At 67.6% G+C, this 53,919-nt stretch carries 58 protein-coding genes (2 of these 58 running past the window's edge); 31 read left to right on the forward strand and 27 right to left on the reverse strand.

What is annotated here, in order from left to right; translation table 11 throughout:
• Nucleotides 1–426 carry the 3' end of a cation diffusion facilitator family transporter gene (locus ACW9UR_RS00250; RefSeq protein WP_458914876.1) on the forward strand. The gene continues 495 nt to the left of window position 1, outside the view, so the window shows 426 of its 921 coding nt (coding positions 496–921); its start codon lies off the left edge, out of view; the stop codon is at nt 424–426.
• Between the two features lie 54 nt (nt 427–480).
• Complete coding sequence (locus ACW9UR_RS00255) at nt 481–1,353, forward strand: 50S ribosomal protein L11 methyltransferase (RefSeq protein WP_458914878.1); 873 nt, start codon at nt 481–483, stop codon at nt 1,351–1,353.
• A gap of 73 nt (nt 1,354–1,426) precedes the next feature.
• On the opposite strand, the gene ACW9UR_RS00260 is transcribed toward ACW9UR_RS00255, so the two are convergent.
• On the reverse strand, nt 1,427–1,654 hold the full coding sequence (locus ACW9UR_RS00260; protein WP_458914879.1) for a DUF1127 domain-containing protein: 228 nt from the start codon (nt 1,652–1,654) through the stop codon (nt 1,427–1,429).
• Nucleotides 1,655–1,916: 262 nt separating this feature from the next.
• Here ACW9UR_RS00260 and ruvC point away from each other — a divergent pair, with 262 nt between their 5' ends.
• The 8 genes from ruvC to ACW9UR_RS00300 all read left to right on the forward strand — a co-directional run bounded on the left by ruvC (nt 1,917) and on the right by ACW9UR_RS00300 (nt 10,462).
• The gene (gene ruvC / locus ACW9UR_RS00265; protein WP_458914880.1) at nt 1,917–2,423 is read left to right on the forward strand and encodes a crossover junction endodeoxyribonuclease RuvC; all 507 of its coding nucleotides are present in this window, start codon (nt 1,917–1,919) and stop codon (nt 2,421–2,423) included.
• A complete protein-coding gene (gene ruvA, locus ACW9UR_RS00270) occupies nt 2,420–3,121 on the forward strand; it encodes a Holliday junction branch migration protein RuvA (protein ID WP_458914882.1) in 702 nt (233 codons plus the stop codon). The genes ruvC and ruvA overlap by 4 nt, the downstream gene beginning before the upstream one ends.
• 4 nt (nt 3,122–3,125) lie before the next feature.
• Complete coding sequence (gene ruvB, locus ACW9UR_RS00275) at nt 3,126–4,160, forward strand: Holliday junction branch migration DNA helicase RuvB (protein WP_458914883.1); 1,035 nt, start codon at nt 3,126–3,128, stop codon at nt 4,158–4,160.
• Nucleotides 4,161–4,222: 62 nt separating this feature from the next.
• Nucleotides 4,223–4,870 (forward strand): hypothetical protein, encoded by a 648-nt coding sequence (locus ACW9UR_RS00280; RefSeq protein ID WP_458914884.1) that lies wholly within the window; start codon nt 4,223–4,225, stop codon nt 4,868–4,870.
• Nucleotides 4,871–5,111: 241 nt separating this feature from the next.
• Nucleotides 5,112–6,701, forward strand: a complete 1,590-nt coding sequence (locus ACW9UR_RS00285) for a peptide ABC transporter substrate-binding protein (RefSeq protein ID WP_458914885.1) — start codon at nt 5,112–5,114, stop codon at nt 6,699–6,701.
• Nucleotides 6,702–6,794: 93 nt separating this feature from the next.
• The gene (oppB, locus tag ACW9UR_RS00290; RefSeq protein WP_458914886.1) at nt 6,795–7,718 is read left to right on the forward strand and encodes an oligopeptide ABC transporter permease OppB; all 924 of its coding nucleotides are present in this window, start codon (nt 6,795–6,797) and stop codon (nt 7,716–7,718) included.
• Nucleotides 7,711–8,847: an ABC transporter permease gene (locus ACW9UR_RS00295; RefSeq protein WP_458914887.1), complete on the forward strand. Its 1,137-nt coding sequence runs from the start codon at nt 7,711–7,713 to the stop codon at nt 8,845–8,847. Before oppB ends, ACW9UR_RS00295 begins: the two co-directional genes overlap by 8 nt.
• Nucleotide 8,848: 1 nt before the next feature.
• Complete coding sequence (locus tag ACW9UR_RS00300) at nt 8,849–10,462, forward strand: ABC transporter ATP-binding protein (protein WP_458914888.1); 1,614 nt, start codon at nt 8,849–8,851, stop codon at nt 10,460–10,462.
• A 46-nt stretch (nt 10,463–10,508) separates the two neighbouring features.
• On the opposite strand, the gene ACW9UR_RS00305 is transcribed toward ACW9UR_RS00300, so the two are convergent.
• From ACW9UR_RS00305 to ACW9UR_RS00315, 3 genes are all read right to left on the reverse strand, one after another.
• Nucleotides 10,509–10,946, reverse strand: a complete 438-nt coding sequence (locus ACW9UR_RS00305; protein ID WP_458914889.1) for a PAS domain-containing protein — start codon at nt 10,944–10,946, stop codon at nt 10,509–10,511.
• Nucleotides 10,947–11,003: 57 nt separating this feature from the next.
• A complete protein-coding gene (locus ACW9UR_RS00310; RefSeq protein WP_458914890.1) occupies nt 11,004–11,702 on the reverse strand; it encodes a TetR/AcrR family transcriptional regulator in 699 nt (232 codons plus the stop codon).
• Nucleotides 11,703–11,770: 68 nt separating this feature from the next.
• Nucleotides 11,771–11,944, reverse strand: a complete 174-nt coding sequence (locus ACW9UR_RS00315) for a DUF1674 domain-containing protein (protein WP_458914936.1) — start codon at nt 11,942–11,944, stop codon at nt 11,771–11,773.
• A 100-nt stretch (nt 11,945–12,044) separates the two neighbouring features.
• Between ACW9UR_RS00315 and htpX the strand changes: the two genes are divergently transcribed.
• From htpX to ACW9UR_RS00365, 10 genes are all read left to right on the forward strand, one after another.
• Nucleotides 12,045–12,962: a zinc metalloprotease HtpX gene (gene htpX / locus ACW9UR_RS00320; protein WP_458914891.1), complete on the forward strand. Its 918-nt coding sequence runs from the start codon at nt 12,045–12,047 to the stop codon at nt 12,960–12,962.
• Complete coding sequence (locus ACW9UR_RS00325; RefSeq protein WP_458914892.1) at nt 12,959–14,248, forward strand: RsmB/NOP family class I SAM-dependent RNA methyltransferase; 1,290 nt, start codon at nt 12,959–12,961, stop codon at nt 14,246–14,248. The genes htpX and ACW9UR_RS00325 overlap by 4 nt, the downstream gene beginning before the upstream one ends.
• A 63-nt stretch (nt 14,249–14,311) precedes the next feature.
• Nucleotides 14,312–16,075 carry a heparinase II/III family protein gene (locus tag ACW9UR_RS00330; protein WP_458914893.1) on the forward strand — a complete coding sequence of 588 codons (1,764 nt, stop codon included), beginning with the start codon at nt 14,312–14,314 and terminating at the stop codon, nt 16,073–16,075.
• Nucleotides 16,076–16,165: 90 nt separating this feature from the next.
• Complete coding sequence (purH, locus tag ACW9UR_RS00335; RefSeq protein WP_458914894.1) at nt 16,166–17,764, forward strand: bifunctional phosphoribosylaminoimidazolecarboxamide formyltransferase/IMP cyclohydrolase; 1,599 nt, start codon at nt 16,166–16,168, stop codon at nt 17,762–17,764.
• Between the two features lie 3 nt (nt 17,765–17,767).
• Complete coding sequence (lspA, locus tag ACW9UR_RS00340; RefSeq protein ID WP_458914895.1) at nt 17,768–18,253, forward strand: signal peptidase II; 486 nt, start codon at nt 17,768–17,770, stop codon at nt 18,251–18,253.
• A gap of 56 nt (nt 18,254–18,309) precedes the next feature.
• Nucleotides 18,310–18,834, forward strand: a complete 525-nt coding sequence (locus ACW9UR_RS00345; protein ID WP_458914896.1) for a DUF3035 domain-containing protein — start codon at nt 18,310–18,312, stop codon at nt 18,832–18,834.
• Nucleotides 18,835–18,904: 70 nt separating this feature from the next.
• Nucleotides 18,905–20,242, forward strand: coding sequence for a M16 family metallopeptidase (locus tag ACW9UR_RS00350; protein ID WP_458914897.1), 1,338 nt, complete (start codon nt 18,905–18,907; stop codon nt 20,240–20,242).
• On the forward strand, nt 20,242–21,555 hold the full coding sequence (locus ACW9UR_RS00355; RefSeq protein ID WP_458914898.1) for a M16 family metallopeptidase: 1,314 nt from the start codon (nt 20,242–20,244) through the stop codon (nt 21,553–21,555). Before ACW9UR_RS00350 ends, ACW9UR_RS00355 begins: the two co-directional genes overlap by 1 nt.
• A 63-nt stretch (nt 21,556–21,618) precedes the next feature.
• Nucleotides 21,619–23,466: a DNA mismatch repair endonuclease MutL gene (gene mutL / locus ACW9UR_RS00360; RefSeq protein ID WP_458914899.1), complete on the forward strand. Its 1,848-nt coding sequence runs from the start codon at nt 21,619–21,621 to the stop codon at nt 23,464–23,466.
• Entirely contained in the window at nt 23,466–24,632 is a 1,167-nt protein-coding gene (locus ACW9UR_RS00365; protein ID WP_458914900.1) for a DNA recombination protein RmuC, read from the forward strand. Before mutL ends, ACW9UR_RS00365 begins: the two co-directional genes overlap by 1 nt.
• 42 nt (nt 24,633–24,674) lie before the next feature.
• On the opposite strand, the gene ggt is transcribed toward ACW9UR_RS00365, so the two are convergent.
• Complete coding sequence (gene ggt, locus ACW9UR_RS00370; protein WP_458914901.1) at nt 24,675–26,408, reverse strand: gamma-glutamyltransferase; 1,734 nt, start codon at nt 26,406–26,408, stop codon at nt 24,675–24,677.
• 65 nt (nt 26,409–26,473) lie between these two features.
• Nucleotides 26,474–27,367, reverse strand: a complete 894-nt coding sequence (locus ACW9UR_RS00375) for a LysR family transcriptional regulator (RefSeq protein ID WP_458914902.1) — start codon at nt 27,365–27,367, stop codon at nt 26,474–26,476.
• Between the two features lie 99 nt (nt 27,368–27,466).
• Between ACW9UR_RS00375 and ACW9UR_RS00380 the strand changes: the two genes are divergently transcribed.
• On the forward strand, nt 27,467–28,465 hold the full coding sequence (locus ACW9UR_RS00380; protein WP_458914903.1) for an NAD(P)-dependent alcohol dehydrogenase: 999 nt from the start codon (nt 27,467–27,469) through the stop codon (nt 28,463–28,465).
• A gap of 12 nt (nt 28,466–28,477) precedes the next feature.
• On the opposite strand, the gene ACW9UR_RS00385 is transcribed toward ACW9UR_RS00380, so the two are convergent.
• The 4 genes from ACW9UR_RS00385 to ACW9UR_RS00400 all read right to left on the reverse strand — a co-directional run bounded on the left by ACW9UR_RS00385 (nt 28,478) and on the right by ACW9UR_RS00400 (nt 34,021).
• The gene (locus tag ACW9UR_RS00385) at nt 28,478–30,649 is read right to left on the reverse strand and encodes an RNA degradosome polyphosphate kinase (protein WP_458914904.1); all 2,172 of its coding nucleotides are present in this window, start codon (nt 30,647–30,649) and stop codon (nt 28,478–28,480) included.
• A gap of 141 nt (nt 30,650–30,790) precedes the next feature.
• Entirely contained in the window at nt 30,791–30,970 is a 180-nt protein-coding gene (locus tag ACW9UR_RS00390) for a hypothetical protein (protein ID WP_458914905.1), read from the reverse strand.
• Between the two features lie 46 nt (nt 30,971–31,016).
• Nucleotides 31,017–33,836 carry a DNA polymerase I gene (gene polA / locus ACW9UR_RS00395; protein ID WP_458914906.1) on the reverse strand — a complete coding sequence of 940 codons (2,820 nt, stop codon included), beginning with the start codon at nt 33,834–33,836 and terminating at the stop codon, nt 31,017–31,019.
• Nucleotides 33,833–34,021, reverse strand: coding sequence for a zinc-finger domain-containing protein (locus tag ACW9UR_RS00400; RefSeq protein ID WP_458914937.1), 189 nt, complete (start codon nt 34,019–34,021; stop codon nt 33,833–33,835). The genes polA and ACW9UR_RS00400 overlap by 4 nt, the downstream gene beginning before the upstream one ends.
• Nucleotides 34,022–34,189: 168 nt before the next feature.
• On the opposite strand from ACW9UR_RS00400, the gene ACW9UR_RS00405 reads away from it, so the two are divergent.
• Nucleotides 34,190–35,134 (forward strand): ABC transporter ATP-binding protein, encoded by a 945-nt coding sequence (locus ACW9UR_RS00405; protein WP_458914907.1) that lies wholly within the window; start codon nt 34,190–34,192, stop codon nt 35,132–35,134.
• Nucleotides 35,135–35,214: 80 nt separating this feature from the next.
• Nucleotides 35,215–36,054: a reprolysin-like metallopeptidase gene (locus tag ACW9UR_RS00410; RefSeq protein WP_458914908.1), complete on the forward strand. Its 840-nt coding sequence runs from the start codon at nt 35,215–35,217 to the stop codon at nt 36,052–36,054.
• A 21-nt stretch (nt 36,055–36,075) separates the two neighbouring features.
• Here the strand turns inward: ACW9UR_RS00410 and ACW9UR_RS00415 are convergent, their stop codons facing one another.
• The 5 genes from ACW9UR_RS00415 to ACW9UR_RS00435 form a co-directional block, all read right to left on the reverse strand.
• Nucleotides 36,076–36,546, reverse strand: coding sequence for an Hsp20/alpha crystallin family protein (locus tag ACW9UR_RS00415; RefSeq protein ID WP_458914909.1), 471 nt, complete (start codon nt 36,544–36,546; stop codon nt 36,076–36,078).
• Between the two features lie 99 nt (nt 36,547–36,645).
• Nucleotides 36,646–37,014 (reverse strand): histidine triad nucleotide-binding protein, encoded by a 369-nt coding sequence (locus ACW9UR_RS00420; protein ID WP_458914910.1) that lies wholly within the window; start codon nt 37,012–37,014, stop codon nt 36,646–36,648.
• A 13-nt stretch (nt 37,015–37,027) separates the two neighbouring features.
• Nucleotides 37,028–38,020: an adenosine kinase gene (locus ACW9UR_RS00425; protein WP_458914911.1), complete on the reverse strand. Its 993-nt coding sequence runs from the start codon at nt 38,018–38,020 to the stop codon at nt 37,028–37,030.
• Complete coding sequence (nth, locus tag ACW9UR_RS00430; RefSeq protein WP_458914912.1) at nt 38,017–38,661, reverse strand: endonuclease III; 645 nt, start codon at nt 38,659–38,661, stop codon at nt 38,017–38,019. The genes ACW9UR_RS00425 and nth overlap by 4 nt, the downstream gene beginning before the upstream one ends.
• A gap of 38 nt (nt 38,662–38,699) precedes the next feature.
• On the reverse strand, nt 38,700–39,908 hold the full coding sequence (locus tag ACW9UR_RS00435; protein ID WP_458914913.1) for a type III PLP-dependent enzyme: 1,209 nt from the start codon (nt 39,906–39,908) through the stop codon (nt 38,700–38,702).
• 259 nt (nt 39,909–40,167) lie between these two features.
• Here ACW9UR_RS00435 and ACW9UR_RS00440 point away from each other — a divergent pair, with 259 nt between their 5' ends.
• Nucleotides 40,168–41,070, forward strand: coding sequence for a methylated-DNA--[protein]-cysteine S-methyltransferase (locus tag ACW9UR_RS00440; protein WP_458914914.1), 903 nt, complete (start codon nt 40,168–40,170; stop codon nt 41,068–41,070).
• Between the two features lie 132 nt (nt 41,071–41,202).
• Entirely contained in the window at nt 41,203–41,844 is a 642-nt protein-coding gene (locus tag ACW9UR_RS00445) for an OmpA family protein (RefSeq protein ID WP_458914915.1), read from the forward strand.
• Between the two features lie 220 nt (nt 41,845–42,064).
• On the opposite strand, the gene ACW9UR_RS00450 is transcribed toward ACW9UR_RS00445, so the two are convergent.
• The 5 genes from ACW9UR_RS00450 to ACW9UR_RS00470 all read right to left on the reverse strand — a co-directional run bounded on the left by ACW9UR_RS00450 (nt 42,065) and on the right by ACW9UR_RS00470 (nt 44,594).
• Nucleotides 42,065–42,589, reverse strand: coding sequence for a F0F1 ATP synthase subunit B family protein (locus ACW9UR_RS00450; RefSeq protein WP_458914916.1), 525 nt, complete (start codon nt 42,587–42,589; stop codon nt 42,065–42,067).
• Nucleotides 42,590–42,593: 4 nt separating this feature from the next.
• Complete coding sequence (locus tag ACW9UR_RS00455; RefSeq protein WP_458914917.1) at nt 42,594–43,127, reverse strand: F0F1 ATP synthase subunit B'; 534 nt, start codon at nt 43,125–43,127, stop codon at nt 42,594–42,596.
• Between the two features lie 90 nt (nt 43,128–43,217).
• On the reverse strand, nt 43,218–43,454 hold the full coding sequence (locus tag ACW9UR_RS00460; RefSeq protein ID WP_458914918.1) for a F0F1 ATP synthase subunit C: 237 nt from the start codon (nt 43,452–43,454) through the stop codon (nt 43,218–43,220).
• Nucleotides 43,455–43,484: 30 nt separating this feature from the next.
• Nucleotides 43,485–44,249, reverse strand: a complete 765-nt coding sequence (locus ACW9UR_RS00465) for a F0F1 ATP synthase subunit A (protein ID WP_458914919.1) — start codon at nt 44,247–44,249, stop codon at nt 43,485–43,487.
• A 3-nt stretch (nt 44,250–44,252) separates the two neighbouring features.
• Nucleotides 44,253–44,594: an AtpZ/AtpI family protein gene (locus tag ACW9UR_RS00470; protein ID WP_458914920.1), complete on the reverse strand. Its 342-nt coding sequence runs from the start codon at nt 44,592–44,594 to the stop codon at nt 44,253–44,255.
• Nucleotides 44,595–44,865: 271 nt separating this feature from the next.
• On the opposite strand from ACW9UR_RS00470, the gene ACW9UR_RS00475 reads away from it, so the two are divergent.
• A complete protein-coding gene (locus ACW9UR_RS00475; protein WP_458914921.1) occupies nt 44,866–45,231 on the forward strand; it encodes an ArsR/SmtB family transcription factor in 366 nt (121 codons plus the stop codon).
• On the opposite strand, the gene ACW9UR_RS00480 is transcribed toward ACW9UR_RS00475, so the two are convergent.
• Together ACW9UR_RS00480 and ACW9UR_RS00485 are read right to left on the reverse strand one after the other, a co-directional pair.
• Nucleotides 45,228–45,842 carry an exopolysaccharide biosynthesis protein gene (locus ACW9UR_RS00480; RefSeq protein ID WP_458914922.1) on the reverse strand — a complete coding sequence of 205 codons (615 nt, stop codon included), beginning with the start codon at nt 45,840–45,842 and terminating at the stop codon, nt 45,228–45,230. The genes ACW9UR_RS00475 and ACW9UR_RS00480 overlap by 4 nt on opposite strands.
• A gap of 37 nt (nt 45,843–45,879) precedes the next feature.
• On the reverse strand, nt 45,880–46,908 hold the full coding sequence (locus tag ACW9UR_RS00485; RefSeq protein ID WP_458914923.1) for a sodium:calcium antiporter: 1,029 nt from the start codon (nt 46,906–46,908) through the stop codon (nt 45,880–45,882).
• Nucleotides 46,909–47,030: 122 nt separating this feature from the next.
• Here ACW9UR_RS00485 and ACW9UR_RS00490 point away from each other — a divergent pair, with 122 nt between their 5' ends.
• The 4 genes from ACW9UR_RS00490 (at nt 47,031) to ACW9UR_RS00505 (ending at nt 50,112) form a co-directional block, all read left to right on the forward strand.
• Complete coding sequence (locus tag ACW9UR_RS00490) at nt 47,031–47,174, forward strand: hypothetical protein (protein ID WP_458914924.1); 144 nt, start codon at nt 47,031–47,033, stop codon at nt 47,172–47,174.
• Nucleotides 47,175–47,346: 172 nt separating this feature from the next.
• Nucleotides 47,347–48,258, forward strand: a complete 912-nt coding sequence (locus ACW9UR_RS00495) for a formate/nitrite transporter family protein (protein ID WP_458914925.1) — start codon at nt 47,347–47,349, stop codon at nt 48,256–48,258.
• Between the two features lie 79 nt (nt 48,259–48,337).
• On the forward strand, nt 48,338–49,642 hold the full coding sequence (locus ACW9UR_RS00500) for a DUF3422 family protein (protein ID WP_458914926.1): 1,305 nt from the start codon (nt 48,338–48,340) through the stop codon (nt 49,640–49,642).
• A complete protein-coding gene (locus ACW9UR_RS00505) occupies nt 49,639–50,112 on the forward strand; it encodes a hypothetical protein (RefSeq protein ID WP_458914927.1) in 474 nt (157 codons plus the stop codon). Before ACW9UR_RS00500 ends, ACW9UR_RS00505 begins: the two co-directional genes overlap by 4 nt.
• A gap of 81 nt (nt 50,113–50,193) precedes the next feature.
• Here ACW9UR_RS00505 and arsH read toward each other — a convergent pair whose 3' ends face one another.
• The 4 genes from arsH to ACW9UR_RS00525 are packed head-to-tail and all read right to left on the reverse strand — an operon-like array spanning nt 50,194 to nt 52,862.
• A complete protein-coding gene (gene arsH / locus ACW9UR_RS00510) occupies nt 50,194–50,910 on the reverse strand; it encodes an arsenical resistance protein ArsH (RefSeq protein WP_458914928.1) in 717 nt (238 codons plus the stop codon).
• Nucleotides 50,903–51,322: an arsenate reductase (glutaredoxin) gene (arsC, locus tag ACW9UR_RS00515; protein WP_458914929.1), complete on the reverse strand. Its 420-nt coding sequence runs from the start codon at nt 51,320–51,322 to the stop codon at nt 50,903–50,905. The genes arsH and arsC overlap by 8 nt, the downstream gene beginning before the upstream one ends.
• A gap of 17 nt (nt 51,323–51,339) precedes the next feature.
• Nucleotides 51,340–51,669, reverse strand: a complete 330-nt coding sequence (locus ACW9UR_RS00520; protein ID WP_458914930.1) for an ArsR/SmtB family transcription factor — start codon at nt 51,667–51,669, stop codon at nt 51,340–51,342.
• Between the two features lie 44 nt (nt 51,670–51,713).
• Nucleotides 51,714–52,862: an MFS transporter gene (locus tag ACW9UR_RS00525; protein WP_458914931.1), complete on the reverse strand. Its 1,149-nt coding sequence runs from the start codon at nt 52,860–52,862 to the stop codon at nt 51,714–51,716.
• A gap of 98 nt (nt 52,863–52,960) precedes the next feature.
• Here ACW9UR_RS00525 and ACW9UR_RS00530 point away from each other — a divergent pair, with 98 nt between their 5' ends.
• Entirely contained in the window at nt 52,961–53,551 is a 591-nt protein-coding gene (locus tag ACW9UR_RS00530) for a TetR/AcrR family transcriptional regulator (RefSeq protein ID WP_458914932.1), read from the forward strand.
• 100 nt (nt 53,552–53,651) lie between these two features.
• Here the strand turns inward: ACW9UR_RS00530 and ACW9UR_RS00535 are convergent, their stop codons facing one another.
• Nucleotides 53,652–53,919 carry the end of a pirin family protein gene (locus ACW9UR_RS00535; RefSeq protein ID WP_458914933.1) on the reverse strand. Its footprint extends 671 nt past the window's final position, so the window shows 268 of its 939 coding nt (coding positions 672–939); the start codon falls outside the window, past its right edge; the stop codon is at nt 53,652–53,654.

Raw genomic sequence — 53,919 nt, forward strand, 5'->3', positions numbered from 1 at the left:
ATCCTGGCGGGCCTCGGTGTGATGGCCTTTGGCTGGGCCTGGATCGACTCGGTGATGACGCTGGCGATTGCCGGATACATCCTCTGGATGGCGGTCGGTGGCGTCGGCCCGGCGATCCGAATCCTGATGCTAGGTGCGCCGGATGACATGGACACGATGGAGGTGGTCGAGGCCCTGCGCGGCGTCGACGGTGTCGCGGGCGTCCACAGGGTGCGACTCTGGCAGGTACAGGAGCACGAGGCGGCACTCGATACGCACATCGTCGTCTCGGCCGGGCGCTGGCACGAGGCGGATGCGATCAAGGCGCGTGTTCGGACATTGCTCACGGACCGCTACGGGATTTCGGACATCACCCTCGAGGTCGAATGCGCCCGGCATGCCTGCGAAGGCCCGGAATTGCTGGGCAACGGCGGGGCCCACGCTTGACGGGCGGCGCGCGGCCGGTCTAATCGCGGGGCTTCCGCCACCCGAGGACCACCCATGACGACCTATACCGCGCTGACCACCCTGCCGGGCCAGGCGCCTGCCGACGCCCTGGCCGAGGCGCTGGAAGCGCTGAACGATCCCACCCCGACCGGCATCGGCGTGTTCGAGATCGAGGACGGCTCGGGCAAATGGGAGGTCGGTGTCTATTATACTGAGCGACCGGACACGGTTGCGCTGGACCTGCTCGCGGCCGTTCACGGCGCGCGTCCATTCGCCGTCAGCAAGGTCGAGGACCGGGACTGGGTCGCTCAGGTGCGCCGGGAACTCACCCCGGTGCCTGCGGGCCGGTTCATCGTTCACGGCGGGCACGACCGGGACGCGGTTCCGATCAACCGCATCAGCCTGGAGATCGAAGCCGCCATGGCCTTCGGCACTGGCCACCACGGCACCACCAAGGGCTGCCTTCTGTCGCTGGAGCGCCTGGCCCGCCAAGGCTTCGTCGCGTGCAACGCTGCTGACATCGGCTGCGGCACGGGTGTCCTGGCGATGGCGGCGCGGCGCCTCTGGCAGCGGCGGGTGATCGCCTCGGACATCGACCCGGTCGCGGTGGCGACAGCGCGCGCGAACCTGGCCGCAAATCGCGCTGGCGGCGCGGTGCCGGTGGTCTGCGCTCCCGGTTTCCGGCATCCGGCGCTGCACGCGCAGGCGCCCTATGACCTGGTGTTCGCGAACATCCTCGCAGGTCCGCTCTGCAAGCTGGCACCGCAAATGGCCGATCACACCATGCCCGGCAGCGCGATCATCCTCTCGGGGATCCTGGCACGCCAGGCGAAGCGGGTCGAGAACCACTACGCCGGTCATGGGATGGCAGTGCGCAAACGTCTGCGCCTCGGCGAATGGGTGACGTTGACACTGGAGCGGCTCTGACCCGGGGCGCTTGGGATTCACAAATGAAAAGACCGCCCCATGGGCGGCCTTTTGCATTCTAGAGGACGCCGGTTTAGAGGCTGCGGGCCGCGAACATCGAGTAGCGCGGGGCCATGCGCTCGGAGCGCTTCATGCCCACATCGTCCAGTTCGCGCTCGGTCAGACTGCCAAGCAGCTCGGACGAGCGCTGGCGGCGCTCCCAGCGGCGATAGGCGCCGACGACTTCCTCGAACACGCGGACGAAACGGTAGATCGAACGCGCGCCAAACGGCGCGGGGCGGGGGGTCTCAATCATGGCCATCGGGCGCGATCCTTCTGCAAAGGGTGAGTGAATCGGCACCATGCCGACAATTCGCAGGTAGCGAGGATCGTCCCGTTTCACAAAGTCCAAAACTGCATGGCTGGCATGCATTTATTGCATAACTGTCAGGGGGTTAGCGTGGATGTCGCTTTCAGTGTTGTACCATGTCGTTTTTGGATCGCAAGGCTTTTCCTTTGTCAGATGTTCGCGTTTCGTGCTAAGCCCGCGGTAACAAGAAGATGAGCAGGCACGAGGAGCGCGTATGCGCGTCATAGGCATCGACCCGGGGCTGAGGCGCACCGGATGGGGCATCGTCGACCTGAACGGCACACGGCTGAGCCATGTTGCCAACGGGGTTTGCGAATCGTCAGGCACCGATCTTGCGCAGCGTCTGCTGTCGCTCTACCGCGCGCTGGCCGAGGTGGTTTCGACCTATGCGCCCGACCGTGCGGCGGTGGAGCAGACTTTCGTGAACAAGGATGCGGCGGGTACGCTGAAGCTGGGCCAAGCGCGGGGCATTGCGCTGCTGGTCCCGGCCGAGGCCGGGCTGCCGGTGGCGGAATATGCACCCAACGCGGTGAAGAAGGTGGTCGTCGGCGTGGGTCATGCCGAGAAATCCCAGGTGGAGCATATGGTGAAACTGCAACTGCCACAGGCGAAGATTGCCGGGGCGGACGCCTCTGACGCGCTGGCGATCGCGCTCTGCCATGCACATCACCTGCAGTTCTCGGGCAAGCTGGACGCCGCGCTGGCGAAGGCCGGCGCATGATCGGGCGGGTGACGGGCCGGCTTGGCTATCGCGCGAGCGATCACGCGCTGATCGACGCCGGCGGCGTGGGCTATGTCGTGTTCTGCTCGGACCGCACGCTGGCGGCGCTGCCGGGGCAGGGGGAGTTCGTTTCGCTGTTCACCGAGATGGTGGTGCGCGAGGACGCGATCACGCTTTTCGGGTTCCTCACGCTGGCCGAGAAGGAATGGCACCGGCTGCTGACCTCGGTGCAGGGGATCGGCGCCAAGGGGGCGATGGCGATTCTCGGCACGCTGGGCGCGGACGGTGTCGGTCGGGCGATTTCGCTTGGCGATGCGGCGGCGATCAAGGCGGCGCCGGGGGTCGGGCCGAAGACGGCAAGCCGGGTGATCATGGAGCTGCGGGACAAGGCACCCTCGGTTTTGGCCCTGGGTGCAGCGGGGGCGACGCCGGCCATGGGGCCGGCGGATGCCGGTCCCCCTCCGGCGGCAAGCCCGCCGGAGGCGCCGCCGCAGGATGCGGCGGCGATGGCCTCTTCCCCGGCCCCGGCCGGTGCGCCTATGGCCGGGGTGCGGGCCGACGCGCTGTCGGCGTTGGTCAACCTCGGCTATGGTCATGGCGATGCCGCCACCGCGTTGGCCCAGGCCGAAGAAGCGGGCGAGACCGACACCGCCGGGCTGATCCGCGGCGCGCTGCGGCTGCTGGCGCCAAAGGGATAGGCCGATGAGCGATACTCCCGATCCCGACCTGCGCGGCGATGCCCGCCCCGAAGATGCCGACCGTGCCCTGCGCCCGCAGTCCCTGTCCGAGTTCACCGGCCAGGCCGAGGCGCGCGCCAACCTTGCCGTCTTCATCGAGAGCGCCCGTCGCCGGGGCGAAGCGATGGACCATGCGTTGTTCTACGGCCCTCCGGGCCTCGGCAAGACCACGCTGGCGCAAATTATGGCGCGCGAACTGGGGGTGAGCTTCCGCATGACCTCGGGACCGGTGCTGGCCAAGGCCGGCGACCTTGCGGCGATCCTGACCAATCTCGAGGCGCGCGACGTCCTGTTCATCGACGAGATCCACCGACTGAACCCGGTTGTCGAAGAGGTGCTCTACCCCGCGATGGAGGATTTCGCGCTGGACCTGGTGATCGGTGAGGGTCCTGCAGCACGTACGGTGCGCATTGACCTGCCGCCCTTCACGCTGGTCGGCGCGACGACCCGGCTGGGCCTGCTGACCACCCCCTTGCGGGACCGGTTCGGCATTCCGACGCGACTGGAATTCTATACCGTGGACGAGCTGGTCAGCATCGTCACCCGGGGCGCTCGGCTGATGCAGGCCGAGGCGACGCCCGAAGGTGCGCGCGAGATCGCCCGCAGGGCGCGCGGCACGCCGCGGATTGCCGGTCGCCTGCTGCGCCGCGTGGTTGACTTCGCCGTGGTCGAGGGCGACGGGCGCGTGACGCAGGCCATTGCCGACCGGGCGCTGACCCGGCTGGGCGTGGACGAACTGGGCCTCGACGGGGCCGACCGGCGCTACCTGACCCTTCTGGCCGAGCACTACGGTGGCGGGCCGGTAGGCGTCGAGACGATCGCCGCCGCGCTGTCCGAGGCACGCGACGCGATCGAGGAGGTGATCGAGCCCTACCTGCTGCAACAGGGCCTGATCCAGCGCACGCCGCGCGGGCGGCAGTTGGGTGCGGCGGCCTGGCGGCACCTGGGGCTCGATGCGCCCGCGCCGCGCGAGCAGCCCTCGCTTTTCGGCGGGAAGTAGGCGCGGGTTTACGGAGGCGGGCGCGGGGCCTATGAACCGGCGCGACCGCGAAGGAGGCCCGCATGACGCCCGAAACCGTCCAAGCCCTGTTCACCCGCAGCGACGGCACGTTTCGCTTCGCCCGCTGGGGGCGGCCGCTGGCGCCGGTGGTTTTCGGCACCGATGACGCATCGCTGGACCTGATCAAGGACGCTCTGCGCACGACCGCGGCGCTGGGCGGGTTGGAGATCGTCGACACCGACCCGGAGTTCGGCGCCAACCTGCTGATCTTCTTCGTCAGTGAATGGGGAGAACTGGCGGGCGTGCCGAACCTCGACCGGTTGATCCCGGACCTCGGGCCGCTTCTGGACCGGCTGGGGCAGGCTGGGGCGAACCAGTACCGCAGCTTCCGCTTCGATGCGGACTGTGCGATCAACCTGTGCACGATCCTTCTACGGATGGACGCCGACCTCGCAGAGCTGCCCGCGCAAACGCTGGCGACGGGGCAGATGGTGCAGAGCATACTGCTTTGGTCCGACACAGCCTTCCGGACCGAAAGCCCTCTCGCGACGGTTACGGACAGCGGCCACACGGTGGCCCGCCCGGACATCGCCGCGTTGATCCGCGCCGCCTACGACCCGGTGCTTCCGGTGGCTAGCGACAGCCCGGCGCATGCGCACCGGCTGGCCGCCCGCGCAGGGCTTCTGCTGTGGCGGCCCGAGGCCGACTAGGCGGCATTCCGCTTGTTGCGCCGCACACAGAATCTGCATCGCTGCATGGTCCGAAACTCGGACTGACATGGAGCGGAATTTCCATGCGCGGGAACCGTCTCGTCTGCAACAATCCGAATGTCACAATGCTGTCATGCGGAACGCGGCTGACGTGCCGTCACGTCATCGGATTTCCCGACGTTGTACGCGCGAAAAGGTTGTGCCAGCATGCCGCCACCAACCATTTCAGGGAGACAACAACATGCTGTTCAGGCAATTCGGCGCCCTGGCGGCCGCCGGCGCAATTACCGCCGCGCTGGTCGCTCCGGCAGCCGCGCAGACCTATTTCCGTGGCTCGGATGGCGATCCCGAGACGCTGGACCAGCACAAGACCTCGACCGTGGTCGAAGCGAACCTGCTGCGTGATCTCTACGAAGGCCTCGTGGTCTACGACTCGAAAGCCCAGATCATCCCCGGCGTCGCCGAAAGCTGGGAGGTCAGCGAGGATGGCCTGGTCTACACCTTCACCCTGCGCCAGGACGCCAAGTGGTCGAACGGTGACCCGGTGACCGCAGGTGACTTCGTCTATTCGCTCAAGCGCATCCAGAACCCGGAAACGGCGGCGAAATACGCCAGCATCCTTTACCCGATCAAGAACGCCGAGGCGATCAACTCGGGCGATGCCGAGGTGGACACGCTGGGCGTGAAGGCGGTCGACGACTACACGCTGGAAATCACGCTCGAACAGCCGACCCCCTATTTCGTCGAACTGCTGCAGCACCAGACCGCGTTGCCGGTCCATCCGGCCAGCGTCGAGGAGCACGGCACCGACTTCGTGCAGCCTGAGAACATGATCTCGAACGGCGCCTACACGCTGGAAAGCTTCGTGCCGAACGACAAGATCGTGCTGGTCAAGAACGACGCCTTCCGCGAGGCCGACCAGGTGCAGATCGCCCGCGTCGAAGTGCTGCCCTTCGAGGACCGCGCGACCTGCGTGCGGCGCTTCGAGGCGAACGAGGTACACTCGTGCTCGGACCTGCCGGGCGAGCAGATCGACCGCCTGAAAGAGACCCTTGGCGACAAGGTGCGGATCGCGCCGTACCTGGGCGTCTACTACTACGGCATCAACACCAAGAAAGAGAACCTGTCGGATCCGAACGTGCGCCAGGCTCTCTCGATGGTCATCGACCGGGAATTCCTGGCTGACGAGATCTTCTCGGGCACGATGGTTCCGGCCTACAGCTGGGTCCCGCCGGGGATTGGCAACTACACCGAGGATGCGCCGCAGCTCGAGTATGCCGAGATATCGATGCTGGATCGCGAGGACGAGGCGCTGCGGCTGATGGAAGAGGCCGGTTTCGGCCCCGACAACCCGCTGCAGATCGAGATCAGCTACAACACCTCCGAGAACCACAAGAACGCAGCGACCGCCATCGCCGACATGTGGGCGACGCTGGGTGTCGAGACCACCTTCAACGTGCGCGACGCCTCGGCTCACTACGCCATGCTGCGTGACGAGAAGGTGCACGACGTGGCCCGCGCCGGCTGGATCGGGGACTATTCCGACCCGCAGAACTTCCTGTTCCTCAACGAGTCGCACAACACCGGGTTCAACTACGGCAACTACGAGAACCCCGAGTACGACGCGCTGATGGACAAGGCCGCCGCCGAGACCGATCTGGCCGCTCGCGCCGAGATCCTGGCCGAAGCCGAGGCCGTGTTCCTGCGTGACGTGCCGCAGATCCCGCTGCTGTACTACTCCTCGCGCAGCCTTGTCTCCGACAAGCTGAAAGGCTGGGAGGACAACATCCAGAACGCGCACGCGACGCGCTGGATGTCGGTCGAGGAATGATCTGAACCGAACTTTGGCGGCGTCCCGGTATGATCCGGGGCGCCGCCCTTTGCCGGGCCATTTGCCCGGACGTATGCGAGAGAGCCCCGGCCCATGCTGTCCTATGCCCTCAAGCGCCTTCTGGGCGCTGTCCCGACATTGTTTTTCATCATCACCGCCGCCTTCTTCCTGATGCGCGTGGCTCCCGGCGGCCCCTTCGACCAGGAGCGCACGCTGGAGCCCTCGGTGATGGCGAACCTGAACGCCACCTTCGGCCTCGACCGCCCGCTGCACGAGCAGTACCTGATGTACCTCGGCAACCTCGCGCGCGGAGACATGGGCCCGAGCTTCGTCTATCGCGACTTCAAGGTGCATGAGCTGCTGGGCTCGGGTCTGCCGGTGTCGATCCAGCTTGGCCTTTCGGCGCTGGTGCTGGCCTTCGTCGTCGGTGCGGCGCTGGGCTGCATCGCGGCGCTTCGGCAGAACTCCTGGGTGGATTACCTGGTGATTTCGGTCGCGACTTTCGGGATCACCGTGCCGAACTTCGTCGTCGCGCCCGTGCTCGCGCTGATCTTCGCGATCTGGCTGAACCTGCTGCCCGCCGGCGGCTGGGAAAGCTGGAGCCTGCAGCACATGCTGCTGCCCGTCGTCACCCTGGCGCTGCCGCAAATCGCGGTGATCGCCCGCCTGATCCGCGGCGCGATGATCGAGGCGCTGCGCTCGGACCATGTCCGGACCGCCCGCGCCTACGGCCTGCCGACCCGTCGGATCGTCGTCTACCACGCACTGCGCGCCGCCAGTCTGCCGGCGGTGACCTACCTCGGCCCGGCCGCCGCTGCGCTGCTGACCGGCTCGATCGTGGTGGAGCAGATTTTCGGCATCCCCGGCATCGGACGCTACTTCGTGCAGGGCGCGCTGAACCGTGACTACACGCTGGTCATGGGAACGGTCATCATCGTCGCCGTCTTCGTCGTCCTCTTCAATCTGCTTGTCGATCTGGCCTATGCGGCGCTGGATCCGAGGGTTCGCTATGACTGATCAAACCGCCCTGTCGCTGGACCAGGAGGAGCCCGAGCGCCCGTCCCGCTCGCTCTGGGCCACGGCGTTCCTGCGCCTGAAGCGTAACACGCTGGCGATGATCTCGCTTGCGGTGCTGATCTTCTACATCATCGCCGGAATCATCGGCCCCGAGATCACCAACCACCACTATGCCGAGGTCTACCCCGAGTTCGTGAAGGTGCCCGCCTCGCTGGAAGGCTATCCGAAGGCCGAGGAGATCCCCGAGCTGGCCGAGGATGCGCTGGCGCGCGCCCGGCTGGACCTCGGGCAGATCACGGTCGACGGCAACACGATCCGCGTCGAGGCTTCATCCAGCCGCGAGATCGACCCGCGCGTGACCCGCTATCTGGACCGGTCGGACTTGTTCTCGAATTCGCGCATCGCCGAGACCAGCGCCGATGGCACTTCGGTCGTCATGGAATCCGACGTCGAGCGGCTGCACTTCTATTTCGGCACGGATGCTAACGGGCGGGACCTGCTGGCGCGAACGCTGATCTCGGTCCGGGTTTCGCTGATGATCGGGGCGCTGGCCACCGGCGTTGCGCTGATCATCGGCGTGCTTTACGGCGCGACCGCGGGCTTCATCGGAGGGCGCGTCGACAATTTCATGATGCGCATCGTCGACGTCCTTTACTCGCTGCCGTTCATCTTCTTCGTGATCCTGCTGGTGGTGTTCTTCGGCCGCAACGTGGTACTGATGTTCATCGCCGTGGGCGCGGTCGAATGGCTGGACATGGCGCGCATCGTGCGCGGCCAGACGCTGAGCCTGAAGAACCGCGAGTTCGTTCAGGCCGCCGAGGCGCTGGGCGTCCGCTCCACCGGTATCCTGCGACGCCACATCATCCCCAACACGCTGGGGCCGGTCATCATCTACATGACCCTGCTGATCCCCAAGGTGATCCTGCTGGAGAGCTTTCTGTCGTTCCTGGGCCTCGGGGTGCAGGAGCCGTTGACCTCGCTGGGCGTGCTGATCTCGGAAGGGGCCAAGAACATGCGGGGCGATGCCTACATGCTGTTTTTCCCCGCCGCCACGCTGACCCTGTTGCTGTTTGCGCTGAACTTCCTGGGCGATGGCCTGCGCGATGCGCTCGATCCGAAGGACCGCTGAGATGGAGCCGATCTTCAAGCTGACCGACATGCATGTCCGCTTCGATACGCCCGATGGCGAGGTTCACGCGGTGCGCGGCACGTCGATGCACGTGAACCCCGGCGAGACCGTCGCCGTGGTGGGCGAGTCCGGTTCGGGCAAGAGCCAGATCATGATGGCGGCCATGGGTCTGCTGTCAACCAACGGCAAGGCCCAGGGCTCGGCCCGGTTCCGCGACCAGGAACTGCTGGGCCTGAGCCCGCGCAAGCTGAACCAGCTGCGGGGCAAGAAGATCACCATGATCTTCCAGGAGCCGATGACCTCGCTGGATCCGCTCTACCGGATCGGCGACCAGCTGATCGAGCCGATGATCGAGCACGAGGGACTGTCCCCCCGCAAGGCGCGCGACCGGGCGCTGGAGCTACTGAAACTGGTCAAGATCCCCGAGCCGGAGCGCAAGCTGCGCGCCTATCCGCACGAATTGTCGGGCGGCCAGCGCCAGCGCGTTATGATCGCGATGGCGCTCTCGGGCGATCCCGACCTGCTGATCGCGGATGAGCCGACAACGGCGCTCGACGTGACCATCCAGGCCGAGATCCTGGCCCTGCTGGCGCAGCTACAGAAGAAACTGGGGATGGCGATCCTGTTCATCACCCACGATCTGACGATCGTCGAGGCTTTCGCCGACAGGGTCTACGTGATGCGCAAGGGCGAGGTGATGGAGGAAGGGCCGGTCAGCCGCATCTTCGGTGATCCGCAGCACGAGTACACCAAGATGCTGCTGGCCGCCGAGCCGCACGGCCACAAGGATCCGGTGCCCTCGGCGCCGGTACTGCTCGAAGCCGACGACATCCGCGTCACGTTTACCCGGCCGCAGGGCTTCTTCGGTCATGACGAATTGCGCGCCGTCGACGGGCTGAGCGTGCAGCTGCGCGAGGGCCAGACCATCGGCATCGTCGGCGAGTCCGGCTCGGGCAAGTCCACCTTCGGGCGGGCGCTGCTGCAGATGCTGCCCTCCGAAGGCACGGTCGTGTTCCAGGGCAGCCGCATTTCGGGGCTCGACAAGCACGCGATGCGCAAACATCGCAAGGCACTGCAGATGGTGTTCCAGGATCCCTACGGTTCGTTGTCTCCGCGCATGACGGTGGGCGAGATCATCACCGAGGGTCTGCTGGTGCACCAGCCCGAGCTGACCGCCAAGGACCGCGAGGCCCGGGCCGCCGAGGCGCTCAAGGCGGTGGGGCTCGAGGCGAACATGCGCAACCGCTTCCCGCACGAGTTCTCGGGTGGTCAACGCCAGCGCATCGCCATTGCCCGCGCGGTGATCCTGCGGCCCAAGGTGGTCGTGCTGGACGAGCCGACCTCGGCGTTGGATCGGTCGGTGCAGGCGCAGGTGATCGAGTTGCTGAGGGATATCCAGAAGGAATTCGGCCTCAGCTATATCTTCATCAGTCACGATTTGGCCGTCGTCCGCGCCCTTTCGGATACGGTGATCGTGATGAAAGAGGGCAGGGTGGTCGAACAGGGTCCTGTGGATCAGATCTTCGACGCCCCAACCAGCGACTACACACGCGAACTGATCGAGGCGGCCTTCCGCCTGAACACGGTGCTCGAACGCGCGGCTGCCCGCGCTTGATCGGGTCTGCCCCGGTTGGCCATATCGCGGTCTACCGGGGCGATGTTCAGAACACCCGCCCAGCCCGATCCGGCGGCCGCCAGGACCAGCGCGAGAGGTTGATGATCAGCGCGCAGACCCTTGTCACGGCACCGGCCTCGTTGCGGACCGGCGCATAGGTGAGCGAGCACCAGATTTCCCGACCGTGCCGATCGAAGAGCACCCGCTCCTCGGTGCGCAGGCGCCCCTGAAGCACCCGCGCCCAATGGCGTTCGTAATACGGAGAGTGGCCCGGCTTGTGCGCGGTCTCGGCCAGCTCGGCCAGTGAAAGCGTGCGGAGGTCCTCTAGCGGCAGATCGAACAGGCCCTGGGCGTTGGCGTTCGCGCCCTCGACCTGCCCCGAGGCGTCGAACCAAATCAGGCACTGCGTCGCGTCCAGCGCGGCCATCAGGCCACGGTATTCAGCGCGGTCGGCGGATTGCAGGGTCAGGCGAATCGGCGGCATTGGCAGGCTTCCTTCTCGGTCGCCCCAGCCCTAGCGCCGGCAAGTTAAGAACCGGTGTTAGGAACCAGCGTCGAGCAGCGCGCGGCCGCGCGCGATGAGTGTGCGGTCGCAGCCAAGCGCTCGCATCGAGCGCGCGGTGGTCTGGTCCGCCACTTCTTCCATGCAGCAGTTGTCCACCCGCATCTTGCATTGGGAAAGGTCCGCCGCGCCGTGGATCGCGCTCCAGAAGAACCGCGTGTCCTCCAAGGTCGGCTCGTCGTCTATGCCGCCCAGACGGTACAGATCGCGCATGTTCTCGAACGTGCAATCCTGAACCGTGTAGCCCATCTGTTCCGGGTCCGATTCCTTGTCCTTGCGGCAGAGAACGCCGATTCGCCCGAACATCATCCGCCAGAGTGCGGGCTGTTCATGCGCGAACTCCACGAAGGCGCGGCCCATTCTGAAGGCGCGGGCCACCGCGATCTCGACGGCGGTTGCCGGCTCGCTTTCGGGTCGGATCGAGACGAACCGCTCCCGGATCTCCTCGAAGCCCTGGTGTGCGACGGCCTTCAGCAGGGCGTCTTTGTCGTCGAAATGCCGGTAGACCGCCCCCGAGGACACGCCCAGGTCCCGCGCGGCGGCGCGCAGGCTCATGTGATCGATCCGACCCGCGTCCGTCTCCGCGCGGGCATAGCAGATCAGCGCGTTCCGCAGGTCGCCGCGCTTCAGCGGCTTCTGCGTCGCCGGGGTCGTCGTGATGGGGGCCAGTTCGCTCATGCCCCACATGTAAGCATTGATCACCGGCCGATCAAAGGGGGGCCGGGCGGACGTCACGGAAACCGTGATCAGAAGTCGATGGCCTTGCCGTTCAGTTCGTAGTCGCCATAGCGCACCGGTTCAGGCCCGTCGCGGCCGCCCAGTTCGGGTGGCAGGTCCAGCGCCTTTGCGGAGTTGCGGCGCGCGTCCGCTTCGGCCAGTGCGCGCATGGCTGCGGCCTTCCTGCGCTCTTCGGGTGTCATCGCGGTTTCGTCCGGCTGGTCGGGCAAGCGGCTTCTCCTTCCGTCGTGCATTTCCTATATGAGCTGCGAACCCGGTGAAACAAGCCGAAGAGGACGAGCGATGAACATCTTGCGGACCGGCATGCTGCTCGCGGCGCTGACTGCGCTGTTCATGGGCACCGGCTATCTGATCGGCGGCACCTCTGGGATGGTGCTGGCACTGGTCTTTGCCGTCGGCACGAACCTTTTCACCTATTGGAATTCGGACAAGCTGGCGCTGCGGATGCACGGCGCGCAGCCGGTCAGCCGGATGTCCCAGCCCGAGCTTTGGGACATGGTCGCGAGCCTCGCGCAGCGGGCAAACCTGCCGATGCCGGGCGTCTACGTGATCGATTCGCGCCAACCCAACGCGTTCGCGACCGGGCGGAACCCGGACAATGCAGCCGTTGCCGTGACGACAGGCCTACTGCACGCGCTGAACCGGGCCGAGGTCGAGGGGGTCATTGCGCACGAACTCGCGCATATCCGCAACCGCGACACGCTGATCATGACCATCGCCGCGACGATCGCGGGCGCGATCTCGATGCTGGCGAACATCGGTTTTCTCTTCGGCGGCGACCGCGACAAGGGGCAGTTCGGTGTCCTCGGCGTGCTGATCGCCGTCTTCCTTGCGCCGCTGGCCGCCGCGCTGATCCAGATGACCGTCAGCCGGACGCGGGAGTACGGCGCTGACGCGGGCGGGGCCGAGATCTCGGGTCAGCCGCTTGCGCTGGCTTCGGCTCTGGCCAAGATCTCGGCGCACTCGCGGCATGTCACCATGCCGTCGGCCGAGACGCATCCGAACTCGGCGCACATGTTCGTCATCAACCCGCTGACCGGCATGCGGCTGGACCGGATGTTTGCGACACACCCGCCGGTCGAGCGCCGGATCGCTGCGCTCGAGGCGATGGCCGCCGACGGGCACTACCGTCGCCCCGGCCCGCAGCCGCGCCATCCGCACGAGCGTCGCAGCCCCATTCCGACGGTCCGCCGCCGGTGAGTGAAGCTGCAGGACTTCCCGCACGCCGCGGCGCGGCGGCGCTGCTGTCGGGCGTACTCGAGCGTCGCCGCACCCTGGCCGAGCTTACCGCTCCGGGCGGGGCGCTTGATGCGCTCGAACCCGCGGATCGGGCGCGGGCGACGGCCATCGCAACCGGCGTGCTGCGCCACCTTCCCGCGCTCGACGCGGTTCTGACCCCAATGCTGCGCAAGCCGCCGCCCGCGCCGGTGCTGGGGGCGCTGCGCATTGCCGCTTGGGAGATGGTGACGGACGGTGTGCCGGACTATGCCGCCGTGGACGGCGCCGTGCGGCTGGTGCAGGCCTCAAAGAAGCATGGTCACCTGTCGAAACTGGCGAACGCCGTTGCCCGCCGGCTTTCCCGTGAGGGGGCCGAGGCCTGGGCCGCCCGCCCCGCGCCTACGCTGCCTGGCTGGCTTCAGAAGCCTGTCGCCCGCGCCTGGGGGACCGAGGCTGCCGCCGCGATCGCGCTCGCGCAGACGGTCCCGCCGCCGCTGGACCTGACGCCACGCGAGGCAAGCGACATCGATAGTTTGGCCGCCGAACTGGACGCAGAGCTGCTGCCGACCGGCAGCCTGCGCCTCGCTTCGCCGGGACAGGTCAGCACGCTGCCGGGCTTCGCCGAGGGCCGCTGGTGGGTGCAGGACGCCGCCGCCGCGATGCCGGTACGGCTCCTGGGCGATGTCGCGGGCCTGCGGGTCGTGGATCTTTGCGCAGCGCCGGGAGGCAAGACGATGCAACTTGCCGCCGGGGGCGCGCAGGTGATGGCGGTTGATCTCTCGGACAGCCGCCTTGACCGGCTGCGCGAGAACCTCGCCCGAACCGGTCTGCAGGCCGAGGTGATCGCCGCCGATGCGCTGGACTGGAGCCCTCCCGAACCGGTGGACATCGTGGTGCTCGACGCGCCCTGTTCGGCCACCGGAACGCTGCGCCGACACCCGGACCTGCCGTATGCGCGCCCCGCGCCGGATCTCGCGCCGCTCTTCGAGTTGCAGGCGGCGCTGATCGACCGGGCGCTGGGCTGGCTGAAACCGGGCGGGCGGCTGCTCTACTGCACCTGCTCTCTGCTGCCGCGCGAGGGCGAGGCGCAGGCCGCCGCTGCGACGGAACGTCATCCGGGCCTGATCGTGGCCCCGCGCCGCCCGGAAGGCGCCCAGGACGACTGGTGGACCGCCGAGGGCCATCTGCGCCTGCGCCCCGATTTCTGGGCCGAGCGCGGTCACATGGACGGCTTTTTCGCAACGGTGTTCATCAAGCCCGGCGGGTGAGGTGACAGGTTCTCGCGACGGGCGTAAGGTCGGCCCGAGTGCAACCAGGGAACCCCAACGCCCGTGTCCGGACCGCTTTCCGCGCTGACCGACAGTTTCGGCCGTTTCCAAACGCGCCGGGCCGAGGCGCGCGCCCGCCAACGGATGCGCGAGTTGACCGCCGGGCGGGAGTTCTCGGGTCTGCGGCATCGCCCCGAGGCCCGCGAGTTCGGCGACTTCACCGCCGCCCGACAGGCGCTCGACGGCACGCTGGTTCTGGGTGGTTTCTCGACCCCGCTGCGCGGCCTGACCCCGTGGGAACTCGAACTGCCGTCCGATGCCCTGATGCAGCGGTTGCATGGCTTCGGCTGGCTCGACGACATGGCCGCGCTCAGCGGCAAGGCGGCGCGGTCCCGGGCACAGGCCTGGGTGCTGGGCTGGCTCGATCGTTTCGGCGACGGCACCGGGCCGGGCTGGCAGGCCGCCTGCACCGGACAGCGGCTTCGGCGGCTTCTGGTGCATCTGGGCTTCCTGGTACGGCACCTGCCGGCGGAATCGCTCGAACGGGTGCAGGCCGCGCTGGCGCAGCACACCGCCTATCTCAAGGACACCTGGGCCGAGGAGTCCGATCCTGTCGCTCAGCTCGAGGCGCTTTCGGGTCTGGCCTTCGGCGCGCTCTGCCTCGACGGATTCGACGACGAACTGCGCATCGCCCGGTCCCGGCTGACCGCGTTCTCGAACGAAACGGTGGGCGAGAACGGTGGCATAGCAGCGCGCCGACCCTCGGGCCTGTTGCGGGTGTTCCACGAGCTGTTGCTGCTGCGGGCGCTTTATGACGACCTCGGCCAGCCGCCGCTGCCGGAGCTGGAGGCGGCGATCCTCCGTATCGCGCCGACACTGCGGGCCCTGCGCCACGGCGACGGCACGCTGGCCCGGTTCCACGGCGGTAGTGCCGGGGCCGAGGGTGCGCTGGACCTTGCTCTGGCGGATTCGCGCTGCCGCACCCGCCCGCGCGAGACGCCGGCCATGGGTTTCGTCCGGCTGCATGGCGGCCGCACGCAGGTGATCGCCGACTGCGCACGCCCGCCGGGTCAAGCGCCGCGTGCCCATGCCAGCACTCTGGGCTTCGAGATGTCTTCGGGGCGGCAGCGGATGATCGTCAACGTAGGCCCCGCGCTGCCTCACCTGCCGGACTGGGTGCGGACGCCGCGCACAACGCCAGCGCACAACACGCTGGCGCTGGACAAGACCTCGTCCTCGCGCTTTGCGCCCGAGCGGGCGGCGGGCAATCCCGAGCTCGACGCGCTACACGGGCGGCCCTCGATGGTATCGCTGGCGCAGGCGTCGGACATCACCGGGTCCTGGATCCAAGTCCGGCATGACGGCTATCTCGAGGATTACGGCCTGCTGCACGAGCGCCGCCTGTTCGTCAGTGCACTGGGCGACCAGGTGCATGGCGAGGACGTGCTGCTGTCACCGGACCAGAAGGCTCGCCGCCGCTTCCTTGCACGGATCAAAGGCGCGGCGAAGCTGGGTGTCGGACTGTCGGTGCATTTCCACCTGCACCCTGACCTTAAGGCGGAACTGGAACGCTCTTCGGACAGTGTTCGGCTCTTCCTGCCCTCGGGCGAGGTCTGGCTGTTCCGGCACCAGGACGGACTGATGGACCTCGAGACCAGCGCCTATGTCGATCCGGACCTCCCCCAGCCTCTCCCCGCGCGGCAGATCGTGGTACGGGGCCGTGCGACGAGTGCCTCGGCCGATATCAGCTGGAGCCTGGTGCGCGAGCGCGCCGCGCCGCGGCCGGCGCCGGGGCGTCCCCGCGTGCCGCCTGAAGCACCGTCCTAAGGAACGCCTTTACCCGGCAACCATTGACGCCCGGTGAGGCTGGCGGCACATAGGGGCCGAATTCCAGCCCCCCAGACCCGGAGTCGCCCCATGACCGCCAGCCCCGACCGCGTGACACCCGCACGCGCCCTGATCTCGGTATCCGACAAGACCGGACTGGTCGAACTGGGGCAGGCATTAGCCGCACGCGGGGTCGAGCTGGTCTCGACCGGCGGCACCTCGAAGGCGCTGCGCGAGGCGGGGCTGACGGTTTCGGACGTTGCCGACCTCACCGGTTTCCCCGAGATGATGGACGGGCGCGTGAAGACGCTGCACCCGATGGTCCACGGCGGTCTGCTGGCGCTGCGTGACGATGCCGACCACATCGCGGCGATGGAAAAGCACGGCATCCTCCCGATCGATATCCTCGTGGTGAACCTCTACCCGTTCGAAGAGACCGTCGCCCGCGGCGCCGAGGCGCCCGAGGTAATCGAGAACATCGACATCGGCGGCCCGGCGATGCTGCGCGCCGCGGCGAAGAACCACGCTCATGTCGCCGTCATCACCGAGCCCGAGGACTACGCCGCGCTGATCACCGAACTGGACGCGCAGGACGGCGCGACCTCGCTGGCGTTCCGCACCCGGATGGCGGCGCGGACCTATGCCCGGACCGGTGCCTACGATGCGGCGGTATCGGCGTGGATGACCAAGCATTCGGGCGATGAAAAACCCGCGCGCCGAGTCGCCGCCGGTCGCAGCGCCGGAGAACTGCGCTATGGCGAGAACCCGCACCAGCAGGCGGGCTTCTTCCGGTCCGGCGACAACCGGCCCGGCGTCGCCACTGCCCGCCAGCTTCAGGGCAAGGCACTGAGCTACAATAACATCAACGATACCGATGCCGCCTACGAACTGGTCTCGGAATTCGAGCCTGAATCCGGTCCCGCCGTCGCCATCATCAAGCACGCCAACCCCTGCGGCGTGGCGCGCGGCGCCTCGCTGGCCGAGGCGTACAAGGCCGCTTTCGACTGCGATCGCACCTCGGCTTTCGGCGGCATCGTCGCGCTGAACCAGGAACTGGATGCCGAGACCGCCGAGGAGATCACGAAGATCTTCACCGAGGTGGTGATCGCCCCCTCGGTCAGCGCCGAGGCGGCGAAGCTGTTCGAGGCCAAGAAGAACCTGCGCCTTTTGAGTGCCGGTGCGCTTCCAGATCCGGCGGCGCCGGGCCTGACCTGGCGGCAGGTTTCGGGCGGGTTCCTGGTGCAGGACCGCGACAACGGCCGGATCAACGGCGACGGGCTGAAGGTGGTGACGGAACGCGCGCCGACGGCCTCGGAACTGGCGGACATGCTGTTCGCCTGGCGCGTCGCCAAGCACGTGAAGTCCAATGCCATCGTCTATGCGCGGGACGGCAAGACCGTCGGTATCGGCGCTGGCCAGATGAGCCGCGTCGACAGCGCCCGGATCGCCGCGCGCAAGGCCGCTGACATGGCCGAACAGCTGGGCCTGCCCTCGCGTCCGACCGAGGGTTCGGCGCTGGCCTCTGACGCCTTCTTCCCCTTCGCCGACGGTCTGCAGGCGGCGATCGACGCGGGCGCGACGGCGGTGATCCAGCCGGGCGGGTCGGTCCGCGACCAGGAGGTCATCGACGCTGCCAACGAGGCGGGTCTGGCGATGGTCTTCACCGGCATGCGCCATTTCCGGCACTGAACGATGCGCACTCCGGCATTCTGGCTGACGGTTACGGCGCTGAGCGTACTGGTGGTCGACAAGGCCACCAAATGGGCGGTCGTCGAGGGGATGAACCTGGCCGAGGTGCTGCGCGTCGATGTGCTGCCGCCGTACCTCGTGTTCCAGATGGCCTGGAACCCGGGGATCAACTTCGGTCTCTTCGGCTCTGATTCGGGGTTTCAGCGCTGGTTCCTGGTGGCGCTGGCGGTTGCGGTCTCGATCGGATTGTCGATCTGGGTGCTGCGCAGCGGGGCAGGGCGACGTTCGGCCGCGGCGGTGGGCGCCATTGTCGGCGGGGCACTCGGAAATGCCTGGGACCGCGTCGGCTATGGCGCGGTCGCGGATTTCATCAACATGAGCTGCTGCGGCTTCGACAACCCCTATGCATTCAACGTCGCGGACACCGCGATCTTCCTCGGGGCGGCTGCACTGCTGATCTTTCCGCAAGCTCCGGCGGAAGGGCGCTGAGGGGGCGTGACGCCGCCCGAATCCTGCGCTATCAGGGGCAACGCATGAGACATCGCATGGCACTTAGAACCCGGACCCTACTGCTTGCAGGCGCGGCGCTTTCGCTGGCCGCCTGCGGCGGCGCGACAGATGACGACCGCAGTGCGGTCGAACGGCTGAGTGCGGCCAGCACGATCGCGCCCGAAGAGTTCGACGTTCTGCCTCAAAAGGCGATCGTCGTGCCCGATAACCTGAATTCGCTGCCGCCGCCGATTCCCGGTGGGCGGAACCGGACCGACCTGACGCCGAACGCCGACGCTATCGTTGCGCTCAGCGGGCAGCCCGGGCGGGGCACCACCGTGGCGTCGGACAACGCGCTGCTCGTCGCCACGAATGCAGGCGCCGTTCAGCCGAACATCCGCCAGGTACTTGCGGTCGAGGACGTCGAATATCAGCGAAGAAACCAGCCCCGGTTGCTCTATCGCTGGTTGGGCAACACTGGCGAGAGCCGTGTCTACGACGGGCAGCGGCTGGATTCGGAGGCAGAGCTTCTGCGCTGGCGGTCCCAGGGATATCTGGTGCCGCAAATGCCCCCGGGCTGACGTCACGACGTACGGCACCCCTCTTGCCACCGCCGCCATGCCTTCTACACTCACCGACCGAGGAGGACGCATGCGCAAACTGTTCGCCCTACTTGCTATCCTGAGTCTCGCTCCGCTCCAGGCGCTCGGCGCCGAGCCAGATGACGGAATCACGGCCTTCACCCTCGACAACGGCATGCAGGTGCTGGTGCTCGAAGACCATCGCGCGCCAGTGCTGACCCACATGGTCTGGTACAAGGTCGGCGCAGCGGACGATCCGCACGGCAAGTCGGGCCTTGCGCATTTTCTCGAGCACCTGACCTTCAAGAAGACGGACGAGCTGGATCCCGGGGATTTCTCGCGGATCATCGAGGCCAACGGCGGGCAGGACAACGCGTTCACCAGCTGGGATTTCACCGGCTACTACCAGAAGGTCGCGTCGGATCGCCTGGACCTCGTGATGGGGCTCGAGGCCGATCGCATGGCCGATGTGATCCTGACCGAAGAGATCGTCGGGGCCGAGCGCGACGTGGTCCTCGAGGAACGCGGCAGCCGGGTGGACAACAACCCCGAGGAAAGCTTTGCCGAGCAGCGCCGCGCAGTGCAGTTCCTGCATCACCCTTACGGCACACCGATCATCGGCTGGCGGCACGAGATTGAGGGGCTTACAGCCGAGGACGCGATTGCCTTCTACCGGAAGCACTATGCCCCGGATAACGCGATCCTGATCGTTGCCGGCGACACCACGCCCGAAGACGTCCGCACCCTGGCCGAAAAGCACTACGGCCCGATCCCGCCCGCGGGTACCCCGGAGCGTGTGCGCGTGCAGGAGCCCGAGCCGCTGACCGAGCGCCGCCTGGTCCAGGCCGACCCGCGCGTCCGCCAGCCCTATGTCGTGCGCAGCTACATTGCGCCGCGCCGCGTTCCGGGCGAAGCCAAGCAGGCGGCGGCGCTGACCATGCTGGCCGAGCTCCTGGGCGGCGGTATTACCTCGCACTTGGTGCAGACCCTCCAGTTCGAAGACAAACTCGCGATCGGCGCGGGCAGTTTCTACGACAGCATCAGCTATGACCCGAAGCAGTTCGGCGTCTACGTGATCCCCGCGCGAGGCGTCAGTCTGGAGGACGCCGAAGCCGCGATGGACGAGGCGCTCGCCGAGTTCATCGCTGAGGGTCCGGACCCCGAACATCTCGAGCGGGTCAAGACGCAGGTCCGGGCCGCGCAGGTCTACGCGCTCGACCGCCAGGACAGCCGCGCGCGGCTCTACGGGCGGGCGCTGACGGCCGGGCTGACGGTCGAGGATGTCCAGGCCTGGCCCGAGGCGCTTCAGGCAGTCACGCCCGAAGAGGTCGTCGAGGCCGCGAAACTGGTGTTCGAACAGGGCAGGGGTGTGACCGCCTACCTGACCGGCACGGACGAGGGACTCTGATGCGACTGTTTCCGCTTCTGATCGCGCTGGTGTTGCTGCTGGCACAGCCGCTGCGCGCCGCGACCGAGATAGTCGAAGTGACGTCTCCGGGCGGGATCAAGGCATGGCTGGTGCAGGAGCCGTCGATCCCGATGCTGGCGATCAACGCCCATTTCCAGGGCGGTGGCGTGCTGGACCCCGAGGACAAACTTGGTGCGGCGAACCTGATGACTGCCCTTCTCGAAGAGGGTGCGGGCCCCTACGACAGCTTCGGCTTTACAGCCCGCGCCGAGGAACTGGCGCTGCGCTACGGCTTCAGCGCGGGTGCAGACGGTGTGTCGGTCAGCGCCGAGATGCTGACCGAGTTCCGTGAGGAAAGCGTCGAGCTGCTGGCGCTGGCCGTCAACGAGCCCACCTTCGCCGACGAGGCGCTGGAGCGCGTGCGGTCCCAGGTTCTTTCGTCCCTGCACGCCGACCAGACCAACCCTAACTGGTTGGCCAGCCGCGCGCTGAACCAGACGCTCTATCCCGATCATCCCTATGCGCGTCCGGTTGATGGTACGATCGAGACCGTCAACAGCCTCACCCGTCAGGATCTTTTCGACGCACACCAGCGTTCTTTCGTGCTGGACCGGCTGAAAGTGGGCGCGGTCGGTGACATCACCCCCGAGGAGCTAGGTCTAATGCTCGATCGGCTCTTCGGCACCTTGCCCCAGGAAGGCCCGGACCTGCCCGGTTTCGCGCAAATCCCCGAGCCTGGCTCGCTCCAGGTCATCGACTTCGATTCCCCACAGGCGGTGGCTCGTTTCGGCCACTCCGGCCTGACCCGCGATCATCCGGATTTTCTTGCCGCCTATGTGCTGAACCAGATTCTCGGCGGTGGCGGCTACGCGTCGCGCCTCATGGAAGAGATCCGTGTCAAGCGCGGCCTGACCTACGGGATCAGCACCTGGCTGGGCGGCGGCGACTTCGCGACGCTCCATGCCGGCGCGGTCTCGACCGCCAACGGCAAGATGGCCGAAACCCTCGGTCTGATCCGCGAGGAATGGGAACGGATTTCCAGCGAGGGGATCACGCAGGAAGAGCTCGATGCCGCCAAGCAGTACTTGACCGGCAGCTACGCCCTGCGCTTCGACAGCAACGCCCGGATCGCGGGCGGCCTTGTCGGCCTGCAACGCGAGCGGATGCCGATCACCTATCCGCGCCAGCGCAACGCGCTGATCCGCGATCTGACGCTTGAGGAGGTCAACTCCGTCGCGCGTCGCCTGCTGCGCCCGGAAGCGCTGCACGTGGTCGTCGTAGGCCGCCCCGAGGGCGTTTCCGCCACACAATAGCGGGCCCGATAGCGCGCTTGCGGCCATTGGCAAAACCCCGGCGCTCATGCTACCCCTAGTGGCATGAACGCCGAGGCCCCCAACATACGCCCGCAGCGCCGTCCGATTCGGCAGCTGGACGACGCCGCCGCGAACCGCATCGCGGCGGGCGAGGTCGTCGAGCGTCCGGCTTCCGCAATCAAGGAATTGATCGAGAACGCGCTCGACGCAGGCGCGACCCGGATCGCCATCGACTATGCCGACGGCGGCAAGCGCCTGTTGCGCGTCACCGACGACGGCCACGGCATCCCCGAGGCGGAACTGCCGCTGGCCCTGTCGCGCCACGCCACCTCCAAGATCGATGGCTCGGACCTGCTCGACATCCACAGTTTCGGCTTCCGGGGCGAGGCGCTGCCCTCGCTGGGCGCGGTCGGGCGACTGACGATCACCAGCCGCGCCGAGGGGGCCGACAGCGCCTTCGAGATCGCCGTCGATTGCGGCAAGCCCGAGCCCGTTCGCCCCGCGGCGCTGCGCCGGGGCACGGTGGTCGAGCTGCGCGACCTGTTCCGCGCGACTCCCGCCCGGCTCAAGTTCCTGCGCACCGACCGGGCCGAGGCGCAGGCCATCGGCGAGACGGTCCGCCGGCTGGCCCTTGCCGCGCCGCAGGTCGGCTTCACCCTGACCGACCATTCCGGCGACAAGCCGCGCGAGATTTTTCGCGCCGATCCCGCTACTGGCCCCGATGCGCTCGAGCATCGCGCGCGCGAAGTCCTCGGCAGCGATTTCGTCAAAAACGCCATCCCTATCGACGCGGAACGCGAGGGACTGCGCCTGACCGGCGTTGCCGCGCTGCCGACCTATTCGCGCGGCGCCGCGGTGGCGTGCCATCTGTTCGTGAATAATCGCCCGGTCCGAGACAAGCTGCTGACCGGCGCACTGCGTGCGGCTTATTACGATCTGCTGCCGCGCGACCGCCACCCGGCGGCGGCGCTGTTCATCACCTGCGACCCGCATTCGGTGGACGTGAACGTGCACCCCGCCAAGGCCGAGGTGCGGTTCCGCGATCCAGGCGTCGCGCGGGGCCTGATCGTCTCGGGGCTGCGCCACGCTTTGGCCGGGGCGGGGCACCGGACCGCGACGACGATATCCGACGCCACGCTGGGGGCATTCCAGGCCCCGACCGCCCCCGGCGCGCCGGTCTACCAGATGGACCGCCCCCGGCGCGAGGCACTGGGCGCAGCCACCGCATGGCAGGCCCCCCAGCCCGCGCCCGAGGGTTTTGCCGAAGCGTCTGCCTGGACCTCTGCCCGGATCGACCCGCAGCCCGAAGCCGAGCCGGAACAGCTCACCGCCCGCCCGCTCGGCGCGGCCCGTGCGCAGATCCACGAGACCTTCATCCTGTCGCAGACCGACGAAGGCGTGATCCTGGTCGACGCCCATGCCGCCCACGAGCGGCTGGTCTATGAAAAGCTGAAGGCCCGTCTGCGCGAGAACGGCGTCGCCCGGCAGGCCCTGCTGGTCCCCGAGATCGTCGAGCTGGACCACAACGACCGCGAACGCCTGCTGGCCGAGGCCGAGGCACTGGAACAGGCCGGACTTGTCATCGAACCCTTCGGCCCCGGCGCGCTTGCAGTGCGCGAGACGCCCGCGATCCTGGGCACCGTCGCCGCCGAGCCGCTGCTGCGCGACCTTGCCGACGAACTGGCCGACCTCGGCACCGCCGCAACGCTTGAGGCCCGGCTCGACGCGGTGCTGTCGCGCATGGCCTGTCACGGCTCGGTGCGTTCGGGCCGCCGGATGAACGCCGACGAGATGAACGCGCTGCTGCGCGAAATGGAGGCGACGCCGCATTCCGGCCAGTGCAACCACGGCCGCCCGACCTGGGTCGCGCTGTCTCTGGCTGACCTGGAAAAACTTTTCGGCCGCCGCTGATGGAGCCTTACCTGGCGCAACTCCATGCCGCGGGCCCGCTGGCCTGGACGGTGGTGGGCGCGGTCCTGCTGGTGCTGATCTTGCTGCTCATGTCGGTGCGCGCCGCCAACCGCGCTGCCCGCGCCGCCGGGCCGGTGGCTCAGCAGGTCGCTCAACTCGGCCGAACGGTGCAGGATCTCGGCGCGGGGCAGCAGCGGCTGGCGGGCGGGCTGTCCCAGGTCTCCGAAGCACAGGCCCGCGCGCAGCTGTCGACACTGGAAACGCTCGAGCGGCGGCTCGAGGAGGTGCAACGCCAGATGGCCGACAGCCTGCACGGCTCGACCGTGCGCACCACACGCTCGCTGACCGAGTTGCAGGAGCGACTGGCGACCATCGACAAGGCGCAGGCCAACATCGAGCGGCTGTCGGGCGACGTGCTGTCGCTTCAGGACATCCTCGCGAACAAGCAGACCCGTGGCGCGTTCGGGGAAATCCAGCTCAAGGGTATCGTCGAGGCCGCGCTGCCCGCGGGGGCCTACACGTTCCAGGCGCAGATGACGAACGGCCGCCGCGCCGACTGCCTGATCCACATGCCGCACCCGCCGGGACCGATCTGCATCGACGCCAAGTTCCCGCTGGAAAGCTACGAAGCACTGATGGCCGCGGCCACCGAGGGGGAAAAGACCGCCGCCGCCCGCGCCTTCCGGACGGCGGTGCGCACCCACATCCGCCACATCGCCGAGCGCTACGTCCTGGAAGGGGAGACCGCCGACGGCGCGCTGATGTTTCTGCCTTCCGAGGCCGTCTACGCCGAACTGCACGCCCGTTTCGGCGACGTCGTGCGCGAAGGGTTCGCGGCGCGCGTCTGGATCGTCTCGCCCACCACCTGCATGGCCACGCTGAACACGCTGCGCGCGGTGCTGCGCGATGCTCGTATGCGGGACGAGGCGGGGCGCATCCGCCGCGAATTGGGGCTTCTCGCCCGCGACGTCGACCGGCTGGGCCAGCGCGCGGCGAACCTCGACAGGCACTTCGCGCAAGTGACCCGCGACGTGGCCGAGATCCGGCTGTCCGCAGACAAGGCCGGGACGCGGGCGCGCAAGCTCGAGGACATGGATTTCGATGGCGGTGAGGACCTGTCCGCCGACGCGGGCGCCTTGCCCGAGATGCTGCGTTCCGAATCCTAGAGCGGCGCAAGCCGGGCTGAAGCCCGGCTTACGCAGCTTCGGTCAATCGCCCAGTGCGACGCCCTCGCGGCGGGGATCGGCGGCACCGATCAGACCGCCCTCGGTCAGCTGGATCGCGTGCAGACCCGAGTTCAGGTTCGCCACGTTCACCTCGTGCCCCAGCGCCCCGAGCGCATCGGCCAGATCCGCGGCCGGAGTACCTTCCTCCAGGTCCGTCGCGCCGTTCCGGTTCACCACATGGCCCGCGTTGATCGCCTCCTGCGGGTCCATCCCGAAGTCGAGGATCCGCACGAGGTTCGCGGCGACATAGTTGATGATCCGCGATCCGCCGGGCGAGCCGATCAGCAGCACCGGCTCGCCGTCTTTCAGCACGACCGTCGGCGCCATGGACGAGCGGGGCCGCTTGCCGCCCTCGACCCGGTTGGCGATCGGCTTGCCGTCGGCCTCGGGCGCGCGGGAAAAGTCGGTCAGCTCGTTGTTCAGCAGGAACCCGTTCGTCATCACGCGGCTGCCGAAGCCGGTCTCGATGGTAGTGGTCATCGAGATCATGTCGCCGTGGCTGTCGACGATCACGAAATGCGAGGTGCCGTGGCGCTCGGGCTGGGTGTCCGGTGCCCAGAGGCTGCCTTCCTTCCAAGGCGGCTCGCCTGCCTCGGCCTTCTCCATCGCCGTCTCGGCATTGATCAGCGACGAACGATCCGCCAGGTAATCCGGGTCCAGCAGCCCCTCGGGCATGTCCACGTAATCGGCGTCGGCCATGTAGAGCCCCCGGTCCGCATAGGCCAGTTTCGCCGCCTCGGCATAGAGGTGCCAGGCCTCGGGGCTGTCGCCCATCGCGGGTAGGTCGTAGGGCTCCAGCATCATCAGAATCTGTCCGACAGTCAGTCCGCCGCTGGTTGGCGGGCCCATGCCGCAGACCTCGTAGCTGCGATACTCGACGCAGACCGGATCGCGCTGCTTCACCTCATATTCGGCGAGGTCCTGCAGGGTCAGGATGCCGGCATTCGTCTCGGTCTTCACCGCAGCGACGATGTCGCCCGCGATGGCGCCGTGATAGAACGGATTCGACCCCTCGGCCGCGATCAGGCGCAGCGTCCGCGCGAAGGCAGGGTTCTTGAGCAGCGTTCCCGCCTTCTTCGGGCTGCCGTCAGGACGGAAGAAATAGCCCCGCGTCGCGGGGAAATCCGCAAGACTGCGCTCCATCGCACCCTCTATCGAGTCCGCCATGCGGGGCGAGATAGCGAAGCCCGCCTCGGCGCGGTCGATGGTGGGTTGCAACAAGTCCGCCCAAGGCGTGCGCCCGTGGCTGTCGTGAAGGTCCTCGAGCAGCTTCAGCGTGCCGGGCACGCCGACAGAGCGCCCGCCGACCAGCGCCTCCCAGAACCCGATGGGCTCGCCGTCCTCGCCCAGCCAGTATTCGGGCGTGGCGTCGAGCGGGGCGCGCTCGCGGCCGTCCAGCGTGGTCAACTCCCCCGCCGAGGCGTCCCAGTAGAGCGCGAACGCCCCGCCGCCGATGCCCGAGCTTTGCGGTTCGACGAGGTTCAGCATGAACTGCACCGCAACCGCCGCATCGGCAGCCGAACCGCCTGCGGCCAGCACCGCGCGGCCGGCCTCGGCGGCCAGCGGGTTGGCGGCGGCGACCATGTAGTCCTGCGCCGCGACCGAAGTGTTCTGCGCAACGCTGAAGGTTTCCTCGGGCTGCGCAGCTTCCTGTGCGAACGCAGGCGCGGTCAGCGCGGTGGCGGCGAGCAATGAAAGAAGGCGTGTATGACGCAAGACGAATCCCCCCTGTTCGTGTTCTGCGCGGTCAGCCTAGCCGCATCGCCGCCACGGCGCGACACTCAGAGCCGGGAAAGTTCCTCGGCCATCAGGTCGAACACCAGCCGCACCCGGCGCGAGGTGTTCAACTCGCGATGCGCGGTCAGCCACAGCTGAAAGACCATTGGCGGCAAGTCCGGCATGACCTGCACCAGCAACGGATCGCGCTGCGCGACGCTGTCGGGGAACATGCCGATCCCTAGGCCCCGTTTCGCCAGTTCCCACTGTACCAGGTGGTTGCCGGTCAGCAGGCGGATGTTGCGCGGGGTCAGGCTCAGGCCCAGGCGCTCGTTGACGCCGTGCAGGAACTGCCCGTCCGCGTCGAAGCCGATGAATTCGGCGCGGGTCAGGTCCTCGGCCGTTTCCAGCGGTCCGATCCGATCGAGGTAGTCCTGCGTCGCGTAGAGCCGTGCGGTATCTTCGCCCAGTTTCCGCGCCACGAGATCGGGTTGCGTCGGGCGAAAACTACGCAGGGCGATGTCGGCCTCGCGCCGCCTCAGGTCGATGGCCGCGTTCGAGGCGACGATCTCAACCGCGATGCCGGGGGCCTGCGTCCGCAGCTTCGCGACGATCGGCGGCAGCAGGTGGGCCGAGTAGATCTCGCTCGCCGTGACGCAGATCGTCCCCTCGATGCTGGTCGCCTGCCCGCTGGCGGCCAGTGAGACGCGGCTGGCGGCGCTGCCCATCTGGCGGACATGTTCCAGCAGGTCCAGCCCGCTAGGAGTCAGCGTCAGCCCCCGCCCGGTGCGTTCGAACAGGACGACGCCCAATTCCTCTTCCAGCGCGCTGACCTGCCGGCCCAGTGTCGGCTGCGCCATGCCCAACGCGCGGGCGGCGGCGGACAGCGAACCTTCTTCGGCCACCACCAGGAACGCGCGGGCGCGGTTCCAATCGAATTTCACAGAACGCCAATCCATGCGTTTTTGCATATCAGAGGTGCGAATTCAGTCAATTCCGCATGGGGCAAGATGGGCCTATTTCCTTTCCCAGCGAAACGCAATGAATGAGGTCACGCGATGAAAGCGGCATGGCACGACAGATATGGCTCGGCGGATGTGCTGAGCATCCGCGAGATCGACCGCCCCGAGATCGGCGAGGACGAGGTCCTGATGAAGGTCCATGCGGCAGCGGTGACGACGGCCGACTGGCGTCTGCGCGCCTCGGCCTTTCCGGCGGCGTTCTGGCTGCCCGGGCGGCTGGCCTTCGGGCTGTTCCGCCCCAAGGCGAAAGTGCTGGGCGCGGGCTTCTCGGGCACCGTCGTGGCAACCGGCTCGGCGGTCACGAAGCTAGACAAGGGGCAGGCGGTGTTCGGGTTCTCGGACTCCGGCGCGCACGCGGAATTCCTGGCGATGGGGCAGGATGGCCCCGTGCTGCCGCGCCCGGCCGGTCTTGAGCATGACCAGGCGGCGGCGGTGCCTTTCGGCGCACTTTCGGCACTGGTCTTCCTGCGCGACATGGCGAAGCTGCAACCGGGCGAGAAGGTTCTGATCGCGGGCGCTACCGGGGACGTCGGCGTCTGGGCGGTGCAACTGGCCCGCCACATGGGCGCGGAGGTGACTGCGCTGGCAAGCGAGGCAAAGCACGCGCTGGTCCGCGAACTGGGCGCGCATCACGTCATCGACTACCGCCGCGAGGATTTTACGCGGCAGGCGACACGCTACGACGTGATCCTCGATACCGTCGGGGCCAAGCGCTTCCGGCGCGCCCGCCGGGCGCTCACCCCCAAAGGCCGCTGGGTGGCGCTGGAGTTCGGCCTGCGCGAGGTGCTTCAGGCGCTCTGGACCGGTCTCACCGGCGGCCGGCGCGTGGTGATCGGCGTCTCGGGCGACACGCAAGCGGACCTGGGCGTACTTTCGGACCTGCTCCAGGCCGGGACGATCCGCCCGGTTATTGACGGTCTCTACCCTCTAGAGCAGGTCGCCGAGGCGCACCGACGGGTCGAGAGCCGCCGCAAGACCGGTGCGGTGGTGCTAAGTATCGCCACGGAAGATCAGCAGGAGCTGGCGGCGGAGTGATCCGCCGCCGCATCAGTCGTGCCCGTGGATCAGCTCGGGCACATCTTCGGAACCGGCGCGGCCCCGGCCCGACAGCGACGGGTTCTCCATGAAGAACCGGTGGCAGCTAAACAGCCGATCGCCCTCGCGGTCGCGGCTCCATTTGCCGTCCGGGCCGAGAATCCAGCTCTGCGCTTCATCAGCGAGGTTGGCGGCCATGACCTGCCGCAGGATCTGCGCGTGCACAGTGGGGTTGGTGATCGGAACCAGGGTCTCGACCCGTCGGTTCAGGTTGCGGCCCATCCAGTCGGCCGAGCTGATGTAGACCTTCGCCTCATCCGAGGGCAGGCCCGCGCCGTTGCCGAAACAGGCGATGCGGGAGTGTTCGAGAAAGCGGCCAACGATGGACTTCACGCGGATCGTCTCGGACAGACCCTCGACGCCCGGGCGCAGGCCGCAGATGCCGCGCACGACAAGGTCGATCTCCACCCCGGCCTGGCTGGCCTTGTAGAGCGCATCAATCACGTCCGGTTCGATGAGCGCGTTCATCTTCGCCCAGACCGCGGCGGGTCGGCCGGCACGGGCGTGCTCGGCCTCGGCCTCGAGGTTCTCAATCAACGTCTGCTTCAGTGTGTGCGGCGAGATCGCCAGCGCCTCCAGATCGTCGGGGCGGACATAGCCCGAGACGTAGTTGAAGACCTTGGTCGCGTCGCGCCCCAGCGTCGCATCGCAGGTAAAAAGGCTGAGGTCGGTGTAGAATTTCGCGGTGATCGGGTGGTAGTTGCCGGTCCCGAAATGGGTGTAGGTGACGAGGTTTTCGCCTTCCCGCCGCACCACGGTCGAGATCTTGGCGTGTGTCTTCCAGTCGGTGAACCCATATACCACCTGCGCGCCGGCCCGCTCCAACATCCGGCTCTGGCGGATGTTGGCGGCTTCATCGAACCGCGCCTTCAACTCGACCAGCGCGGTGACCGACTTGCCGCTTTCGGCGGCCTCGCAGAGCGCTGCGACGATGGGGCTGTCGGACGAGGTGCGATAGAGCGTCTGCTTGATCGCCAACACGTCCGGGTCCAGCGCCGCCTGCTGCAGGAAGCGCACGACCATGTCGAAGGTCTCGTAGGGGTGATGCAGCAACATGTCCTTCTGGCGGATCGCCGAGAACATGTCGCCGTCGTGGTCCTGCACCCGCTCGGGCGTACGCGGGGTGAAATGCGGCCACAGCAGATCCGGGCGGTCGCTGGTCACCAGTTCCGAGAGCGAGGCGATGCCGATGATCCCGGCGATCTCGATCACCTCGGACTCCGAGACGTGCATCTCCGAGAGGATCTTCTCGCGCAGGTCCTCTGGGGCATTTGCCGAGATCTTCAGCCGGATCACCTCGCCCCGGCGGCGGCGCTTGAGCGCGGTCTCGAATTCGCGGACCAGGTCCTCAGCCTCTTCCTCGACCTCGATATCGCTGTCGCGCAGCACTCGGAAGGTGCACCGCCCGACGACCTCGTAGCCGGGGAAGAGCTTGCCCAGGAATACCTCCAGGTAGTCCTCGAGCAGCAGGTAGCGGGCTTCGCCGTTGGGCCCCCGGTCGAGCGGGGTGAAGCGCGGTACCTGCGCGGGGATTGGCAGCAGCGCATCCAGCGGCTGGCCGTCGCGGGCGCGCTTGAGTTGTAGCGCCAGCGCGAAGCCGGTGTTCTGGATGAACGGAAAAGGGTGCGCGGGGTCGATCGCCAGCGGCGTCAGGATCGGGAAGACCTTGGCCATGAAATGGCTGTCGAGCGCCTCGCGGTCGGCGCGGGTCAGCTCGTTCGGGGCCAGAATGTGAATGCCCGTCTCGCGCAGTTCCTGCGAGAGCGCCTGCCAGCAGTCGGCTTGCCGGGTCATCAGCCCGCGCGCCTCGATGTCGATGCGCTCCAGCTGCTCGGCCGGCGTCAGCCCGTCGTCGCTGGGCCGCGAGACGCCCTCTCGCACCATGCCACGCAGACCGGCGACGCGGACCGAGTAGAATTCGTCCAGGTTCGATCCCGAGATCGACAGGAAGCGCACCCGCTCGAGCAGCGGGACGGAGGTATTCTCGGCTTCTTCCAGAACCCGCCAATTGAATTCCAGCCAGCTGAGCTCGCGGTTGAAGAAGCGCGCGGGCGCGGTGGGGTCAAAGCCGGCGAGAGAAACCGGCTCGGGCCGCATGGCGGTCAGGAAATCGGCGTTGGTCATGGCTGCCTTCTAGATCGGATGGGCGTCGGTTTCATGACCTGAAGCGTCCGGTTGCGCAAGCTTTCCCGGCGTCGCACCTGGGGGCGCCGCCGGAGCCTCCGGCGGGGATATTTAGGGGAACGTGGAAGGCGGGCGCTTGTGTCAGCCGCCGTTCTGAGCCCGCAGGTGGTAGGGCGGGCGCAGCGCGTCCTTGCCGCCCTTCACCTCGACGACACCTCCCTTGCCGCCGCCTTCGGCCCGGCCCGAGACATTGCAGGCCGACAGAAGCGCCGCAGCGCAGAGCAGCGCGGCGACGCGGGCGCGTTCTCCGGTTCGGGTCATCCCCGGTCCTCCCTCGTCAGGGCGCCCCCTTGGATGCGCCCGGTTGCTAGTGCGCGGCGGCCCAGTTCGGGCCAGTGCCCGCGTCCACGGTCAGCGGCACCGACAGCGCGACCGCCGGATCGGCGGCGCCCTCCATCACTTCGCGGACCACGCCGATGACCTCGTCCGCCTTGTCCTCGGCGACCTCGAAAAGAAGCTCGTCGTGGACCTGCAGCAGCATTTTCGCGGGCAGGCCTTCGATCGCCTGCGGCACCCGGATCATCGCGCGGCGGATCACGTCGGCGGCCGTGCCCTGGATCGGCGCGTTGATCGCCGCGCGCTGGGCGAAACCGGCCTTGGGGCCACGCGCGCCGATTTCCGGCGTGTGGATGCGACGGCCGAAGAGCGTCTGGACGTAGCCGTGGTCCTTCGCGAAGGCGACGGTCTCGTCCATGTACTCGCGGATGCCGGGGAAGCGCTCGAAATAGCGGTCGATGAATTCCTTCGCCTTATCCCTCGGGATCCGCAGGTTGTTCGACAGGCCGAAGGCCGAGATGCCATAGATCACGCCGAAGTTGATCGCCTTGGCCTGGCGGCGGACCATCGGGTCCATGCCCTCTATCGGAACGCCGAACATTTCGGACGCGGTCATCGCGTGAATGTCGAGCCCGTCCTTGAACGCCTGCCGCAGGCTGTCGATGCCGGCGATATGGGCGAGGATCCGCAGCTCGATCTGGCTGTAGTCGAGGCTGACCAGGACGTTGCCCGGCTCTGCCACGAAGGCCTCGCGGATGCGGCGGCCTTCCTCGGTCCGGACGGGGATGTTCTGCAGGTTCGGATCGGTCGAGGCCAGCCGCCCGGTGTTCGCCCCGGCAATGGAATAGCTGGTGTGCACGCGGCCGTTTTCCGGGTGGATATGCTCCTGCAGCGCGTCGGTATAGGTCGACTTCAGCTTCGACAGCTGCCGCCAGTCCAGCACCCGCGCGGGCAGGTCATGCCCCTGCGCCGCCAGCGTCTCGAGCACGTCCGCGCCGGTGGCGTAGGCGCCGGTCTTGCCTTTCTTGCCGCCCTCGAGGCTCATCTCGTCGAACAGGATCTCGCCCAGCTGCTTGGGGGAGCCGACGTTGAACGACCGGCCGGCAAGCTCGTGGATCTCGGCCTCGAGGCCCGCCATCTTTTGTGCGAAGGCGTTGGACATGCGGCTCAGGTGATCGCGGTCCACCTTGACGCCATAACGCTCCATCTGCGCCAGCACCGGGACCAGCGGACGCTCCAGCGTCTCGTAGACGGTGGTGACCTTGCTGGCGGGCAGCTTCGGCGCGAACAGTCGCCACAGGCGCAGGGTGATGTCGGCGTCTTCGGCGGCATAGCCGGTGGCGTCCTCGATCGGCACCCGGTCGAAGGTGATCTGGCTCTTGCCCGAACCGAGCAGCGACTTGATCGGCACCGGCGTGTGGCCGAGGTATTTTTCTGACAGGTAGTCCATGCCGTGCCCGTGCAGGCCGCCATGTGCGGCATAGGACATCAGCATCGTGTCCGCGATCGGCGCGACCGTCACCCCGTAGCGGGCGAAGATCTTCATGTCGTACTTCATGTTCTGGCCGATCTTGAGGATCGCGTCGTCCTCTAGCACCGGGCGCAGCAGTTCGAGCGCGCGGTCGACGCCGATCTGCTTTTCGGCCAGTTCCAGATTGCCCAGCAGGTCGCCAGAGCCGTTCACATGCGCCAAGGGGACATAGCAGGCATGACCGGGATCGACGCAGAGGCAGATACCCACCAGGTCGGCGCGCATCTCGTCAAGGCCGGTGGTCTCGGTATCGACGGCGACATACCCGCGCTCGCGGATCCGGTCGATCCAGGGCTGCAGCGCTGCCTCGTCGCGGACGCAATCATAGTTCTCGCCGAAGGGCAGCGAGAGCGCCGGATCCGGCCCTTCGTCGCCGGGCGCGGCGGCGGCAGGTTCGGGCAGGGCAGGAGCCTCGGCACCCAGCTTTTCGGCGACGCGCTTGGTGAGGGTGCGGAACTCCATCGACGTCAGGAACCCCAGCAAGTCGTCGGCGACCGGCTCCTTTACCTCCAGCGCCTCGAGCGGCTCGAGGTCCGGGGTATTCTCGTCCAGCAGCACCAGCTGCCGCGACAGTCGGATCTGTTCGGCATTGTCGATCAGGGTCTGGCGGCGCTTGGGCTGCTTGATCTCTTCGGCGCGTTCCAGCAACGACTCCAGGTCGCCGTATTCGTTGATCAGCAGGGCGGCGGTCTTGATGCCGATGCCGGGCGCGCCGGGAACGTTGTCGACCGAATCCCCGGCCAGCGCCTGAACGTCGACCACGCGGTCGGGACCGACGCCGAACTTGGCCTCGACCTCCTCGATGCCGATGCGGGAGTTCTTCATCGCGTCGAACATCTCGACGCCGCCGCCGACCAGCTGCATCAGGTCCTTGTCGGAACTCACGATGGTCACGCGGCCGCCGGCCTCGCGCGCCTGGCGGGCATAGGTGGCGATGATGTCGTCGGCCTCGTAGCCTTCCTTCTCGATGCAGGCGATGTTGAAGGCGCGGGTGGCGTCGCGGGTCAGCGGGATCTGCGGGCGCAGATCCTCGGGCATCTCGTCGCGGTTCGCCTTGTACTGGTCGTAGAGGTCGTTGCGAAACGTGTGGCTGCCCTTGTCGAAGATCACCGCCACATGGGTCGGCGCGTCGGGGCCGTTGTTGTCCTCGACCATCTTGAAGATCATGTTGCAGAAGCCCGCGACCGCCCCGATGGGCAGCCCGTCGGACTTGCGCGACAATGGCGGCAGCGCGTGAAAGGCCCGGAAGATGAACGCCGAGCCGTCGATCAGGTGCAGGTGGCAGCCCTTGCCGAATCCTGCCGGGACATCGCCGCTCATTTGAGGGCTTCGGTGTCCGCCGGGCCGCCCTTCAGAATGAAGCGCTTGTCGCAGTAGCCGCATTCGACAAAGCCGGTGACCGGGTCGATCGAATGCCATACGCGGGGATGGCCCAGACCCGGGCCGCCGTCGCAGGCGACTCGGCTGGTGGTGACGATCTCGACCTCGGGCGGCTCGGCCTTGATGCCGTCGGTCGGGGCGTCGTTGGCGGGGTTCTCGACGGGAAGCGTCTTCATCGGCTCATTCCTGATCGCAATGTAGGTCCGGCGCGGGGGTGCGCTCGCTCGGACGGCATGATAACGGACGGTCGGGCCGCGGCAAGGCCCGCCCGAGCAATACCCCGCGAGGACCCCATGCAACAGACCGCGATCGAACTCAATGGCCTCCGCAAGACATACGGCGGCAGCGGGAAATCCGCGCCGAAGGAAGCGCTGAAGGGCATCGATCTGGAGATTCCCGCCGGCTCGATCTTCGGGCTTCTGGGGCCGAACGGCGCGGGCAAGTCGACGACGATCAACATCATGGCCGGTCTGGTGACCAAGACCAGCGGCACGGTCAAGATCTGGGGCTTCGATCAGGACGTGAACCCGCGGCAGTCGCGGGCCAGCATTGGGGTCGTCCCGCAAGAGCTTAACATGGACCCTTTCTTCACGCCTCGCGCGGCGCTGGAGGTGCAGGCCGGGCTCTACGGCGTGCCTAAGTCGGAACGCCGCACGGACGAGATCCTCGACAAGGTCGGGCTTCTCGACAAGGCCGAAGCCTATGCGCGGACACTTTCGGGGGGCATGCGCCGCCGTCTGCTGATCGCCAAGGCGCTGGTGCATCGCCCGCCGGTTCTGGTGCTGGACGAGCCGACCGCGGGCGTCGACATCGCGCTGCGCCAAATGCTTTGGAACTATGTCCGCGAGCTGAACGAGGCGGGAACGACGATCATCCTGACGACGCACTACCTCGAAGAGGCGCAGGAAATGTGCGACCGGATCGCGATCATCGACCAGGGCGAGGTCGTCGCTTGCGACGAGACCGTGAACCTTCTGGCGCGGCTCGACGCGAAATCGCTGGTCATCACGCCCGAGGGCGAGGTTGGCGAATTGCCCGCCGTGCCCGAGGGCGTCGAGGCCGTCCGTCGCCCCGACGGTGCGCTGGTGCTGAACTACCGCCGCTCTGTCACCGGGGCCGAGGCGCTGCTCGACGCGGTGCGCGCGGCCGGGATCCGGATTCGCGACGTGGCGACCGAAGAGCCTGACCTCGAGGACGTGTTCGTCTCGCTGACCGGGGGCGACAACGAAGCGGCATAGGTCTGTGAGGTTCGGCAACGTTCGGTGCGTGCCGTTGTGCTAACCTGACCCCACGATGAAATCGGCTGATGGGGGTTGGCATGACGGCATCGAAGAAAAATCGGGCGACCGACGTGAAGGGCCCGAACCCGCTGCGGTTCCGCTACAAGAAGGACCTGGCCGAGGCTGAAGAGCCCCTGGTCCACATCTATCACCACGGCGCGGTCTGCGAGACCGAAACCCGCGGCCATGCCGAGCCCGGCGGCCGCTCTCCGCTGGAGCTGGTGGTCGACGCGACCGAGGGGTTCATCCCGCTCTGGGGCGCGGGCGTTACCCTGCGCTGGCGGTTCCGCCCTACCTCGATGGCGCTGTTCCGTGACCCTGAGGCGGCGAAGGCGGTGTTGCGCACATGGTTCGGCGAGGGGCTGCTGCTCTGGGGCGACGCGGTGCCTGTCCGCTTCCAGGAAGCCGAGGAGAACTGGGATTTCGAAATTGCTGTCAGCCCGCAGGCAAACTGCTCGCCCGTCGGCTGCACGCTCGCGCGGGCCTTCTTCCCCGACGCGGGCCAGCACGACCTGATGCTCTACCCGACGCTGTTCGAGCAGACCGAGGACGAGATCGTCGAGACCATGGCCCACGAGCTTGGCCATGTCTTCGGCCTGCGCCATTTCTTCGCGCAGATCACCGAGGAGCGCTGGCGCAGCGAGATCTTCGGCGAGCACTCCCCGTTCTCGATCATGAACTATGGCGAAGACAGCCGGATGACCGACGCGGACCGCGCGGACCTGAAGACGCTCTATCACATGGTCTGGTCGGGGCAGCTGGCGGACATCAACGGCACGCCGGTGCGCCAGATGCGGCCTTTCAGCGAGGCCGGGCGTTGCGATCCGTCAGTCGCGCCGGTCGCGATAGCGGCACGGGCCGCGACGGTCATGGCCTGACCGCCGCGGTCCGCGACAGGGCTATTGCCCGATCTTAACCTTGCGCGGCTCTGCCTTGGCCTCGGGCTTCTTGGGCATGGTCACGACCAGCACGCCCTTGTCGAACTTCGCGTCGATCTTCTCGACGTCCACCCGCTCGGGGATCGGCATGACGCGCTGGAAGGACCCGTAGCTGCGCTCGGAGTACTGCACCTCGTCCCGGGTCTCGTCCTTCTCGGACTTCTTCTCGCCCCTGAGGATCAATCGTCCGTCACGCAGTTCGATATCCACGTCCTCCTCGGCGAGGCCGGGCAGTTCGGCGGTCAGCGTGATCGCATCGCCGTTCTCGGTCACGTCGATCGCGGGCGAGACCACGCCCTGCGGCAGCGAGGGCGCAAGCGGGTGGCTCCCACGACCGAAGAAATTCTCGAATAGCCCGTCGAACTCCCGCCGGAAGGCGTCCAGACCGCCGGTGGACCACAGCGACGGCAGATCGGATTTCTGTTCGCTCATCTTATCCTCCGTAAACCCGTGTCCGCCCTCAGGCGGGCACGGGCGGGAGAATCGCACGGGACCGGGTCGCGTGCCTTGATCGGCGTCAAGAATTGCCGCTCAGCCCTCGGGCTGGAGCATCTTGCCAAGCGGACGACCGCCAAGAACATGCACGTGCATATGCGGCACTTCCTGCAGCCCGTGCTCCCCGGCGTTGCTGATAAGCCGGTGCCCATCGCCGTTCACGCCGGCCTCGTCGCAGATCCGCGCCAGCGCGCGGTGGAAATCGACGATCTCGGCGTCGGAGGCATTCGCCGCGAAATCCGCATAGGTCACGTAGCTGCCCTTCGGGATCACCAGAACGTGCACCGGAGCCTGCGGAGCGATATCCTCGAAGGCCAGCGTGTGTTCGGTCTCCAGCACGGTCTTGTTGGGGATCTCGCCGCGCAGGATCTTGGCGAAGATGTTCTGGTCGTCATAGGCGGTCATGGCTGGCTTCCTTTCAGATCAGGCCCTGGTCGGCGAAAAGGCGCTGCAGGTCGGCCTCTGGCCGGGCGCCCATGTGGCTGATGACCTCGGCGGCGGCGACCACGCCCATGCGGCCGCACAGCTCCAGCGGCGCGCCCGTGGCGTAGCCATAGAGGAACCCGGCGGCGAACTGGTCGCCCGCGCCGGTGGCGTCCACCGGAACGACCTTGTTGACCGGCACCTCGACCTGCTCGTCGCCGCGGATCAGCACCACCGGATCCCCCGAGCGGGTGCAGACGACCATCTCGCAATCGGCGCGGGCATGGGCCAGCGCGTTCTCGAGATCCTCGGTCTGGTAAAGCGACTGCCACTCGTGCTGGTTGCCGATCACGTAGTCCATCTCGTCGCGCACCAACGCCTTGAAATCGTCCCGGTGCCGGTCGACGCAGAACGGGTCGCTCAGCGCGATGCCCGCCTTGCCGCCGGTCGCCCGGCAGGCCTGCGCCGCCGCCTGGAAGGCCCGCTTGCCCTTCGGTTTGTCGTATAGATAGCCCTCGAGGAACAGGATCGCCGAGGAAGCGACGTCCGACGCGGGCACGTCATCCTCGCCCACTTCCGCGCTGATGCCGAGATAGGTGTTCATCGAGCGCTCGCCGTCCGGCGTCACGAAGATCATCGAGCGCGAAGTCGGCAGCGGATCGCCCGCGACCGGCGGGTTCAGGAAGCTGGTCCCGTCCTCTTCCATCTCCGAGGCATAGAACCGCCCCAGCGCGTCGTCGCGGACGCGGCCGATGAACCCCGTGTTCAGCCCGAGGTTGCCGAGGCCTGCAAGCGTATTCGCAACCGATCCCCCCGCGATCTGCGAGCGATCCTCCATCGAGCCGTACAGCGTCTCGGCGCGGGCCTTCTCGACCAGCTGCATGATGCCCTTCTCGATCCCCATGAGGTCGAGGAAACTGTCATCGGCATGGGCGAGGACATCGACGATGGCGTTGCCGATACCGACGACGTGGAAGCGTTTGGTCACAGGTTCTTCTCCTCGAAGCGGCAGTATTCACGAATGATGCAGGCGGCGCAGGCGGGCTTGCGCGCCTTGCAGGTATAACGGCCGTGCAGGATCATCCAATGGTGCGCGTGCTGCTGGTAGCGGACCGGGATCTGGTCCTCGATCGCGCGCTCGACGGCGATCACGTCCTTGCCGGGGGCAATGCCGGTGCGGTTGGCGACGCGGAAGATGTGCGTGTCCACCGCCTGCGCGGGGAACTTGAACCACATGTTCAGAACAACGTTCGCGGTCTTGCGTCCGACGCCCGGCAGGGATTGCAATGCAGCGCGGGACGAAGGCACTTCGCCGCCAAACTCGTCGATCAGCCGCTGGCTCAATGCGATGACATTCTTGGCCTTGTTGCGGAACAGGCCGATGGTCTTGATGTACTCGGTGACGCCCTCGACCCCCAGCGCCAGCATCTTCTCGGGCGTGTCGGCGACCGGGAACAGCTTGCGGGTGGCAAGGTTCACACCCTTGTCGGTCGCCTGCGCGGACAGCGCCACGGCGACCAGCAGCGTGAAGGCGTTGGTATGCTCGAGCTCGCCCTTGGGCTCAGGCTCCGCCGCGTGGAAACGGGCGAAGATCTGCTCGATGTCGGAATAGGGAAGTTGCGCGGCCATGGCCAAAGCCTTTGGCACAGCCGCGCGAACGCTTCAACTCAGATGCACACCACGTCGAGCGGCGGGAAGCCGTTGAAGCCGATGCTGGCATAGGTCGTCGTGTACGCGCCCGCGCAGAGGATGCGGACGCGGTCGCCGGCGGCCAGGGCCTCGGGCAGCTGGATCGGGCGCTGCTCGTACAGCACGTCCGCGCTGTCGCAGCTCGGGCCGGCCAGCACGCAGGGGCCGGTCTCGCCGCCGTCGGCGGTGGTCTCGATCTGGTAGCGGATCGCCTCGTCCATGGTCTCGGCCAGGCCCGAGAACTTGCCGATGTCCAGGTACACCCAGCGCGCGATGTCGTCGGGGCGCTTGCGGCTGACCAGAAGCACCTCGGCGGCGATCACGCCGGCATCGGCGGCCACCGAGCGGCCGGGCTCGGCCATCAGGTAGGGCACAGGGCCGAACAGTTCGTCGACCAGCGCGCGGACACCGGCGCCATAGGGCGTGGGTGCGTCGATAGCGTCGCCGTAATAGGCCGGGAAGCCGCCACCGACGTTCAGCACCTGCATGTCGAACCCGTCGGCCACGAGGCCGTGCCACAGCTCGGCCGCTTGCTCCAGCACCGGGCGCCACATGGCGGCGCGGCGGGTCTGAGAGCCGACGTGGAAGCTGATGCCGACAGGGCGCAGCCCAAGAGCGCGGGCATAGTGGAACAGCGCCGGGATCTGGGCCGCAGGCGCGCCGAACTTGCGGCTCAGCGGCCAGTCGGCTTCGCTCGCCTCGACCAGCAGGCGCAGGTAGACCTTCGCGCCGGGGGCGTAGGCGGCGATCTTCTCCAGCTCGGCCTCGGCATCGGCGGCGAACATCTCGATACCCTGGGCATGGGCCCAGGCGATGTCCGAGGTCCGCTTGACGGTGTTGCCGAACGAGACATGCTGGGGCTTCGCGCCCTCAGCGAGGCAGAGTGCGATCTCGGCGCGCGAGGCGGCGTCGAAACGGCAGCCTTCCTCGGCCAGGCGGGCGATCAGCACCGGCTCGGGGTTCGCTTTCACCGCGTAGTGGATGTGCGCCCGGCTTTTCGCGGTAGCGAGGCCGGTTTCCAGGTCGCGGAAGTTCTGCACCGCGCGCTCGATGTCCAGCACCAGCGTGGGGCGCTCGAAGACATGCGTGTCGAGGTAGGCGGCAATGCGCGCCGGAGCGGCCGAGCCGCGGAACGAGGGTGCAATGGATTGGGCGGCGTCGAATGACGCGCGGTCAGCAGCGATCATGGCTTCCCCATAAAATCCCGGATTCTCAGGCCCGGACGGATCCCACAAGGACGCGGATGACACTGCGTGACCCATGTCTCCGGGCAGCGAGCGCACTTTGCGTCTGAAAGCCCACATGCAGCCTTTCGGCGGAAAGTACAAATGCAAACGGCGCATGGCAGCCATGCGTTTTGGGCGCAGCTGCAGATGCCGCAGGATTCGGGTGGGCAAGGCGCGGTCCGGGCGGTTTACTGGACTTCTATCCAGAGGGCCGCACGCCATGAACGACCAGATCCAGACCGACCCCTACCACTACGCCGTGATCGGCCGTGCCATCGAGCATATCGGCGAGACAGTGGCCGAGCAGCCCACCCTCGACGAGGTTGCCCGCGCCGTCGGTCTGTCCCCTGCGCATTTTCAACGGGTGTTCAGCCAGTGGGCCGGGGTCAGCCCGAAGCGCTATCAGCAATACCTGACGCTGGACCACGCCAAGCGTCTGCTGGCCGAGCGGCACAGCGTGCTCGATGCAGCGCATGGTGCGGGCCTGTCCGGTTCGGGTCGGCTGCATGACCTGTTCCTGCGCTGGGAGGCGATGACCCCGGGCGACTATGCCCGCGCCGGGGAAGGTCAGACGATCCGCTGGGCCTGGGTCCCCAGTCCCTTCGGCGAGGCCCTGGTCATGGCTACCGACCGCGGCATCTGCGGGCTTGCCTTCACCGCCGAGGCGGGCCGTGAGGAGGCGATGCGCGACATGCGCGCCCGTTGGCCCAAGGCCGACTATGTCGAGGATCCCGCCGCCATCACGCCGCAAGCCGACGCCGTGTTCGGCGGCCGGGGCGAAGCGCGGCTGCACCTGATCGGCGCGCCGTTCCAGATCAAGGTCTGGGAGGCGCTGCTGCAGGTCCCGATGGGGCAGGTCACCACCTATTCCGACATCGCCCGCTTGGTCGGCGCGCCCCGCGCGCAGCGCGCGGTGGGCACGGCGGTGGGCCGCAACCCGATCAGCTTCCTGATCCCCTGCCACCGGGCGCTGCGCAAGTCCGGCGGGCTTGGCGGCTATCACTGGGGCCTCGGCGTCAAGCGCGCGCTGCTGGCCTGGGAGGGCGCGCGGGCCGACGCGCTCGACCCGCTGCCGGCGCCCGATGCACCGCCGCTACTGGCAAGTGCGGGTCACGCCGGCTGAAAGGATCCGCAAGAAACCGCCTATGGAAGCAACTCCCCGTGACCCCGGGTGCTAGGTGCTTGCGTGCCGTGCCATATGACGCTCAATCACAACGTCCGGCCAATCCGGCTCATCGAGCACACGAGGACCAAAATGACCATCGTCAAGCTTCCCCTCGCCCTGACCGCCACCGCGGCACTTGGGCTTGCCGCCTGTACCAATCCCGACGGCACCACCGACAACACCAGCACCGGTGTTCTGGCCGGCGCGACGCTCGGTGCGCTCGCCGGCGGCCTGATCGGTGACGACGCCAAGGGCGCGGCCATCGGCGGCATCGCCGGTGCGGCGGTTGGCGCCGGCGTCGGCGCGCTGCTCGACCGCCAGCAGCGCGAGCTGCAGCAGGACCTCGCAGGTTCCGGCGCCAAGATCATCAACACCGGCAGCCAGCTGATCGTGTCGCTGCCCGAGGCGATCACCTTCGACGTCGACAGCACCGTGGTGAAACCGAACTCGGTTAGCAATATCGCGGCTATCGCGCGGAACCTGCAGGACTACCCGAACTCGACCGTTCAGGTGATCGGCCACACCGACAACACCGGCTCGGCCTCGTACAACCAGGACCTGTCGGTGCGCCGCGCCTCCGCCGTGGCCAACGTGCTGTTCTCGAACGGTGTGCGCCAGAACCGCGTCCGGATCATCGGCCAGGGCCAGACCCAGCCGATCGCCAGCAACAATACTGTCGACGGCCGCGCGCAGAACCGCCGCGTCGAGATCGTGATCACGCCGACCGCCTGATCCTTCTCCGACGGAGCATTCCCGAAACCCCGGTGCCAGCGGCGCCGGGTTTTTTTTCATGGCCGAAGGGCAGGGCGCAGGGCTGGCCGCGGATGCCTCCGGCGGGGATATTTGGGGAAATGGAAGGCGGGCGACAGATGCGGCCCGGCGTCCTCCGGGCAGCAATGAAAAAGGGGGCCGCGAGGGCCCCCGATTTCCGAACCGGTGAGGATCGTCCGCGTCAGTGCAGCTTGCCGCGGATGTTCTCGATCGCCGTGTCGACCAGCGCGTTGGCGCGGGCCGGGTCCATCTTCTGGGCGATGACCTGGGCCGCGGCGGCGGTCGCAACGTTCACCGCGCGCTCGCGCACTTCGCGGACCGCGGCTTCCTCGGCCGAGGCGATCTGCTCGGTCGCGGCCTTCAGGCGGCGCTCGATCGAGGCTTCAAGGTCCTTGCGGGCCTCTTTCGCGGCGGCCTCGGCCTCGGTCTTGGCCGAGGAGACGATGCCGGCGGCCTGAGTTGCGACCTCTTTCTTGCGCTTCTCGAACTCGGCCAGCACCTGCTGCGCTTCCTCGCGCAGGGCACGGGCGTCGTCCAGTTCCTTGCGGATCGTCGCGGCGCGGGCATCCAGCGCCGAGGTCAGCTTGCCCGGCACCTTGAACCACAGAAGGACAGCGACGAAGAGCAGGAAGCCCAGCAGCACCACGAAGTCGGTGTTGTTGAGGCTGAAGAAGGGGCCGGTGGCCCCGGGCAGCAGCATCAGCATGGGCTCAGCCTTTCATCTCTGCGTCGACGGCGGCCTTGACGGCGGCGTCGTCGGCAACGTCGGGCATGATCGCCGAGACGATGGCGGCGCCGACTTCGGCCGCGACCTGCTCGACGTTCTGCGTCGCGCTTTCGCGGATCTCGTCGATGCGCTTCTCGGACTCGGCGGTACGCGCCGCGATCTCGGCATCGGCCTTGGCGGTCGCCGCATCGAGTTCCTTCTGGATCTCGGCGCGGGTTTCGGCCGCGATCTTCTGCGCGTCGGAGCGAGCCTCGGCCAGGGCCTTGTTATAGGCCTCTTCCGCTTCGGCAGCCTGGGTGCGCAGCTCGGCCGCGGCTTCCAGGTCCGAGGACACGACCTGGTCGCGGTCCTCGATCGCACCGCGGATCTGAGGGATCGCGACACGGTTGATGATGAAATACAGCGCGACCAGGCTCACAACCAGCCAGAAGATCTGGTTGGGGAAGGTCGAGAAGTCGAGTTGCGGCATGCCGGCCGAGGATTCAGCCGCGTGCGCCGCGTCGGTGGGTTCTGCCATGTTCGGGCTCCTTGGCTGCGCCGCACCCTGGGATCAGGGCGCGCAAGGCGCGGGCGGGCACGCTGGCGCCCCCGCCCGGTTCGTCCGTGCTCAGACGGCGAACATCAGCAGCAGCGCGACCAGGAACGAGAAGATGCCCAGCGCTTCGGCGAACGCGATGCCGATGAACAGCGTGGCGGTCTGCTCGCCCGCAGCCGAGGGGTTGCGCAGCGCGCCGGCCAGGAAGTTGCCGGCCACGTGGCCCACACCGATGGCGGCGGTACCCGAACCGATGGCGGCCAGACCGGCGCCGATTGCGGTGCCCATTTCAGCGATGTTGCCTTCCATGAGGTGTCTCCTTTTGATGGAATGACGGAATTAGTGCGACGGATGCAGCGCGTCCCGGAGGTACACGCAGGTCAGGATCGTGAACACGTAGGCCTGGATGACGGCCACCAGCAGCTCCAGCCCGTAGATCGCGGTGATCGCGAAGATCGGCAGGATGGCGCCAAGGCCCAGCGCGCCGGCAAAGCCCGCGAACACCTTGAGCACGGCGTGGCCGGCCATCAGGTTGCCCGCAAGACGGATGGAGTGGCTGACCGGGCGCACGAAGTACGAGATCAGCTCGATGATCGCCAGGATCGGGCGCAGCGCCAGCGGCGCGCTCGAGACCCAGAACAGGCCCAGGAAGCCGGTGCCGTGCTTGATGAAGCCGATCGCGGTCACGCTGATGAACACCGCCAGCGCCAGCACTGCCGTCACGGCGAAGTGCGAGGTGACCGAGAAGCTCATCGGGATCAGCGCCAGCAGGTTGGCGAACAGGATGAAGGTGAACAGCGTCAGGATGTAGGGGAAGTACTGCACGGCGTCCTTGCCGGCGACATCCTCGACCATCTTGCGGGTGAAACCGTAGGTCAGCTCGGCCATGCTCTGCCCGCGGGTCGGGATCAGCGCGCGGCCACGGGCGCCGACGACCAGCAGCAGGGTGACGGCGGCGATGGTGATCGCCATCCACAGCGTGACGTTGGTGATCGAGTACCAGTGCACGGTGTCACCGAAAAGCGGGGCCACCTCGAACTGATCCATCGGGTGAATGTTGAAGCCGCTGCCGCCTTCGCCGTGTTCTGCCACCGGATCCGCCATGTCTCACTCCGTATCGTCGGGCGTCTTGCCCGGATCAGCCTTGCCGGGGCCGCGGCCCCGTTGCACTTCTTCCGCCGAGCGCATCATCGTGCGGACCCCGGCGGCAAATCCCAGTAGGGCGAAGATCATCAGGAAGATCGGCAGTGTCCCGAACAGGTAGTCGAGCCCGTAGCCGATCAGGCAGCCCAGCCCCATGCCGATCACAAGCTCGAGCACCATCCGCCAGGCAAGGCTGGTGGCCTCGTACTTGCTCGACCCCGAAGGTTTCGGTTCGCGCGCCTTGTGGGCCTGCGCGATCCGGTCTTCCAGCTGCTTGAGCCGGTCCCGGGGAGAATGATCGGCCATGAACTGGACCTGGATCCTGAGCGATTTCGCCCGCCTCAGGACGCAAAACGCCCCTCGGCAAACTTGCGCGGACCCTAGAAAGGGGGGGCAGGGCTGTCAAGCGCAGACGTGCAGGAACGTGTTTGGTTCAATATGTTGAAATTGCTTGTTATTTCCGGGGTGCGACCGGCGGGCGCATCCGTCGCGTTTCGCGGCCCTCGCCTGCGACGGTGCACCGCCGTTCATTCAACCTGACGGTTGACGATTCACGGATCGGGGGTAAACCGGGGGGATGATCCCGCACGCTCCAGATCCCGACGCTCATCTTGACGCCGTCTTCGCGGCGCTCGCCGATCCCACGCGGCGGGCGATCGTCAACCGGCTTCTGGCCGGGGATCACACCGTTTCGGATCTCGCCGAGCCGTTCGAGATGAGCCTCGCGGCCGTCTCCAAACACCTCGGCATCCTGACCCGCGCCGGGATCGTCAGCCAGCGCCGCGAGGGACGGACCAAATGGTGCCGGCTCGAGGTCCTTTCGCTACGGCCCGCCGCCGTCTGGATGGAGGCATTCGGCAGTTTCGATGCCACCGACCTCGATACGCTCGAAGAACTCTTCGCCTTGGCCGAGGCGCTTCCCGCCGCGCAACAGGACGACTAGACCGCGCCCAGTACCTTCAGGGGCACGAAGACCGCCGCGCCCAGCGTTGCCAGCCCCGCTCCCGCGAACAGCGCGTCCCGCGTCAGCAGGGCGGTCGAAAACATCAGCACCGTGAAGCCGAGGATCGACGACGAGAACGGCACCACCTCAAGGAAGGGCATCGCGAGGCCGCAGAGCAGGCAAAGCATCTCCAGCAGCGTGCGGACCGGCGCGCGCATGAGCCGCCAGCCATGGCCCGTCGCGTGCCGGTCCATCCAGTCCGCCGCCTTGCGGATCTTCGGCATCGCCTTGCGGGCTTTCTGCCCGTCGATCGGGCGATGGGTCAGGAAATCCGGCAGCCAGAGGTGATCGCGGCCCGGCCACAACATCTGCGCGGCGATGAACGCGATGGTCAGCCCGCAGGCCGACGAGAACAGCGGAATCCCCGACAGCGGCGAGACCACCAGCATCGCCGGCACGATCATCACCGGCAGGAACGAACTGCGCCCGAACCCCTCGATCACGTCCGAAAGGGTCGGGCTGTCAGACTGGAAGACATCCTCCAACGCGTCGGCAATGGTGCTGACGGGGTGATCGCTTTGGGCGGGGTCATGTGCGGTCGTCTCGGTCATCGCAGGATGAACGCGCGACAGGCACGCCGGTTCCGCCTCATGTCAGGACCTGCACGCTGATTGCGCCGGCGTATATCAGCAGGACTGCCAGGCTCTCGGTCCCGATGTTCCCCGGCCCGTTTTTCTCGCGATACAGCATCCCCATCGTGATCACGCAGGTCATCACCAGGCCCGTCGCCAGCCAGAACCAGTCGTCCATCGTCACCGCATGGTAGATCGAGCCCTCGCGGTAGCCGACATCGGCCAGCGACAGGAACAGCACGTCGAATGTGTTACCGCCGATGATCCCGCCGAGCGCCAGTTGCAGCGCGCCGCGCCTAACGGCGGCCAGCGTGGTGACCAGTTCGGGCAGCGAGGTCGCCACCGCCGTCATCAGCGCGCCCACCACCGAGGCGTTCAGCGAATACCGGTCGATCAGCCCCGCCGCGACCTGGCTCAGAACCCAGCCGGCCGTGCCCAGCGCCGCGAGCAGCAGCGCGAACCGCCCGAACAACACAAGCGTCTGCCGCCTGTCGCCGCCGTCCTCGTCCGGCTCGTCTGGCTCGGTCTCGCGGGTGCGGACGGGTTTCCACATCGGCGCCTCGCGGATCCGCCGTGTCGCGACAAGGCCACCCGCATAGATCACGATCAGCAGGACCGAGACCGGGTGGACACCCAGCAGCGTCACTTCGGGCCCGGTCAGCGCCAGCAACGGCAGCGCCAGCAGCAGCATGAGCAGCGCGCCCTGGAAGACGTTGGCCAGCTCCGCGGCCGCGTGTTCTAGGTTGGCCCGGCGATGCATCACGTCCGCCACCGCCAAGAACGCCGTCTGCGCTGCGATCCCCCCGATCCCGTTCGAGAACGCCAGCGACGCCCGCCCGTCCAGCGCCGCGGTCAGCGAGACCAGTGTTCCGGAAAGCGAGGTCGAGGCCCCCAGCAGGACGCCGCCCACCAGCGCCTCGCCCAGCCCGGTGCGGTCGGCCAGCCGGTCGGCAAGGTCCGTCATCCGCAATCCGCTCAGCAGGATCACAGTCGAGGCGGCAAGGAAAATGGCGATCAGCGCGAGGAGGGGAAGACTTTCGAACATGGTCCCAAACGCGGTTGCCCCGATTTGGTTTCAGGCTTCCGTCAGAAGCGTCGGGGCGGAACCCTGCGCGTCGCAGCGGCGTTGGCCTTGCACGAACCGTAACCGAAACCCGGAACGCTGTCATGGACCGCATCGACCTGATCGCCCTTCTCTCCGCCGCGCTGATCGCTGGTGGCGGCTGGCTGATCCAGGCCGAGGCGCAGGACATGGGCGCATCCGGCATCGCGCAGGCCGAGGGCGGCACTGCTCTTCGCATCCTGCGCTGATCCAAGGAGGAACTCCATGTCCTGGCTCGACATCCTGCGCCCGCCCGTCCCGCGCCCCCAGCCGCTGCCGCAGCCAGTCGACACCGCACCCCCGCCGCGCACGCGCTGATCTCTTCCGCCGGAACCAAACCCAGCCTTTCGCGGTTGTCCCGCATCCGTGGAAGGAAACAGGATGATCACCGAGAACGGCGGGGCCCCCGCCCAGACTGACCTCGAAGACACCGCCTCAGACAATCGGCGACGCCGCCGCGAGGAGGTCGAGACCCGCTCGCAGGACAACGAGCGTGCCCTGACCGCATCCGAGCGCGAGCGGGTACGCGACGCCCGCCGCCTGTCCGCGCGCACGGTCTATGCCGTCGTCATGGCCGAGGGCGAAGAGGAACTCTCGCGCCCCGTGCACTCGCTGATGTGGTCCGGCATCGCGGCCGGGATCGCGATCTCGACCTCGGTCCTCGCCGAGGGCATCCTGCACCACGAGCTCAAGGACATGCCCCGTGCCGAGGTGATCGTCAGCATGGGCTACACCGTGGGCTTCATCCTGGTGATCCTTTCGCGCCTGCAACTCTTTACCGAGAACACGCTGTCGGTCGTGCTGCCGGTGCTGTTCCGCCCGACCCGCGACAACTTCCGCTGCACCGCGCGGCTGTGGACGACGGTGTTCCTCGCCAACATGATAGGCACCGCGCTCGCCGCGGGCTTCGTGATGATCCCGGATCTGATTCCACCCGGCACGTTCGACGGGATGGCCGAGGTCTCGCGCAGCTATGCCGAGGTCTCGGGCTGGGACGCGATGTTCCGCGGCATCCCGGCGGGGTTCCTGATCGCCGGCGTCGTCTGGATGCTGCCGTCGGCGCGCGGCTCCGAGATCTGGGTGATTTTCCTTTTCACCTACATGATCGCGCTCGGCGGATTCACCCACGTGATCGCCGGCTCGGGCGAGGTGTTCCTGCTGGTCTTCATGGGCGAGATGACCATCTGGACCGGGATCGGCCAGTACATCCTGCCGACGCTTCTGGGGAACATCATCGGCGGCACCGGCCTCTTCGCCATGCTGGCCCATGCGCAGGTGTCCGAGGAACTCTAGACCCGCCTGACGGCCTGCCGCATGTGCGGGCCGCGCGGCGCGTGCTATGGCTTGGAAAACCGCCGGGGAACCCTTGCCGATGGCGCAGCTGCCACTGCCCGATTATCCCGACCGTTTCGCGCTGGCGAACGAGCTGCATGCCCGTCCGTTCCCGGAACTGGTTGCGCCCTGCCGTGCCGGGCATATCGCCATCATGCCCGAGGCCAACGCCGCCGAGCGGGACCGTGCCCGCGACTTCGACCATCTCTGCGCGCTTCTCGACCGGCACGGCGCGGTCAGGCCCGCGCCCGGTGCGAACCACCACAGCGCGCAGCTGGGCCGCGCCTTCCTCAAATGGGAGCAGCACACCGAGTTCGTGACCTACACGCTGTTCGTGCCGGGGCTTGGCGATACGCCCTTCGACGGCAGCGTGCACGCGCTCTTTCCCGACGACTGGCTGGCCGCCGCGCCGGGGCGTGTGCTGACCTCCTGCCTCGTGCGGATCGAGGAGGATGGCGGCCAGGCCGACGACGGCACGCTCTCGGCCTATTTCGTGCAGGAAAGCTTCGCGATCAGCGCGGTGATCGACGGGGCCGCGACCATCGCCGGGGATTTCCGCATCGACCAGAACGGGCACGTGCGCTTCTCGGTCCTGCCCGCCCCCGGCACCGGAGAGCAGCGGCTCGGTCGCATTGTTCAGCGCGTGCTTGAGATCGAGACCTACAAGGCCGCGGCCATGCTGACGTTGCCCCACGCCCGCCGCGTCGCGGGGCGGGTGGCGGAACTCGACCGCGAGCTGGCGCAGGTCGTCACCCACATGGCGGCGGACGAGGGCGATGACGCAGGCACGCTCGACCGTCTGCTGCGCATCGCCGCCGAGGTCGAGCGTCTGTCCTCCGAGACCGCCTTCCGTTTCGGCGCCGCCGGGGCCTATGCCGCCATCGTCACCCAGCGGATCGAGGTGCTGCGCGAGGAACGCTCCGCCTCGCGCCAGACTTTCGCCGAGTTCATGATGCGAAGGTTCGAACCCGCGATGCGCACCTGCCGCTCCGCCGAGGGCCGGCTGACGGAACTCGGCCTGCGCGCGCAGCGCGCCTCGAACCTGCTGCGGACGCGCGTCGATGTCGGCAACTCCCGGCAGAACGTCGAGGTTCTGCGCCGCATGGACGAACGCGCCGCGCTGCAATTGCGCCTGCAGGAAACCGTCGAGGGCCTCTCGGTCGTCGCCATCAGCTATTACGCGGTGAACCTCGCCGCGAACCTGCTGAAACCGACGGGCAAGGCCATGGGCCTGTCCGAAGCAGGTGTCTATGCCCTGCTGACGCCGCCTGTGGTGCTCGGCGTCTGGTTCATGGTCCGCCGCATCCGCGCCCGGATCGCCGCCCGCGAAAAGGGCCGCGAATGACCCCGTCCCCCGAGATCGCGCGGCTCTGGGCGCTGATCGACGCCGACCCGATGGGGGCCGAGCTTGCAGGTTTGCTCCGCGCCCCCGAACTGCGCTCCTCGGGCTATCCGCAGACCCCCGACGCCTGCCTGCCCTTCGCCTGGACCGGCGGCGACGGCGTCCACTTCTCGCAGGCCCCCGGCGGTGTGGTCATCATGACCGTGCCCATGTGCCCCGAAACGCCCAACCTGGCGCTGGGCGATGACCTGCGCGAGTTCCTGGCCCTCGGCCTGCCCGAGGGCTTCTTCATGCTCGAAGGCCTCGCCTACGACCGCGAAAAGGGCCTCGCACGCCTCGCGGCGCGCAAGGGCCCGCCCGAAGGCTTCATGGCCTCCCTGGCAAAGACCTTCGCCCTCACGCCCTGGCCGGAGCTCGCAACGCGCTTTGCCGCGCTTCAATCCGCCCACGCCGCCCACCTGCGCCCCGCCTGACAGAGGCGCGCCAGCTTTCTCTTTCCCCAAAATACTCCCGCCGGAGGCCCCCGCCCGCCACGGGTGCGAGGCCGGCCGACCTCACCCCACGGCCTTCGCCTGGTTCACCCGCGCCGACAGCGCCGCGTGGCTCTCGACGCGCTCGGAGTACCGGTCCACAAGATGCTCCTTGATGTCCCTCGTCAGCATGGTGAACTTCACCAGCTCCTCCATCACGTCGACAATCCGGTTGTAATAGGGCGAGGGCTTCATCCGACCGTCGGCGTCGAACTCGTTCCAGGCCTTCGCGACCGAGGACTGGTTGGGGATCGTCAGCAGCCGCATCCACCGCCCCAGGATCCGCAGCTGGTTGACCGTGTTGAAGCTCTGGCTTCCGCCGCAGACCTGCATCACCGCCAGCGTCTTTCCCTGCGTCGGGCGCACGCCACCCAGCGATAGCGGAATCCAGTCGATCTGCGACTTCATCACCCCGGTCATCGCGCCGTGCCGCTCGGGCGAGGACCAGACCATGCCCTCGGACCAGGTCACGAGGTCACGCAGTTCAGCCACCTTGGGGTGGTCCGCCTCGACCGTGTCTGGCTGCGGCAGGCCGCGCGGATCGAAGATGCGGACCTCGGCGCCCAGCTTCTCCAGCACGCGGCCTGCTTCCTCGGCGCTGAAGCGCGAGAAGCTGCGTTCCCGCAGCGAGCCGTAGAGGATCAGGATCCGCGGTGCATGGCTGCTGCGCGCGGCGGGAAACAGCGCCTCGGGGTCGATCGGGGCGAAGCTTTCCTCCGCGATGTTCGGGCAGTCAGACAACGTACTCGCCTTCCTCGTTCAGGATCATCTGGCCGTCTTCCTTCAGAAGCGGCCCCTCGGGCAGCCGGTCCAGCAACGCCAGCACCGCCTCCGAGGGTCGGCACAGCCGAACCCCCTTGGGGCTGGCGACGATGGGCCGTTCCACCAGGATCGGATGTTCGACCATCGCGTCCAGCAGCGCCTCCTCGGACACCGACGGGTCGGTCAGACCCAACTCTTCCGCCGGAGAGCGGCGCACCCGCAGCGCCTCGCGCGGGGTCACGCCCGCCGCCGCGAACAGCGCCAGCAGCTGCGGCCGGGTCCACCCCTCCTTCAAGTACTCGACGACCACCGGCTCCACGCCCGCGGCGCGGATGAAGGCCAGCACATTGCGCGAGGTGCCGCAGTCCGGGTTGTGATGAATGACGATCATTCCGTGTCCTTTCGCGCTCAGCAGCAGGCGATTTCATCGAGGAAACTGCGGCACATCGCCGGATCGCCACCGCAGCAGTCCTCCAGCAGAAAGCCCAGTAGGGCGCGCACCTGCTCCATCCGCGCGAAATAGCGGATCGAGCGGCCCTCGCGCACCGCGCGGACCAGCCCGGCGGCGGAGAGGACGTTGAGGTTGTTCGACAGCGTGTTGGCCTTCACGCCCAGCCGGTCGGAGATCTCTCCGGCGGCCAGGCCCTTCGGCCCCGCCTGCACTAGCAGTCGGAACACGTCGAGGCGCATGTCGTGCGCCAGCCCCGCGAGAGCATCGATGGCAGTTATCTTTTCCATATTTCATGTATAATGGAAATAACAGCCGGGGCAACCCCGAACCCTCAGCCTCGCGCGGGAAGCGCCGTGCCGGGGCGCGAGACCAGCGCGAACACCAGCCCCGCGACCACCGCCAGCCCCGAGGCCAGGGCAAAGGTCTGCGCCGGTCCGGGACTGGCCAATTCGAGGAAGGACGACAGGAACTGCCCCAGGAAGATCGCCGAGGACAGCATGCCAAGGTTCCGGGCCCTCGCGCCGACCGGGCTGCGCGCGACGACCGCATGATTGGCTACCGGGATCGAGAACCCGAAACCGGTGCCCATCAGCAGCGCGGCCAATGCCAGGCCAGCCCCCTCGGCGCCCACCGCATAAACCGCGTGCCCGGCCGCGAAGGCCGCGAAGGCCAGCAGGATCGTACCCCTATCGCCGAACATCCGGCAGGTGCGGGGCATCACCCCGGCGGCGATCACCGCCACCATCGAGACCGATGCAAGGTAGTAGCCGATCATCGTCTCGCTCAGCCCCTGCGCGCTCAGGCTGCCGGGCAGGGTGATGAAGGATGCGAAGAACAGCACCATCGCCAGCGTCGCCGCGAGGTAGATGTCGCGCACCCCCTGCGGCGGCGTCTCGTCCGCGCTGGCCGATGCCTGCGTGGCCGGTGTGCGCGGCACCCACAGCGCGACCGGCAGAAGGAAGGCGAAAGCCAGCAGGTAGAGGCCGAACGGCAACCGCCAGCCGAACGCCGCCAGCGCGCCGCCGAGCGCCAGAAAGACCACGCCGCCCAGCTCGATCGACATGCCCTGTCGGGCGATCATCCGCAGCCGCGCGTCCCCCGCGTAAAGCTCCGAGATCAGCACCGTGCCCGCCGCCATCACCACGACGGTCGCGAAGCCCAGGGCCAGCCGGTCCGCCAGCAGCAGCGGAACCGCGTCGATGAAGGCTCCGGCGGCGCCCAGAACGCCATAGGCCGCCATGCCCACCAGCATTGCGCGCCGCCCGCCGAGCCATTCGATCAGCCGCCCGGCGAAGGGGCCGAACAGTACCACGCCCAGAGACGGCAGGGTGAGCAGCCAGCTTGCGTTCGCGCCCATCCCGGTTCGCTCAGCCAGCGTCGGCAGCACCGGCGCCACCACCGAGCCGACCATGATAGTCAGCGTCGATACCAGCAACAGCGCCGCCGCCGCGCCCTTGGTCGCCCTTGTCTCGTCAGTCATTCCCGTCTCCATTGCATTCGTGACTTGCTGGACGCATATACGAGACTCCAGTCCACAAACAATACGAGACGGCAGTCTATTTATGTCGGAGGCCCGGAATGAACGAAGATGTGAAGCCTGCCGGCCGTCCGCGCGACGATGCAGCCGGCCCCGCCCTGAAAAAGGCGGCGCGGAAGCTGGTGCGCGAGCACGGCTATGGCGCTGTCAGCATCGGCCAGATCATCGCGGCGGCGGGAGTGTCACGGCAGACGCTCTACCGCCGCTGGGACAGCAAGGCCGACCTGGTGCTGGAGGCTTTCTTCGAATCCGCGGGCTCGCCGCCGGACCCCGCGCCCGGCGCACCGATCCGCCCGGCGCTCGAGGCGTTCCTGCTGCAGATCTTCCGGCATCTCGAACAGGATGGCGGCGCGATCCGCAATCTGATCGCTTCCGCCCAGACCGACCCGGCCTTCCTGACCGGCTTTCGCGAGAATTTCGTGATCCCGCGCGAGCGCATGGTGACCGACCTGCTGGACCGCGCAGTGGCCGAGCGGCAGCTGCCGCCCGGGTTCGACATCGCGACCGCGACGCAGATGCTGCACGGCGGGTTCTGGTACCGGATGCTCAACGGGCAGCCGCTCGACGAGGCATTTGCCCGCGCGATGGTCGCCGCGATTTGGCCCCCGGAAACGGCGGGTTCCGGGCGTTAACGTTTAATATAGACTCTTTTCAACTTAAATATCATGTACTTAAGGGGGTTTTCACGATGAAATCCCCCTTTTCATGCTGCAAAGCGCTGTTTCGTAGCGCTCACCGCTCGGGCAGCGGGATGAATTCGGCATCGTCGTCCGGGGGCAGGTGGAAGCGCCCGTTCTGCCAGTCCCCGGCGCGCCAGGCCTCTTTCGCGGCCTCGATCTTCTCTTTCGACGAGGCGACGAAATTCCACCAGATATGCCGCGGCCCGCCCAGCGTCTCGCCGCCCAGCAGCACCAGCCGCGCGCCCTGTTCTCCGGCTTTCACGGTGATCCGGTCGCCGGGGCGGAACACCATCATCTGCCCCGCCGGGTACTCCTCGCCC

The sequence above is a fragment of the Halovulum sp. GXIMD14794 genome (assembly GCF_054457455.1).

What these genes read in the sequence shown, in the direction of transcription:
- ACW9UR_RS00255 (WP_458914878.1), top strand. Translation starts at nt 481, where the DNA reads ATGACGACCTATACCGCGCTGACCACCCTGCCGGGCCAGGCGCCTGCC.
- ACW9UR_RS00260 (WP_458914879.1), bottom strand. Translation starts at nt 1,654, where the DNA reads ATGGCCATGATTGAGACCCCCCGCCCCGCGCCGTTTGGCGCGCGTTCG.
- ruvC (WP_458914880.1), top strand. Translation starts at nt 1,917, where the DNA reads ATGCGCGTCATAGGCATCGACCCGGGGCTGAGGCGCACCGGATGGGGC.
- ruvA (WP_458914882.1), top strand. Translation starts at nt 2,420, where the DNA reads ATGATCGGGCGGGTGACGGGCCGGCTTGGCTATCGCGCGAGCGATCAC.
- ruvB (WP_458914883.1), top strand. Translation starts at nt 3,126, where the DNA reads ATGAGCGATACTCCCGATCCCGACCTGCGCGGCGATGCCCGCCCCGAA.
- ACW9UR_RS00280 (WP_458914884.1), top strand. Translation starts at nt 4,223, where the DNA reads ATGACGCCCGAAACCGTCCAAGCCCTGTTCACCCGCAGCGACGGCACG.
- ACW9UR_RS00285 (WP_458914885.1), top strand. Translation starts at nt 5,112, where the DNA reads ATGCTGTTCAGGCAATTCGGCGCCCTGGCGGCCGCCGGCGCAATTACC.
- oppB (WP_458914886.1), top strand. Translation starts at nt 6,795, where the DNA reads ATGCTGTCCTATGCCCTCAAGCGCCTTCTGGGCGCTGTCCCGACATTG.
- ACW9UR_RS00295 (WP_458914887.1), top strand. Translation starts at nt 7,711, where the DNA reads ATGACTGATCAAACCGCCCTGTCGCTGGACCAGGAGGAGCCCGAGCGC.
- ACW9UR_RS00300 (WP_458914888.1), top strand. Translation starts at nt 8,849, where the DNA reads ATGGAGCCGATCTTCAAGCTGACCGACATGCATGTCCGCTTCGATACG.
- ACW9UR_RS00305 (WP_458914889.1), bottom strand. Translation starts at nt 10,946, where the DNA reads ATGCCGCCGATTCGCCTGACCCTGCAATCCGCCGACCGCGCTGAATAC.
- ACW9UR_RS00310 (WP_458914890.1), bottom strand. Translation starts at nt 11,702, where the DNA reads ATGAGCGAACTGGCCCCCATCACGACGACCCCGGCGACGCAGAAGCCG.
- ACW9UR_RS00315 (WP_458914936.1), bottom strand. Translation starts at nt 11,944, where the DNA reads ATGACACCCGAAGAGCGCAGGAAGGCCGCAGCCATGCGCGCACTGGCC.
- htpX (WP_458914891.1), top strand. Translation starts at nt 12,045, where the DNA reads ATGAACATCTTGCGGACCGGCATGCTGCTCGCGGCGCTGACTGCGCTG.
- purH (WP_458914894.1), top strand. Translation starts at nt 16,166, where the DNA reads ATGACCGCCAGCCCCGACCGCGTGACACCCGCACGCGCCCTGATCTCG.
- lspA (WP_458914895.1), top strand. Translation starts at nt 17,768, where the DNA reads ATGCGCACTCCGGCATTCTGGCTGACGGTTACGGCGCTGAGCGTACTG.
- ACW9UR_RS00345 (WP_458914896.1), top strand. Translation starts at nt 18,310, where the DNA reads ATGGCACTTAGAACCCGGACCCTACTGCTTGCAGGCGCGGCGCTTTCG.
- ACW9UR_RS00350 (WP_458914897.1), top strand. Translation starts at nt 18,905, where the DNA reads ATGCGCAAACTGTTCGCCCTACTTGCTATCCTGAGTCTCGCTCCGCTC.
- ACW9UR_RS00355 (WP_458914898.1), top strand. Translation starts at nt 20,242, where the DNA reads ATGCGACTGTTTCCGCTTCTGATCGCGCTGGTGTTGCTGCTGGCACAG.
- mutL (WP_458914899.1), top strand. Translation starts at nt 21,619, where the DNA reads ATGAACGCCGAGGCCCCCAACATACGCCCGCAGCGCCGTCCGATTCGG.
- ACW9UR_RS00365 (WP_458914900.1), top strand. Translation starts at nt 23,466, where the DNA reads ATGGAGCCTTACCTGGCGCAACTCCATGCCGCGGGCCCGCTGGCCTGG.
- ACW9UR_RS00375 (WP_458914902.1), bottom strand. Translation starts at nt 27,367, where the DNA reads ATGGATTGGCGTTCTGTGAAATTCGATTGGAACCGCGCCCGCGCGTTC.
- ACW9UR_RS00380 (WP_458914903.1), top strand. Translation starts at nt 27,467, where the DNA reads ATGAAAGCGGCATGGCACGACAGATATGGCTCGGCGGATGTGCTGAGC.
- ACW9UR_RS00385 (WP_458914904.1), bottom strand. Translation starts at nt 30,649, where the DNA reads ATGACCAACGCCGATTTCCTGACCGCCATGCGGCCCGAGCCGGTTTCT.
- ACW9UR_RS00390 (WP_458914905.1), bottom strand. Translation starts at nt 30,970, where the DNA reads ATGACCCGAACCGGAGAACGCGCCCGCGTCGCCGCGCTGCTCTGCGCT.
- polA (WP_458914906.1), bottom strand. Translation starts at nt 33,836, where the DNA reads ATGAGCGGCGATGTCCCGGCAGGATTCGGCAAGGGCTGCCACCTGCAC.
- ACW9UR_RS00405 (WP_458914907.1), top strand. Translation starts at nt 34,190, where the DNA reads ATGCAACAGACCGCGATCGAACTCAATGGCCTCCGCAAGACATACGGC.
- ACW9UR_RS00410 (WP_458914908.1), top strand. Translation starts at nt 35,215, where the DNA reads ATGACGGCATCGAAGAAAAATCGGGCGACCGACGTGAAGGGCCCGAAC.
- ACW9UR_RS00415 (WP_458914909.1), bottom strand. Translation starts at nt 36,546, where the DNA reads ATGAGCGAACAGAAATCCGATCTGCCGTCGCTGTGGTCCACCGGCGGT.
- ACW9UR_RS00420 (WP_458914910.1), bottom strand. Translation starts at nt 37,014, where the DNA reads ATGACCGCCTATGACGACCAGAACATCTTCGCCAAGATCCTGCGCGGC.
- nth (WP_458914912.1), bottom strand. Translation starts at nt 38,661, where the DNA reads ATGGCCGCGCAACTTCCCTATTCCGACATCGAGCAGATCTTCGCCCGT.
- ACW9UR_RS00435 (WP_458914913.1), bottom strand. Translation starts at nt 39,908, where the DNA reads ATGATCGCTGCTGACCGCGCGTCATTCGACGCCGCCCAATCCATTGCA.
- ACW9UR_RS00440 (WP_458914914.1), top strand. Translation starts at nt 40,168, where the DNA reads ATGAACGACCAGATCCAGACCGACCCCTACCACTACGCCGTGATCGGC.
- ACW9UR_RS00445 (WP_458914915.1), top strand. Translation starts at nt 41,203, where the DNA reads ATGACCATCGTCAAGCTTCCCCTCGCCCTGACCGCCACCGCGGCACTT.
- ACW9UR_RS00450 (WP_458914916.1), bottom strand. Translation starts at nt 42,589, where the DNA reads ATGCTGATGCTGCTGCCCGGGGCCACCGGCCCCTTCTTCAGCCTCAAC.
- ACW9UR_RS00455 (WP_458914917.1), bottom strand. Translation starts at nt 43,127, where the DNA reads ATGGCAGAACCCACCGACGCGGCGCACGCGGCTGAATCCTCGGCCGGC.
- ACW9UR_RS00460 (WP_458914918.1), bottom strand. Translation starts at nt 43,454, where the DNA reads ATGGAAGGCAACATCGCTGAAATGGGCACCGCAATCGGCGCCGGTCTG.
- ACW9UR_RS00465 (WP_458914919.1), bottom strand. Translation starts at nt 44,249, where the DNA reads ATGGCGGATCCGGTGGCAGAACACGGCGAAGGCGGCAGCGGCTTCAAC.
- ACW9UR_RS00470 (WP_458914920.1), bottom strand. Translation starts at nt 44,594, where the DNA reads ATGGCCGATCATTCTCCCCGGGACCGGCTCAAGCAGCTGGAAGACCGG.
- ACW9UR_RS00475 (WP_458914921.1), top strand. Translation starts at nt 44,866, where the DNA reads ATGATCCCGCACGCTCCAGATCCCGACGCTCATCTTGACGCCGTCTTC.
- ACW9UR_RS00480 (WP_458914922.1), bottom strand. Translation starts at nt 45,842, where the DNA reads ATGACCGAGACGACCGCACATGACCCCGCCCAAAGCGATCACCCCGTC.
- ACW9UR_RS00485 (WP_458914923.1), bottom strand. Translation starts at nt 46,908, where the DNA reads ATGTTCGAAAGTCTTCCCCTCCTCGCGCTGATCGCCATTTTCCTTGCC.
- ACW9UR_RS00490 (WP_458914924.1), top strand. Translation starts at nt 47,031, where the DNA reads ATGGACCGCATCGACCTGATCGCCCTTCTCTCCGCCGCGCTGATCGCT.
- ACW9UR_RS00495 (WP_458914925.1), top strand. Translation starts at nt 47,347, where the DNA reads ATGATCACCGAGAACGGCGGGGCCCCCGCCCAGACTGACCTCGAAGAC.
- ACW9UR_RS00500 (WP_458914926.1), top strand. Translation starts at nt 48,338, where the DNA reads ATGGCGCAGCTGCCACTGCCCGATTATCCCGACCGTTTCGCGCTGGCG.
- ACW9UR_RS00505 (WP_458914927.1), top strand. Translation starts at nt 49,639, where the DNA reads ATGACCCCGTCCCCCGAGATCGCGCGGCTCTGGGCGCTGATCGACGCC.
- arsC (WP_458914929.1), bottom strand. Translation starts at nt 51,322, where the DNA reads ATGATCGTCATTCATCACAACCCGGACTGCGGCACCTCGCGCAATGTG.
- ACW9UR_RS00520 (WP_458914930.1), bottom strand. Translation starts at nt 51,669, where the DNA reads ATGGAAAAGATAACTGCCATCGATGCTCTCGCGGGGCTGGCGCACGAC.
- ACW9UR_RS00525 (WP_458914931.1), bottom strand. Translation starts at nt 52,862, where the DNA reads ATGACTGACGAGACAAGGGCGACCAAGGGCGCGGCGGCGGCGCTGTTG.
- ACW9UR_RS00530 (WP_458914932.1), top strand. Translation starts at nt 52,961, where the DNA reads ATGAACGAAGATGTGAAGCCTGCCGGCCGTCCGCGCGACGATGCAGCC.